The organism is Cytobacillus oceanisediminis (assembly GCF_004366035.1).
Classification (GTDB): Bacteria; Bacillota; Bacilli; order Bacillales; family Cytobacillaceae; genus Cytobacillus; species Cytobacillus oceanisediminis_C.
The window spans coordinates 57,672-100,408 of the sequence record NZ_SOEE01000012.1 but is presented as its reverse complement, the minus strand read 5'-3'; the positions used below and the strand labels follow the sequence as shown (position 1 = coordinate 100,408).

Annotated in this window: 42 protein-coding genes; 28 read left to right on the top strand and 14 right to left on the bottom strand. The window is 42.7% G+C overall.

Annotated features, from left to right (window positions below):
• Together DFO72_RS24650 and DFO72_RS24645 are read left to right on the top strand one after the other, a co-directional pair.
• On the top strand, positions 1–168 hold a 168-nt coding region (locus tag DFO72_RS24650; RefSeq protein WP_113884935.1), incomplete at its 5' end, for an aldehyde dehydrogenase family protein.
• A gap of 115 nt (positions 169–283) precedes the next feature.
• A complete protein-coding gene (locus tag DFO72_RS24645) occupies positions 284–835 on the top strand; it encodes a cysteine hydrolase family protein (RefSeq protein ID WP_181782402.1) in 552 nt (183 codons plus the stop codon).
• A 125-nt stretch (positions 836–960) separates the two neighbouring features.
• Here the strand turns inward: DFO72_RS24645 and putP are convergent, their stop codons facing one another.
• Positions 961–2,430: a sodium/proline symporter PutP gene (gene putP / locus DFO72_RS24640; RefSeq protein ID WP_113884933.1), complete on the bottom strand. Its 1,470-nt coding sequence runs from the start codon at positions 2,428–2,430 to the stop codon at positions 961–963.
• A 640-nt stretch (positions 2,431–3,070) separates the two neighbouring features.
• Between putP and aceA the strand changes: the two genes are divergently transcribed.
• A complete protein-coding gene (gene aceA / locus DFO72_RS24635) occupies positions 3,071–4,360 on the top strand; it encodes an isocitrate lyase (RefSeq protein ID WP_113884932.1) in 1,290 nt (429 codons plus the stop codon).
• Positions 4,361–4,568: 208 nt separating this feature from the next.
• Positions 4,569–5,003 (top strand): YueI family protein, encoded by a 435-nt coding sequence (locus DFO72_RS24630; RefSeq protein WP_113884931.1) that lies wholly within the window; start codon positions 4,569–4,571, stop codon positions 5,001–5,003.
• A gap of 189 nt (positions 5,004–5,192) precedes the next feature.
• Here DFO72_RS24630 and DFO72_RS24625 read toward each other — a convergent pair whose 3' ends face one another.
• A complete protein-coding gene (locus tag DFO72_RS24625) occupies positions 5,193–5,549 on the bottom strand; it encodes a cupin (RefSeq protein ID WP_113884930.1) in 357 nt (118 codons plus the stop codon).
• Between the two features lie 218 nt (positions 5,550–5,767).
• Here DFO72_RS24625 and gatC point away from each other — a divergent pair, with 218 nt between their 5' ends.
• The 8 genes from gatC (at position 5,768) to DFO72_RS24585 (ending at position 13,687) form a co-directional block, all read left to right on the top strand.
• Positions 5,768–6,058, top strand: a complete 291-nt coding sequence (gatC, locus tag DFO72_RS24620; RefSeq protein ID WP_113884929.1) for an Asp-tRNA(Asn)/Glu-tRNA(Gln) amidotransferase subunit GatC — start codon at positions 5,768–5,770, stop codon at positions 6,056–6,058.
• A 13-nt stretch (positions 6,059–6,071) separates the two neighbouring features.
• Positions 6,072–7,529, top strand: coding sequence for an Asp-tRNA(Asn)/Glu-tRNA(Gln) amidotransferase subunit GatA (gene gatA / locus DFO72_RS24615; RefSeq protein WP_113884937.1), 1,458 nt, complete (start codon positions 6,072–6,074; stop codon positions 7,527–7,529).
• A gap of 12 nt (positions 7,530–7,541) precedes the next feature.
• Positions 7,542–8,969, top strand: a complete 1,428-nt coding sequence (gene gatB, locus DFO72_RS24610) for an Asp-tRNA(Asn)/Glu-tRNA(Gln) amidotransferase subunit GatB (RefSeq protein WP_113884928.1) — start codon at positions 7,542–7,544, stop codon at positions 8,967–8,969.
• Between the two features lie 165 nt (positions 8,970–9,134).
• Entirely contained in the window at positions 9,135–10,187 is a 1,053-nt protein-coding gene (locus DFO72_RS24605) for a LytTR family transcriptional regulator DNA-binding domain-containing protein (protein ID WP_113884927.1), read from the top strand.
• Positions 10,188–10,315: 128 nt separating this feature from the next.
• Complete coding sequence (locus DFO72_RS24600) at positions 10,316–11,164, top strand: ABC transporter ATP-binding protein (protein WP_113884926.1); 849 nt, start codon at positions 10,316–10,318, stop codon at positions 11,162–11,164.
• Entirely contained in the window at positions 11,161–11,868 is a 708-nt protein-coding gene (locus DFO72_RS24595) for an ABC transporter permease (RefSeq protein ID WP_113884925.1), read from the top strand. Before DFO72_RS24600 ends, DFO72_RS24595 begins: the two co-directional genes overlap by 4 nt.
• A gap of 171 nt (positions 11,869–12,039) precedes the next feature.
• Entirely contained in the window at positions 12,040–12,600 is a 561-nt protein-coding gene (locus DFO72_RS24590; RefSeq protein ID WP_113884924.1) for a thioredoxin family protein, read from the top strand.
• A 19-nt stretch (positions 12,601–12,619) separates the two neighbouring features.
• Complete coding sequence (locus DFO72_RS24585; protein WP_113884923.1) at positions 12,620–13,687, top strand: NAD(P)H-dependent flavin oxidoreductase; 1,068 nt, start codon at positions 12,620–12,622, stop codon at positions 13,685–13,687.
• A 32-nt stretch (positions 13,688–13,719) separates the two neighbouring features.
• Here DFO72_RS24585 and DFO72_RS24580 read toward each other — a convergent pair whose 3' ends face one another.
• Positions 13,720–14,652 carry a manganese-dependent inorganic pyrophosphatase gene (locus DFO72_RS24580; protein ID WP_113884922.1) on the bottom strand — a complete coding sequence of 311 codons (933 nt, stop codon included), beginning with the start codon at positions 14,650–14,652 and terminating at the stop codon, positions 13,720–13,722.
• Positions 14,653–14,819: 167 nt separating this feature from the next.
• Here DFO72_RS24580 and DFO72_RS24575 point away from each other — a divergent pair, with 167 nt between their 5' ends.
• A complete protein-coding gene (locus tag DFO72_RS24575; protein WP_113884921.1) occupies positions 14,820–15,572 on the top strand; it encodes a metallophosphoesterase family protein in 753 nt (250 codons plus the stop codon).
• Positions 15,573–15,769: 197 nt separating this feature from the next.
• Here the strand turns inward: DFO72_RS24575 and DFO72_RS24570 are convergent, their stop codons facing one another.
• From DFO72_RS24570 to plsY, 3 genes are all read right to left on the bottom strand, one after another.
• Entirely contained in the window at positions 15,770–16,795 is a 1,026-nt protein-coding gene (locus tag DFO72_RS24570) for an STAS domain-containing protein (RefSeq protein ID WP_113884920.1), read from the bottom strand.
• A 108-nt stretch (positions 16,796–16,903) separates the two neighbouring features.
• Entirely contained in the window at positions 16,904–17,563 is a 660-nt protein-coding gene (locus DFO72_RS24565) for a DUF421 domain-containing protein (protein ID WP_113884919.1), read from the bottom strand.
• Positions 17,564–17,667: 104 nt separating this feature from the next.
• A complete protein-coding gene (plsY, locus tag DFO72_RS24560; protein WP_113884918.1) occupies positions 17,668–18,294 on the bottom strand; it encodes a glycerol-3-phosphate 1-O-acyltransferase PlsY in 627 nt (208 codons plus the stop codon).
• 397 nt (positions 18,295–18,691) lie between these two features.
• Here plsY and DFO72_RS24555 point away from each other — a divergent pair, with 397 nt between their 5' ends.
• The 6 genes from DFO72_RS24555 to DFO72_RS24530 all read left to right on the top strand — a co-directional run bounded on the left by DFO72_RS24555 (position 18,692) and on the right by DFO72_RS24530 (position 24,541).
• A complete protein-coding gene (locus DFO72_RS24555; protein WP_113884917.1) occupies positions 18,692–19,051 on the top strand; it encodes a hypothetical protein in 360 nt (119 codons plus the stop codon).
• A 124-nt stretch (positions 19,052–19,175) separates the two neighbouring features.
• Positions 19,176–19,433 (top strand): hypothetical protein, encoded by a 258-nt coding sequence (locus DFO72_RS24550; RefSeq protein WP_113884916.1) that lies wholly within the window; start codon positions 19,176–19,178, stop codon positions 19,431–19,433.
• Positions 19,434–19,497: 64 nt separating this feature from the next.
• A complete protein-coding gene (locus tag DFO72_RS24545) occupies positions 19,498–20,115 on the top strand; it encodes a TetR/AcrR family transcriptional regulator (protein WP_113884915.1) in 618 nt (205 codons plus the stop codon).
• Between the two features lie 255 nt (positions 20,116–20,370).
• On the top strand, positions 20,371–21,306 hold the full coding sequence (locus tag DFO72_RS24540; protein ID WP_113884914.1) for a diacylglycerol kinase: 936 nt from the start codon (positions 20,371–20,373) through the stop codon (positions 21,304–21,306).
• A gap of 286 nt (positions 21,307–21,592) precedes the next feature.
• Positions 21,593–22,972, top strand: a complete 1,380-nt coding sequence (rlmD, locus tag DFO72_RS24535; protein ID WP_113884913.1) for a 23S rRNA (uracil(1939)-C(5))-methyltransferase RlmD — start codon at positions 21,593–21,595, stop codon at positions 22,970–22,972.
• A gap of 105 nt (positions 22,973–23,077) precedes the next feature.
• Positions 23,078–24,541, top strand: coding sequence for a PAS domain-containing sensor histidine kinase (locus DFO72_RS24530; protein ID WP_113884912.1), 1,464 nt, complete (start codon positions 23,078–23,080; stop codon positions 24,539–24,541).
• A gap of 83 nt (positions 24,542–24,624) precedes the next feature.
• Here DFO72_RS24530 and DFO72_RS24525 read toward each other — a convergent pair whose 3' ends face one another.
• Positions 24,625–26,541, bottom strand: coding sequence for an alkaline phosphatase family protein (locus DFO72_RS24525; protein WP_113884911.1), 1,917 nt, complete (start codon positions 26,539–26,541; stop codon positions 24,625–24,627).
• 289 nt (positions 26,542–26,830) lie between these two features.
• Between DFO72_RS24525 and DFO72_RS24520 the strand changes: the two genes are divergently transcribed.
• From DFO72_RS24520 to DFO72_RS24510, 3 genes are all read left to right on the top strand, one after another.
• Entirely contained in the window at positions 26,831–27,934 is a 1,104-nt protein-coding gene (locus tag DFO72_RS24520; RefSeq protein ID WP_113884910.1) for an SH3 domain-containing protein, read from the top strand.
• 384 nt (positions 27,935–28,318) lie between these two features.
• Entirely contained in the window at positions 28,319–28,975 is a 657-nt protein-coding gene (locus DFO72_RS24515; RefSeq protein WP_113884909.1) for a 5-bromo-4-chloroindolyl phosphate hydrolysis family protein, read from the top strand.
• Positions 28,972–30,138 (top strand): toxic anion resistance protein, encoded by a 1,167-nt coding sequence (locus tag DFO72_RS24510; protein ID WP_113884908.1) that lies wholly within the window; start codon positions 28,972–28,974, stop codon positions 30,136–30,138. The genes DFO72_RS24515 and DFO72_RS24510 overlap by 4 nt, the downstream gene beginning before the upstream one ends.
• A 59-nt stretch (positions 30,139–30,197) precedes the next feature.
• On the opposite strand, the gene DFO72_RS24505 is transcribed toward DFO72_RS24510, so the two are convergent.
• Entirely contained in the window at positions 30,198–31,856 is a 1,659-nt protein-coding gene (locus DFO72_RS24505; protein WP_113884907.1) for a PAS domain-containing sensor histidine kinase, read from the bottom strand.
• 206 nt (positions 31,857–32,062) lie between these two features.
• Between DFO72_RS24505 and DFO72_RS24500 the strand changes: the two genes are divergently transcribed.
• From DFO72_RS24500 to DFO72_RS24480, 5 genes are all read left to right on the top strand, one after another.
• Positions 32,063–32,293: an excisionase family DNA-binding protein gene (locus tag DFO72_RS24500; protein ID WP_113884906.1), complete on the top strand. Its 231-nt coding sequence runs from the start codon at positions 32,063–32,065 to the stop codon at positions 32,291–32,293.
• Positions 32,294–32,385: 92 nt separating this feature from the next.
• Positions 32,386–32,946 carry an FAD-dependent oxidoreductase gene (locus DFO72_RS24495; RefSeq protein WP_113884905.1) on the top strand — a complete coding sequence of 187 codons (561 nt, stop codon included), beginning with the start codon at positions 32,386–32,388 and terminating at the stop codon, positions 32,944–32,946.
• A gap of 208 nt (positions 32,947–33,154) precedes the next feature.
• Entirely contained in the window at positions 33,155–34,555 is a 1,401-nt protein-coding gene (locus DFO72_RS24490; RefSeq protein ID WP_113884904.1) for a M28 family peptidase, read from the top strand.
• A 200-nt stretch (positions 34,556–34,755) separates the two neighbouring features.
• Complete coding sequence (locus DFO72_RS24485) at positions 34,756–35,724, top strand: DMT family transporter (protein ID WP_113884903.1); 969 nt, start codon at positions 34,756–34,758, stop codon at positions 35,722–35,724.
• Between the two features lie 114 nt (positions 35,725–35,838).
• The gene (locus tag DFO72_RS24480; RefSeq protein ID WP_113884902.1) at positions 35,839–36,516 is read left to right on the top strand and encodes a DUF421 domain-containing protein; all 678 of its coding nucleotides are present in this window, start codon (positions 35,839–35,841) and stop codon (positions 36,514–36,516) included.
• A 41-nt stretch (positions 36,517–36,557) separates the two neighbouring features.
• Here DFO72_RS24480 and DFO72_RS24475 read toward each other — a convergent pair whose 3' ends face one another.
• The 4 genes from DFO72_RS24475 to DFO72_RS24460 form a co-directional block, all read right to left on the bottom strand.
• Complete coding sequence (locus tag DFO72_RS24475) at positions 36,558–37,520, bottom strand: D-2-hydroxyacid dehydrogenase (protein WP_113884901.1); 963 nt, start codon at positions 37,518–37,520, stop codon at positions 36,558–36,560.
• Between the two features lie 211 nt (positions 37,521–37,731).
• A complete protein-coding gene (locus DFO72_RS24470) occupies positions 37,732–38,079 on the bottom strand; it encodes a hypothetical protein (RefSeq protein WP_113884900.1) in 348 nt (115 codons plus the stop codon).
• Between the two features lie 111 nt (positions 38,080–38,190).
• On the bottom strand, positions 38,191–39,078 hold the full coding sequence (locus tag DFO72_RS24465) for an MBL fold metallo-hydrolase (RefSeq protein ID WP_395858202.1): 888 nt from the start codon (positions 39,076–39,078) through the stop codon (positions 38,191–38,193).
• A gap of 117 nt (positions 39,079–39,195) precedes the next feature.
• Complete coding sequence (locus DFO72_RS24460) at positions 39,196–40,614, bottom strand: TerD family protein (RefSeq protein WP_113884898.1); 1,419 nt, start codon at positions 40,612–40,614, stop codon at positions 39,196–39,198.
• Positions 40,615–40,958: 344 nt separating this feature from the next.
• Between DFO72_RS24460 and DFO72_RS24455 the strand changes: the two genes are divergently transcribed.
• Positions 40,959–41,684 carry a glycerophosphodiester phosphodiesterase gene (locus tag DFO72_RS24455; RefSeq protein WP_113884897.1) on the top strand — a complete coding sequence of 242 codons (726 nt, stop codon included), beginning with the start codon at positions 40,959–40,961 and terminating at the stop codon, positions 41,682–41,684.
• Between the two features lie 169 nt (positions 41,685–41,853).
• Here the strand turns inward: DFO72_RS24455 and DFO72_RS24450 are convergent, their stop codons facing one another.
• Positions 41,854–42,294 carry a hypothetical protein gene (locus DFO72_RS24450; protein ID WP_113884896.1) on the bottom strand — a complete coding sequence of 147 codons (441 nt, stop codon included), beginning with the start codon at positions 42,292–42,294 and terminating at the stop codon, positions 41,854–41,856.
• A 9-nt stretch (positions 42,295–42,303) separates the two neighbouring features.
• A complete protein-coding gene (locus tag DFO72_RS24445; protein WP_113884895.1) occupies positions 42,304–42,654 on the bottom strand; it encodes an ASCH domain-containing protein in 351 nt (116 codons plus the stop codon).
• Positions 42,655–42,737: the final 83 nt, after the last annotated feature.

Sequence of the window (42,737 nt, the reverse complement as noted above, 5' to 3'; positions counted from 1 at the left end):
GAAGATTTCCATGTTGGAAACTTATACTTCAACCGCGGCTGTACAGGTGCGATCGTTGGATACCAGCCATTCGGCGGATTCAACATGTCAGGAACGGACTCCAAAGCGGGCGGCCCTGACTACATTCTTCTGCACATGCAGGCGAAGACTACTTCTGAAATGTATTAATAAACCTCCGATTGGAGGCGGGAACAGCAACTTGGTTGCTGTTCCTTTTTTATTGGATATTAGGCACTTTGAAGTATATGATGAAAATAAGCCTACAGATTGGAGTGATGCAAAAATGCCAAACAAAGCTTTGATTAATATCGATTACACAAATGATTTTGTAGCGGAAGACGGTGCCCTGACATGTGGTAAGCCCGGACAGCTGCTGGAAAAGAAAATCTCAGAGCTTACACAAGAGTTGATCGCAATTGGGTATTTCACTGTTTTTGCCATTGATGTTCATGATAAAGGAGACATCCATCACCCAGAAACGAAATTATTTCCGCCACATAATATCAGGAACACGGAGGGAAGAAATCTTTACGGTTTATTGCAGCAGGTTTATGAAACAAACAAAGACGCTGAAAATGTTTATTTCATGGACAAAACGAGATATTCTGCATTTGCAGGAACCAATCTCGAGATAAAACTGAGGGAGCGCGGGATTGAGGAGGTGCACCTGGTCGGTGTATGTACAGACATTTGCGTGCTTCATACAGCAATCGATGCTTATAATAAAGGGTTTAAAATAGTAATTCATAAAGATGCTGTCGCATCATTTGACCAGAAGGGCCATGAGTGGGCCTTAAGGCATTTTGCAAATACGCTTGGAGCAGAAGTAATTTAATGATTGCCTGCTTTGTAATTTAGCCGGCAACCAAAGGATTGATTCCCAGCTCAAGGCTGTAACTGTATTGGAGAAAGGACTTACATACAAAAAGCCCTCTCCACATAGGAAGAGGGCTTCTGCAATTAATTTTTAAGGACAGACTTATACTGATTGTACTGGTCCTGAACTTCTTTGGAAGGTGCCTTATCGAGAAGGCTGACGATGATAACCGCCAATCCTGCAAATAGGAAGCCAGGCGCCAATTCATACAGATCAAACAGTCCGCCGGTAAGCTGTGCCCAAACAATTACTGTTACAGCACCAACAATAATACCGGCAAGGGCGCCATTTCGTGTCATGCGTTTCCAAAACAGGCTCAGGATGATGACTGGCCCAAAGGCTGCACCAAATCCGGCCCAAGCATAACTGACAAGTTCCAATACCTTGCTTTCGGGGTTATACCCCAAGAAGATGGCAATAATGGCAATGCCCAGTACAGCAATTCTGCCAACAATCATTTCTTCCTTTTTGGAAGCATTTCTTCTGAAGATGGATTTATAGAAATCCTGTGCCAGTGCACTTGAAGAAACGAGCAATTGAGAGTCAACTGTGCTCATGATTGCTGAGAGAATGGCTGCTAATAAGAATCCAGCTACCCATGGATTAAATAGTACCTGTGAAAACATAATGAACACTGTTTCAGAATTGGCAAGCGGTGCATCTGCAAAATAGGCGATACCGGCAAACCCTACAAACAGAGCTCCAAATAACGAAAGAACCATCCACGTCATGCCGATCAAGCGGGCTTTTGGAACATCGTTTGTTGATTTTAATCCCATAAAGCGGACCAGGATATGCGGCTGTCCAAAATAGCCAAGCCCCCAGGCCAGCAGGGAAACAACGCCTACAAACGTGGCTCCTGAAGCAACATCCAAATGTGTTGGATCGATTGCACTGATTTGATTTAATGTTTCATTCCATCCGCCAAGCTCCTGAATCGCTACTATCGGAATGATTATCAAGGCTAAGAACATTAAAATACCTTGAATAAAGTCTGTCCAGCTGGCTGCCAGAAACCCGCCAAATAATGTATATGACAAAATAACAGCAGCTCCGACCCAAAGCGCGAGGGTATAATCCATCCCGAATGAATTTTCTAATAGAATGGCACCGCCGACTAGGCTGGAAGAAGTATAGAAAGTAAAAAAGACTAATATGACGATTGCAGAAACTACCCGTAGCAATTTAGAAGTATCATGAAACCGGTTTTCAAAATACCCGGGAACTGTAATCGAATCGTTGGCTACTTCTGTGTAGACACGCAGTGGCTTAGCAACAAACTGCCAATTCAGATAGGCACCGACTGCCAGACCGATAGGAAGCCATATTTCACCCATACCGCCTAAGTAAACAGCTCCAGGCAATCCCAGCATTAACCATCCGCTCATATCAGAAGCTCCGGCACTCAAGGCTGCAACTCCAGCTCCAAGCCCTCGTCCGCCTAAAACATAATCAGATAAATCTTTAGTCATTCTGGCTGCAAGCACGCCAATCAGCAGCATGCCAACCAGATAAACAATAATGGCAATTAACGTTGGTATATTTATATCCATAATTATTTATCCTCTCCTTTCAACAAAATATGAGATGCCTGATAGTACGATCAATAATGGCATGGGAATAAGAAGCCAAAGCCACGTCGCCATAGTGAAATCCATATGTTCACCTCCATATTCTATTAGTGTCCCCATTAAAAAACATACGTGGAAAAAATTTCGTTTATACAGGAACATACAGTTTTGTGTTTGTGGAAAAATTAGTTTGGGGAATGAGCCACTTTGGAAAGACGTTTATAATCATAACATAATAAAGGTTGAGGGACAAAAAATCTAAAAAACTATAAAGTTATAAATGTATAAAAATACGTTATTTCGCATTAATTTGCTGTTATATCACATATATCAACATATCTATTCATCTAAATTTATAAAATTAAGTTGGCGAAAAGAGCAGTTTTATTGGGTAGATTAGAGAATTAGCGGTAAATTTTGAAAATTTTTTTAAAAAGGGGTTCCCATTAAGAATTCTCTGTTATATAATACGATACATAGATTGTTTATTGTGTTATAACAACGTAGATTGATATCATAACAGTTAACAATTTTATACCTGTTATGATACAGACAGAAATGCATTGCAACTGGGAGTTTGCTTAAATGATGATTTTCTAAATTAAAAGGAGGATTTAATCAAATGGCAGATGAAAGAGTGCGTCAGTTACAGGAAAGCTGGGAAATGGAGGGACGCTGGAATGGAGTAGAAAGACCGTATACGGCTGAGGAAGTCATTAAATTAAGAGGATCAATTGATATTGAGCATACATTAGCGCGCCGTGGTGCAGAGAAGCTGTGGAAGCTTGTGAATGAAGAAGACTTCGTCAATGCATTAGGGGCGTTAACGGGAAACCAGGCTGTCCAGCAGGTTAAGGCTGGGCTGAAGGCCATATACTTAAGCGGCTGGCAGGTTGCTGCAGATGCGAATCTGTCCGGAAATATGTACCCGGACCAAAGTCTATATCCGGCCAACAGTGTTCCAAGTGTAGTAAAAAGAATTAATCAGGCCCTTCAGAGAGCTGACCAGATTCATCATATGGAAGGCGATCATTCCATTGACTGGTTCGCTCCGATTGTAGCAGATGCGGAAGCAGGATTCGGCGGCCAGCTTAATGTATTTGAACTTATGAAAAGCATGATTGAATCGGGTGCCGGCGGAGTACACTTTGAGGACCAGCTATCTTCTGAGAAGAAATGCGGCCACCTTGGCGGAAAGGTTTTGCTGCCAACCCAGACTGCTGTTAAGAATTTAATTTCTGCCAGATTGGCAGCGGATGTTATGGGCGTGCCGACTGTCATTGTCGCACGGACTGATGCAAACGCTGCAGATTTAATTACCAGCGATGTGGACCCTTCTGATGCACCTTTCATTACCGGGGAACGCACACCTGAAGGTTTCTTCCGTACGAAGGCAGGCCTTGACCAAGCGATCGCTCGGGGATTGGCGTATGCTCCTTATGCAGACCTGGTATGGTGTGAAACATCTGAACCGGATCTTGATGAAGCGAGACGCTTTGCTGAAGCAATCCATGAAAAATTCCCTGGCAAGCTCTTAGCGTATAATTGCTCTCCTTCATTCAATTGGAAGAAAAAACTCGATGACGAAACGATTGCCAAATTCCAGGTTGAGCTCGGAAAAATGGGCTACAAGTTCCAGTTTGTTACTTTGGCAGGATTCCATGCGCTAAACCATAGCATGTTTGAACTGGCTCGCGGCTATAAAGACCGCGGAATGGCAGCTTACTCTGAACTGCAGCAGGCCGAGTTTGCCAATGAAACACATGGCTACACGGCAACAAGACATCAGCGTGAAGTGGGTACCGGCTATTTTGACCAGGTTTCCATGGTCATTACTGGAGGAACTTCCTCAACAACTGCTTTAAAGGGATCCACTGAGGAAGAACAGTTCACTGAAAAGCAGGAGGCTTAAATTTTACCCGTATGTAACTTGAGTTTTCACCTGTATATTCTCCTATTTTGAACCTCTCTTCGATGGAAGGGAGGTATTTTTTTGCTTATGAGGCAAGCACGGTACATGCTGCAAAAACATACATACTTATATAGGCGAAATTTGAAATAGAGCGTAATACTGAATACAATGGAAGCATTGAGGTCATATAACGATGGAGGATGTACAATTGGCTGAAAATATAGATGATTATCTTCAACAGGGGATTCATGGACAAAAACAGACCAAGCCTGATGAGCGCCGCAAGTTTCTTGGCTCGCTTCGGGAGAGGGTGGTCATTGCTTTGAAGCAGCCGCAGATGAGGGAAGATGGAATCTATCCGCAGGTGGAAGATGCCCTTAAAGCCAACAGCAAGGCTCATCTTTATCTGAATGGAAATATGAGCTACTCCTATTTATCAAAATATATAAAACTGGCTTCAACCTATAAGGTCGAATATACAATCGTCACCAATAAAGAACATAATTCAGAGATCGGGCTGGTTTTAGCCTATGGCTATGCAATTGATAAGCCGGAAATTTTTGTGGAGAGAAAAACGGTTAAAGCAGAAGCAAAAAAAGAAAAAAAGAGCGGCCTGCTTGCCAAACTATTCAAGCGGAAATGAGCAGCGTCTGCAACGCTGCTCTATTTTTGGGGGAAAGCATCACAATACCGGCCAATTTTTACCGGTCGAAACGTGAATTTACGGGTCAAATTTAATAAAATACCGGCCGAAATGAGGGATTTACCTGCCAAATCAAAAAGTACCGGCCATACTTCAGCATTTACCGGCCAATGCCAGGTGATCCGCTATCTATTCCAAAGCCTTCAGGTACAGATGCGGATCCAAATCAGGACCTTCAATCACAATTGCAGTCATGCCAAGGTAAGAGCCTGATTCATGTTCCTCTCCCTCAGACCAATAAACAGCTGTTCCCTTTTGGACTGCAATTTGCTCACCGCCAGCAGTTTTAACCCATCCTTCGCCGTCAACGATGAGAAATAGCTGGGGACAAGCTGCCGGATGCATGCCTAAAACACTATTATCCTTCAGGTGGATACACCCAACTGCAGCTGTTTTGTTCCTGATAATCGGGGTGATGCTTGCATTGTGGCTGCTGAATTGGGCAATTTCCCTGCTGACATCCAAATCAAATCGGAAAAATTCCATAATTGTACCTCCTGTACTTATTGCATCCCCATTTATTCGGTTTCGCTTTTCATTTATCCTCTAAAAAGAGAAGCAAACACACAATTCACTGAACTCATGGTAAAATAAGCAGAAGATTGCTAAGCCAGCTGGCGTGCGCGTATTGCTTTAACGCGCGAAAGTTTGGTATGATCATTATAATTGTGCATTGACAGTATTCATTTTTGGAGGTGGCATTAATGTCGAGAATTTCAATAGATCAGGTTAAGCATGTTGCACACTTGGCGCGACTAGCAATGACTGAGGAAGAAACTGTTTCTTATACCGAACAGCTGGACAAGATGATTTCATTTGCCGAGCTGCTGAATGAACTTGATACAGATCATGTTGAACCAACATCCCATGTTCTTGATATGAAGAATGTATTGAGAGAAGATAAGGCGAATAAGGGGCTTCCACAGGCAGAAGTTCTGAAAAATGCGCCGGAACATCAGGATGGCTATATAAAAGTGCCGTCTATTATTGAATAGGGAGGGGAAAATGGTGAGTTTATTTGACCATAAGGTATCGGAACTTCATCAGCTTTTACATAAGAAAGAAATCACGGTTACCGATCTTGTCAGCGAATCGTACAAGAGAATAGGTGAAGTAGAAGATAAAGTACAGGCTTTCTTGACGCTTGATGAAGAAAGAGCCCGCCAGGCAGCTAAAAGAATGGATGGGAAACTTGGAACGGACGAAGCGAAAGGCCTTTTGTTCGGAATGCCAATCGGCGTGAAGGATAACATCGTAACGAAGGGGCTGCGCACAACCAGTGCGAGTAAAATACTTGAAAATTTTGATCCGATTTATGATGCGACTGCTGCATCCAAATTACATAATGCTGAAACCATTACAATCGGTAAACTGAATATGGATGAATTTGCAATGGGATCATCCAATGAAAACTCAGGCTTTCAAGTAACCCGAAATCCATGGAATCTAGAAAGAGTTCCCGGGGGATCTTCCGGCGGTTCTGCTGCTTCTGTTGCAGCCGGTGAAGTTTTATTTTCTCTTGGATCAGACACAGGCGGCTCAATCAGACAGCCTGCTTCTTATTGCGGAGTTGTTGGGTTAAAGCCTACATATGGAAGAGTATCAAGATTCGGACTGATCGCGTTTGCCTCATCTCTGGACCAAATCGGGCCAATTACACGGACCGTTGAAGATAACGCATATCTGCTTCAGGCCATTTCAGGTGTGGATCCTATGGATTCTACTTCAGCAAATGTTGAGGTCCCAAGCTATGCGGAAAGCTTGAATGGGGATGTAAAGGGGCTGAGAATTGCCGTACCGAAAGAGTATTTGGCTGAAGGTGTAAATGAAGAGGTACGCCAGTCAGTACTTGAGGCCCTGAAAGTGCTGGAAAAACTTGGGGCAACATGGGAGGAAGTCTCCCTGCCGCATTCGAAATATGCACTGGCAACGTATTATCTGCTGTCCTCCTCTGAGGCATCCGCGAACCTGGCGCGCTTTGATGGTGTACGCTATGGCTACAGAACAGCAGATCCTGAGAATTTAATCGATTTATACAAAAAGACCCGTGCAGAAGGCTTCGGTGATGAAGTGAAACGCCGCATCATGCTTGGAACATTCGCTTTAAGTTCAGGCTATTATGATGCTTACTATAAAAAGGCACAAAAGGTGCGTACACTCATTAAACAAGACTTTGAAAATGTTTTTGAAAAATATGATGTCATTATTGGACCGACAGCACCAACTCCTGCCTTTAAGATTGGTGAAAATACGTCTGATCCGCTGACTATGTACGCAAATGATATTCTGACAATTCCAGTAAACCTTGCCGGCGTTCCTGGAATCAGCGTACCTTGCGGATTCGCGGATGGATTGCCGCTTGGCCTTCAGATTATCGGAAAGCATTTTGATGAAAGCACTGTTTACCGCGTAGCGCATGCTTTTGAGCAGGCTACAGAATACCATAAGCAAAAACCGGGACTGTAAGGGGGGAAATTCATGAAATACGAAACGGTTATCGGACTTGAAGTACACGTTGAGCTAAAAACAGATTCAAAAATATTCTCGGCAAGCCCAAACCATTTTGGGGCAGAGCCCAACTCCAATACAACGGTTGTCGATCTCGGCTACCCTGGAGTGCTTCCTGTCATTAATAAAAAGGCAGTTGAATTCGGAATGAAAGCTGCGATGGCACTGAATTGTGAAATCGCACCTGTTACAAAATTTGACCGGAAGAATTATTTTTACCCGGATAACCCAAAAGCCTACCAGATTTCGCAATTCGATAAGCCGATTGGAGAGCATGGCTGGATTGAAATCGAAGTCGATGGCTATAAGAAAAAAATCGGCATTACGCGGATCCATCTTGAAGAAGATGCAGGAAAACTGTCTCATGCTAAAGGATATTCTCTTGTAGACTATAACCGCCAGGGTACCCCGCTGATCGAGATTGTATCTGAGCCGGATATCCGCACGCCAAATGAAGCATACGCATATCTGGAGAAATTAAAGTCCATCATCCAGTATACAGGCGTTTCTGACTGCAAAATGGAGGAGGGTTCACTTCGCTGTGATGCGAATATCTCCCTTCGTCCTGCGGGTCAGGAGGAATTTGGCACAAAGACAGAGCTTAAGAACCTGAACTCCTTTAACTTTGTCCGCAAAGGACTTGAGTACGAGGAGAAACGACAGGAAGAGATATTAAGTTCAGGCGGTACAATACAGCAGGAAACATTGCGCTATGATGAAGCGACCAATACAACCATTCTAATGAGGGTAAAAGAAGGTTCGGATGATTATCGTTATTTCCCTGAGCCTGATTTGCTTGATATCCATATTGATGAAGAGTGGAAAGAGCGCATTCGTGCTGAGATCCCTGAGCTTCCGGACCAAAGAAAGAACCGCTATATTGAAGAACTCGGGCTTCCTGCTTACGATGCAGCTGTCCTGACAGTCACAAAAGAAACATCCGATTTCTTTGAAGCGGCTGTCCAAGCAGGAGCTGACGCAAAGCAGGCTTCCAACTGGGTGATGGGTGAGCTGTCGGCATACCTGAATGCTGAACAAAAAGAGCTGACAGATATTGCTCTGACACCAGAGGGACTTGCCGGCATGATTAAACTGATAGAAAACGGCACCATCTCTTCCAAAATTGCCAAAACCGTCTTCAAAGAACTGGTTGAAAATGGCGGAGATCCGGAAACAATCGTAAAAGAAAAAGGCCTGGTTCAGATATCTGACGAAGGTGCACTACTTAAGATTATCGGAGAAACACTTGATGCGAATCCGCAATCGATCGAGGATTTCAAAAATGGAAAACAAAAAGCAATCGGCTTCCTTGTCGGCCAAATCATGAAAGCCACAAAAGGACAGGCCAACCCGCCGCTTGTCAACAAATTATTGCAGCAGGAAATTCAGAAAAGATAGCTATATATTGGGGCATGAAATCAATCGGTTTCATGCCCCTTTTTTGCTTGAAGAATAACTGCCATTCGACAAATACCCCTATTATTTCCCAGGAAAATCTATATTTTACATGTGGCTCAGCGTTATAATTACAGGTATGAAATCTTAAAAACCAGGTGATTAGAAGTGGCCATTTTAAAAATAACAAATTTAGAAGAACATGATGAACATACTGTTGTATTTCCTCCATTTAGTCTAGAGGTCTTTGCAGGCGAGACTGCAGCAGTTCATACAAATACAAATGTAAGGAACGTATTATTGAGTATGTTCATGGGGTCAATGCCGATTTCCGATGGAGAAATAAGGGTTAACGAAATTAGTGCGGCGATAGACAAACGCAAATTTTTGGCGAACATTGGAATCTTCTCTTTAAATGACGGGCTATATGAAAGATTAACGGTGAAGGAAAACTTCTCCTTTTATAAGAACCTATATGGATCGGAAATATCAGTAGAAGAAGGGCTGCGTGCTGTTCAGCTGGATGCAGAGCGAAATCAGCAGGTTAGAAAATTATCCTATTCACAAAAAAGACGAGTCCATTTTGGCCGTATGCTTTTTAAGAACCCTGCATTGTTTATTTTTGAAGAGCCTGACCAAAATATTGATTTGGAAACAAAGAGTGTCTTCATAAAACTGATAAGGAAGCTTTGCCAAAACGGGAAAGGTGTTTTAATATTAACTGGTAATTTGGAGAGTGCGCTTGCAGTGACCAGCAGGGTTTATAGGCTTGGTGAAACTGGTCTGCAGGAGCTTGACGTTTTACAGGATGAACCGGATACAGCGGCCCAGGAACAGCATGCCGATCTGCTGAATGGAGAAACGCCAGCGGTACAGCCCGTTCGCTTTGAAAAGGTCCCAACAAAAGTAAACGATAAAATCGTATTATTCGACCCGCCTGAAATTGATTACATTGAAAGTAGCGATGGCCAATCCAATATTTATATAAAAGGTGAAGTGTATCCAAGTGTATTTACACTGGCAGAGCTGGAAAGAAAACTGCACCCCTATGGCTTCTTCAGATGTCACCGCTCTTATATTGTTAATCTGCAGAAGGTCCGGGAGGTCGTGACGTGGACAAGGAATAGTTTTACACTGGTGCTCAATGATGCTTCTAAATCATCAATCCCTTTATCAAAAGGGAAAATGGCGGAGCTAAAAGAAATGCTGGGGTTAAAGTAAGCTCCATTCCACTCCTGTATTGCTCCACTCAGCCTCTGAAGTGCTCTTTTTATCTGGAATATAATGTGGGGGTTTTCTTTATGAATTAAGATGAATGCATAAGAAAACAAACCGCATGGAGGATGAAAATGGAGAATATCATTGAAGTCAAATCATTGGCCAAATACTTTTCAGATCAGCCGGCACTGGAAAATGTATCATTTAATGTAAAAAAGGGAGAGACTTTCGGATTTTTAGGACCAAGCGGATCCGGCAAAACAACTACCATAAAAATTTTAACCGCTCAATTAGCCCAGACAGATGGGGAGGCTTTAGTATTTGGGGTTAATGCTTCCAATCTGAAGAAAGAAGAATACCGTAAGAAAATCGGAATCCTGACTGATAATAGCGGTTTATATAGCCGTTTAACCATTTATGATAATTTAAAGCTGTATTGTGATCTTTATGATGTACCGGATAAGAGGATTGATGAAGTTCTGGGCATGGTTAATTTAATAGATGAAAAGAAGAAGGCTGTTTCTAAACTATCAAAAGGGATGACTCAGCGTGTGACACTGGCAAGGGCATTCTTGCATCAGCCTGAGCTGCTGTTTCTTGATGAACCGACTTCAGCACTTGATCCAGTAAATACAAAGCATATATATAAAGGCTTAAAAGACTTAAAAGAAAAAGGAACCACGATCTTTTTGACCACACACGATATGAATGAGGCTGAAACGCTATGTGACCGCGTTGCGTTCTTAAATAATGGGGCTATTCAATTGCTGGATTCACCTAAAGCGCTTCGCCAAAAATTTGCCGATCATACATTGACTGTTGAGCTGACTGATGGGAGCAAAGTAATTGTTGATAAAGGACCGGGCGGAGCACAAACTGTGTATGATTACATGTCTGGAAATAAAATTGTCTCAATCTATTCGAACGAACCGACTTTAGGGGATATTTTTGTAGAAGTAACAGGGAGGAAATTAGCATGACTTTTTCAATGAAACGATCTATGGCCATCTTATATAAGGATTATAAAGATGTCTCGAAAAACTTATATGTTTCTACTACCGTCCTCCTTCCCCTTGTTATGGCCGCGATTTATGGACGCATGGGAATTGAGGCAATCGATACACATTATATGGTCATCAATATGATTTTTAGTTTAGTAGCAGCCTATGTGCAGTGCTCACTTATTGCAGAGGAAAAAGAAAAAAATACATTAAGGGGACTTATGCTGTCTCCTGCAAGTACCCTGGAGATATTATTCGGGAAAAGTTTATTGAGCTTTATTAGCACCATAGCCGTTATCATTATAGCTGCATTTTTAACTGGTTATAATCCTGATAATGTAATAATAGTTGGAATGGCTATTATTCTATCTGCTGTCTTCTATATTGGAGTTGGCACATTGCTTGGATTGCTGACAAAATCCGTAATGGAAGCATCGGTTGTTATTTTGCCCATTATGATGATTTTTTCCTTTGGCTCGTTCTTGACCCCTTTTATAGAAAAATATCCTGTTTTAAAATTTATTGAGTATTTGCCGAATCTGCAGCTGATTGAGTTGGCTAATCAGGTTGAAGCGGGGGCTGGCCTAGCGGATGTATGGTTCCATCTGGCAGTGATAATTGTATGGACTGCAGCTGTGTTTGCACTCGTGGTTGCCGTTTACAAAAAACGAATGATGGATTGATGACAAGGCTGGCCGTTTTTCGCCGGCCTTCGTTTTTTGACGACAGCCTCTTTGTCTAATTTCCCAGGAAAAGATGTTTTTCTGCAAAATTCGGCAGCAGTAATCAGAAGGAATGATGGGGAGCCATACAGAATTAGTAAGTAGGCATTTAGAAAAAAGGAGTGTTTATTAATGGAATTACTGGATTGGTTCCAAAAAGGGCTGAGTCTGCAAGAATACCTAGGGGGAATGAAAGTAAATAAAGATGAAATGATGGGCATTTACGATCGTTTCTCTTTATCAGATAAGGAGAAAGCAAGATTGGAAGAATTTAAGGACACTGGCCTGAAAGTGATTGTACTCACTGAAGATTGGTGCGGCGATGCGATGCTGAATAATCCGATTCTACTGAAAATCGCAGAGGAATCCGGTATGGAAGTCCGTTTTATTTTAAGGGATGAGAACCTTGAGCTGATGGATCAATATTTGACTAATGGAACATCCAGAGCAATACCCATTTATATTTTTATAGATAAAGAGGGGAAGGAAAAAGCTGTTTGGGGACCTCGTGCCAAACAGGTTCAGGAAATGGTGGATGAGGGAAGAAGTAAGCTCCCCGCACAGTATGCTGAAGACTTTAAGGACAAACAAATGAGCATGTACAGGAGACTAACGGCTTCCTATCAGGAGGATTCTAAGATCTGGCATTTTGTTGCAGATAGTATAGCAGATGCTATTGTTTCGGGGAAATAAAGGCGGAAGGATGTTTTAAATGGGCTGGAACCGGAATTCCATAACTGCGATGCTGGATATAAAATACCCTATTTTCCAGGCTCCTATGGCTGGAGGGATGACAACTCCGCAATTAATCAGCGAGGTGTCCAATTGTGGGGGACTTGGAAATATGGGTGCAGGCTATATGAGTTCAGACGAAATAAGGAACGATATTAAACAGATTCGGAATCTGACAGACAAGCCATTTGGCATCAATCTGTTTGTTCCGGATAGTGAGGCTTCGGCGGATGCAGAGGAAATCAGCAGCATGGAGGATATACTCGCCGGATACAGCAGTGAGCTTGGTATGAAGGAAAAACCTTCTCTGCCAGAAAAGGATTATGTTGCTTTATATAGAAAACAGCTTGATGTTTTGATGGAGGAACGTGTGCCTGTTTGCAGCTTTACATTTGGCATTCCTGACTCTGCCATTATTTCTGAATTAAAGAAACAGGGTACGATTATTATTGGAACAGCAACCAATGTAAAGGAAGCAGTGGAATGGGAAGAGGCTGGCACAGATGTGATTATTGCTCAGGGGTTTGAAGCCGGGGGGCACCGTGGAACTTTCGGCAGCGAAGAAGGCGGGCTTATCGGTACCATGGCTCTAATACCACAGGCAGCAGATGCGGTCAGCTGTCCTGTGGCTGCGGCAGGGGGAATAATGGATGCCCGCGGGATTGCTGCGGCTATGATGCTTGGCGCAGCAGGAGCCCAGCTGGGAACAGCTTTTCTTACATGCAGGGAAAGCGGGGCTCACTCACTGTACAAACATGCACTATTAAATGCAAGGGAAGATCAGACCGCTGTGACGAAAGCATTTTCCGGGAAGCTTGCAAGAGGGATTCGCAACAGGTTCATGGAAGAGATGAAAGGTCTGCAGGCATTGCCTTATCCATTGCAGAATGATATGACAGCGCCTATCCGAAAGCAGGCAGCCAAGCTGGAGCGGACGGAGTTTATGTCATTATGGGCCGGACAGGGAGTGACACTGGCTGAGGAAGTAACAGTGAAGGAGCTGATGATAAAACTTGTTATGGGGACAGAAGCGTTGCTGGATAAGTAAAAAGCAGTGCCAAGTGCGGCACTGCTTTTGTCTTATTTGCCAGCCAATACGTTAGTAAGCGGCGGTACGATCTGCTTTTTGCGTGAAACAACGCCCTTTAATACGGCACTGTTGTTTTCAAGGGTTACATCATAAGCTTTTTCAACTGCTGCAGCTTCTTTGCCAAGAGAGATGGCAACTGAGTCGTTGTTAAGGATGTCAGTTAAAACAAAAACAAAAAGGTCAAGCTCTTTATGATTGATATTTTCAGTAATGACAGCTTCCAATTCTTCCTGGCGGCTTAATACGTCATTTAGGTCCACTGCATTAACCTGAGCGATTTCTGTTTTATAGCTTCCCATTTGGAATTCCTTTGCGTCAAGGGAGATGAGATCTTTCACGCTCTTCTTGCTTAAATCTGCTCCTGCTTTAAGCATTTCCAGACCATACTCTTCAGCGTTTATTCCCGCGATTTCAGCAAGCTCGCGTGCTGCTGCAACGTCCTGATCTGTGCATGTTGGAGATTTGAACAGCAAAGAATCGGAAATGATGGCCGAAAGCATTAAACCAGCTGTTTCCTTGCTGATTTCTACTCCGTTTTCCTTGAACATTTTGTTCAGAATAGTTGCTGTGCAGCCAACAGGCTCTGCTCGATAGTAAAGCGGATCGCTTGTTTCAAAGTTCGCAATGCGGTGGTGGTCAATAACCTCAAGGATCTTCACATCTTTGATATCATCAGCGCTTTGCTGGAACTCATTATGGTCTACAAGGATTACTTCGCTTGCTTCTTTGGATACTGCCTCAACAAGTCGGGGAGCTTCAGCCTTAAAATAATTTAAAGCATATTGTGTCTCCTCATTTACCTGACCCAGACGTATTGGCTCTGCATCAACGCCTAATTTGTTTTTTAATTCTGCATAAGCAAGTGCTGAACAGATTGAGTCAGTGTCTGGGTTTTTGTGTCCGAAAACAAATACTTTTGACATAAATCCTACTCCTTCTATATGTAATGTTGGTTTTGGCATGCTGTTATTTTACCATATTTCTAATGTAATGGCGGTACAGGGAAAAATCAAATTTTGTTTTTTCAATTGTTAGAGGAAGCCTGGATGTTTTGGAGAAATTAAATAAGAATAGTAAGGGGGAGACATACATGGGGAAAGTAGCCATAATTTCTGATATTCATGGAAATATCACAGCTTTGGAGGCGGTGCTGGACAATATCCGCGAGCGCGGAATAGAGATTATTTTCTGCCTGGGTGATTTAATAGGAAAAGGGCCAAACTCCCGTAAAGCCGTTGAACGGATAAAAGAAACCTGTGAAGTGGTCCTTCTTGGAAACTGGGATGATTTCATGCAGAAGCCGCTGGACTTTGAAGAGGGTCAATGGCATCAGAGACAGCTTGGGGAAGAGGCGTTAGCCTATTTAGGAACTCTGCCATTCCATCACGATTTTTATATGAGCGGCAAATATGTAAGGCTCTACCATGCTTCTGCTAAAAGCATTTATCATCGGGTTGTACCGATGCGGGATTCTTATGAAGAAAAGCTGGCTATGTTTGAGAATACAGTAAACATTAATTCCGGAGAGGACGGGCTAATTCCGGATGTTGTCGGCTATGGGGATATTCATGCTGCATTGATTGAACCGGTTCATCCGCAAAGGACTCTATTCAATGCAGGAAGTGTTGGGAATTCCCTGGATATTCCTCAGGCAACCTATGCGATTTTGCATGGGGAATACTTATCGAAAGAACCTGCGCCTTTCTCAATCGAAATTGTCCGGGTTCCTTATGATATTGAAAAGGAAATAAGCATTGCCAAGGATATGGGTATGCCTAATATAGAGGCCTACGCGCTCGAGCTGCGCGAAGCGAAATATAGGGGGGCTCCTAAGAAAGTATAATCCACTGATAAGAAAGACTAAAATAGCCTGTACGCACATAAGTAAAATTATCCGCACTTAAAATAAGGCTATGCGCACATAAAAAATTTTATCCGCACACAAATCCTGGTTATACGCACATAAATTTCGACAGTTTTTACATATTTAACTTAAAAAAGCTGACCTCCCGCCTGCTGCGGAGTCAGCTTTTTCCGTTATTAAAAGATTTTCCTGCCTTTTTTGGACAGTGCATAATAAATGCCGTGCTGCAGGTTTGTGAAGCAGTTAAATTTAGAAAGATTAAAATTAGTTTCCGTAATCTTTGTGCCAAGTTCTGGTGAAATGCCAACCAGAATGGTTTCGGTGCCAATCAGGTTAGCTGCAGCTGCCAATTTGCTTAAGAATTCGACGGTATAGGCACTGATGGATTGATTTAACCCGGTTAAATCCAAGATCAGACAATCTGCCTGGTGCTTCGGCAGGCTGTGGAGAGTTTTATCCACGAGTTCTTCTGAGCGGAATTCATCATATCTTCCCAAAAGAGGGACAACAACGATTCCATCCAGGACTGGAATAACCGGTGAAGAGATTTCTTTAACAAGCTGCTTTAATTCAATCGTACGGTCCTCCACTAATTTTTCAAGCTCGCTGATTTTTTTTGATTCTTCGCGCCTCGCCAAAGCGTGTATATTTTCCTCAACCGTAACGCTGGATGGGAAATAATCGAGGCCGGTATATTCCTGGCCTGCTAACTGGTCAGCTGATTTTTTATACCAGAGGCTTGTTCCGAACAAAGCGGAAAAGATTCCTGCAAAGTGCCCCGGCAGAAAAGTTCCAGACTCATTTTTCTCTTGTTCTTTGTTGATCTTGTATTCCCAGCTGTCCACGGTTTTGACACTGGCTGTTTTATTTACGGGATCCAAGTCTGTGATGACGAATTTCCCCCAGCCGGCAGAAGCGTATATTCTAGGGATAATTGTAGCCACTTCGACTATGGGCAAATTTAAGTCTTTGAAAAACTTCCCTACTACCATTCCCTGCCTGAAGCCGGTGGTCTCAAGTACAAGGCTGGAAGTCTCCTTTCCAGAGATCTCTTCAATCGTATCGAAGAAGCTTTTCATGGCGGATTTTATCCAAAATAGGACCGCATCATCGCCTTCAAAATTAAACAGACCTTTTTCAAGGTCCCAATTAAAATCAAAACCATCAATTTTGGTTTCAAGCACTAGGCTATTTTCTGTCATACCATTACCCCCTGATATTGATATGTATAGTTAAGTAACTTCTATTTGTCTCGTAAGTAACCAATGTTATATACCCTCAACTTCAAACCTTAAACCAATATTTGAAAATTATCTGCGTCTGTTTATATTCAATTTTTTCGACTTTTCATTTACATAAGCGTACATAATATCTTTCTCATTCAAATTGTTTTGCCGCAGCTGCTCTAAAAGCCAATCTTTAGTCTGTCCCAGCAGCTGGATATTACGCTCCTGAATCCTGCCATCCACAATAACTGCAATAGGGAGGCCCTCATCCTGAATGGGGATATTTAAATGTTCGACGGTAACAGGCGTATTGGCTACTTTCGGTATGATGCTCACTTCACCGATAGGCTCGAGAATGGCATAATCCACATCCGCAATTTTGGGATAGCCTTTGCTTCTTAAGATAGACAGCAGCTGAGATATGGATAGGTGGGATTTTTCCAGATTGTCTTCCAGGATTTCCCCATTTTTAATCAGCATCGTCGGTTCCCCAAGAAAAAATCGGTTGCCAATTTGGTTTAAAGTCAAATAGGAGAAGAGAATATGAAGGGCTACAAGAATGGCCAATGCTGCTAATGTCGGCAAGAATTCTGTGCTTATAAGAGGCTCAGAGGCAACTGTGCCAACAATAATGATGGCGACCAGGTCATAAGGAGTCATTTGGATAATTGTCGACTTGCCCATCAGTCTCATAATCATGATTGTGATTAAGTAAAGACTTAATATTTTTAAGATCAAGAACATATGCAAGCTCCTTTGACTGCACTTTTATTCAAAGGATTTGCTTAATGAACAGCTTTCATGTGAAAAATAATAAAAAAAGCCCGAATGCAGGGTCCGGGCTTCGTTTAGGCTCGTTTTTTATGATCTCTTGGAGGGATGCGGTCATTTTTCAGGCGCTTATCATTGATTTTAGGCTCATTTTTATCAATGAAGTTTCTAATATTCGAACGGTGAAGAAAAATCAAAAATAATAGGAAAATAGAAAAGATAAGTTCATGTTCAGTGCCTTCGGTAAATAAAGAATAGATAAGTAAAGATGCACCCACCGATAAAGAGCCAAAAAATACATACTTCGTTGCGTAAATGACTGCGACAAAAGAAATGTAGGCGATCAAAAACATCCAAATATTTGCTGCAAACAATACACCTGCCGTGGTTGCGATGGCTTTTCCTCCGCGGAATCCTGCAAAGATCGGAAAGCAGTGGCCTGCTACTGCAATCATCCCGGCCATTAACGGATCGGTCTCAGCGTTCAGAATGAGAGGCAATGCTGCAGCTGCTGCTCCCTTGCCCACATCCACCAGCAGAACTACGATAGCTGCCTTTTTGCCAAGTACCCTTAGTGTATTAGTCGCACCAGGATTATTGCTGCCATGATCACGGATGTCGATCCCAAAGGCATATTTGCCGATCAATAAGGCTGTAGGAATTGATCCTATCAGGTACGCTGCCAAGTAAATTAGAAATGTCATCGTATCCATCCTTTTTCATCAATATATTCAATAATGGTTTAGAGTTGTCCATTATTTAAAAATATTTTCACTGCTACCCTCTTTGTAGTCACCGCTTACAGTTTACCATATAATGGTTTTGTTCGAAGCGGGAAATCTATTATTATTTTAATATTAAGCGATAAAAAAATATGGAAATAAACGCTTTTTGGTGAGATTTTTTATAAAAAAAAGTATTGAATTATTCAATTCTCTCGATTATGATTGTTTCGGCACTCAAAAAGAATGAATGTTATCCGAATAGATATAAGGGAAGCTGATATAGTCCAGGATTTATTCGATCGGCAAAATACCCAGCAGGATATTTTCATGTTCCTGAACGCTCCGCTGTCAGGAAGATTGGAAGGAGATGATCTTCATGGATCACTTTTCATTGGAAGAATGGCGGAAATATGTGAAAAATGAGCTGTCAGAACCAGAACGCGAACTCTATGAAGATCATCTCTATATATGTGATCAATGTCTGGAAGTATACCTCGAAGCAATGGACGAGGAGGAGAACTCTTTGCCGGAAATGCAGGGGGAAGATGAGTTTACCAATCTTGTTATGGCTCAAATTACAGGAGGAAATCCGGAAGAAGCGGACAAGGAACACAAAGAACTTTCCACTAAAGAATCCTGGTTTGAGCGCTGGTTTCCCATTGCATTTGCCTGCTTTATGCTGGTTGGGGGATTAGTAACGATGTACCGGGATAAAAACCAAATAGATCAGGATTAACTCTTAACGGACAGTTAGGAGTTTTTTGTGTACAAAAAGTTTGAAAATTCATTCGAAAATACTTACAATAAAAAGACTAATCAGTTTATTTTAAAAGATAATAGTATGCTTGGGAGTGAGAAATATGGGGAGAAGGCAGGTTCCGCAGAAAATGCAAAAAAAGAGCAAGAGCATCCATCTTGAGCAATGGATCTGGGACTTGGCAGCGCAGATGCAGCCATGCCGTTCCGCAGCTATCAGAGATTTATTTCTCGCTAAAGTGAAAGAAGACTTGGTAATGGCCGGATTGGCGGAGGAAAATACAGAAATCACGAGTGAACATGCCAGCCTATATATAGAAGAAGTTCTGAAAAGAAGTGACATCAATCATAAGTGCTGCTGATATTTAATGCGGGAATAACTTGAATTTTCTCAGAGACTAAACCAAATACAATGGAGGGACAGACTTGGCGCCTATCGTATCAGAGGAATATAAGCGGAAGAAAAAGAAAGAGATCCTGGCGGGCGCATTGGCATGCTTTGCTAAAAAGGGATTTCAGGCAGCGACCATTGATGACATTGTCGCTTATTCAGGAATCAGCAAGGGAGCTATCTATAATTATTTTAAAAGCAAGGAAGAAATCTATCTGGAGCTTTTGAATGAGCAGACAGAATCAGCTAATGCAAGACTTGAAGAGAACATTTCCATGCTCTCTTCTGCGGAAGAGAAACTGGAATATCTTTTTGATTTGTATAGGGATATGAGCCCATTCAGCCAGGAACGAAAAGATAGAATTACTGTACAGCTGGAATTTACGCTGCATTCCTCCAGAGATGAGAACTTGAATCGAATTCTGAATGAGAGAGGAAAGAAGTTCTTTTTGAAATTGATAACAGACATTATGGAGGATGGGCAAATTGCCGGGGAATTCCGTCCGGATGCTGATCCAAATCATGTAGCGGGATTATTCTGGACTTTTATGGACGGTGCAATGCTTCATAGAGCAATTAATGAAGAATATCCATATAGAACCATTATTGACTATGTTAAGAACCTTGTTTTGCAGGATCTGAAAAAGGAATAATGCTCAATTGCATCCTGCTTAATGCGATTTCAGTTACATGTCCAAGAAATATTACTTAATTACGATACTTTTTTGCCTAATGAGGGTATAATTCATTTGTGCATCTGACCACTTGTGAAAATAGCGGGAAGTGAATAGAATAGAAACGGATGGCAGTGAATAATTGCTAAGCTGCGGACTATTCGCTATGATGTAAAAAGATGGAATAATATATAAGGATCAAGTTTAGATATTTCAATAATAGGATGATGGGCTATGAAAAGAGCAAGAATTATTTATAATCCGACTTCAGGCCGGGAAATTTTTAAAAGACATTTAGCAGATGTTCTCCAAAAGCTGGAGAGTGCAGGATATGAAACCTCATGCCATGCCACCACAGGTGAAGGAGATGCGATTAAAGCTGCACGGGCAGCTGTTGAACGCCGCTTCGACCTGGTTATTGCAGCAGGCGGTGATGGTACGATTAACGAGGTGGTAAACGGACTCGCTGAACAGGATTACCGCCCGCGCCTCGGCATTATCCCAACGGGCACAACCAATGATTTTGCCCGTGCGCTCCATATTCCAAGAGATGTGGAAGCGGCTGCTGAAATCATTGTAAAAGGAGATACCATTCCTGTCGATATTGGCCGCATAAATGAAAAATATTTTATTAATATTGCTGGTGGCGGAAGGCTGACAGAGCTGACTTACGAGGTGCCAAGCAAGCTTAAAACCATGATTGGCCAGCTCGCCTATTACCTAAAGGGAATTGAAATGCTGCCTTCCATCCGTTCAACTGAAGTAAGCATTGAGTTTGACGGGAAAATCTTTGAAGGTGAAGCCATGCTTTTCCTTGTCGGTCTGACAAATTCAGTCGGCGGGTTTGAAAAGCTGGCGCCGGATTCCTGTATAAATGACGGGCTATTTTCCCTGCTGATATTAAAGAAAACCAACCTTGCTGATTTTATCCGGATCGCGACAATGGCTGTCCGGGGTGAGCATGTAAAAGATCCGAACGTCATCTATACACAGGCAAACCGCATTAAAGTACAATCCAAGGAGAAAGTCCAGCTCAATCTTGATGGTGAATTTGGCGGGCTGCTTCCTGCTGAATTCGTAAACCTGTACAGGCATTTGGAAGTATTTGTCCCAATTGATCAGATTCGTGAAGAAGACCGCCCGACCGATTGGGAAAGTTCACACGAATAATAGGAAGTCCGCTCTCTAACAGGGCGGGCTTTTATTTTGCAAAACTCATGAGATTGTGAACGAGGCAAATCAGTATTCCTGCAAATAGATTCTGGAAAACAGACAGGGTAAGCTTACAAATAGACTGGAAAATATGCTAATAGAGTGTTGGTTTTTTCATACAGGCATGATAAAGGGTATGCAGGTTCAAATCTGTACTATATCCATTTCGTATTTACCCCTTTTTTGTGATACAATCTGTCTAGTCAAAAAAGGTCACGGAATTAAGCTGAAAAGGAAGAAAAAGATGAGCAGAACATTACCGGTTCAAAAAAATGATTATATAGATGTTATATTTGAGGATTTGACCCATGAAGGAGCAGGAGTTGCAAAGGTGGACGGTTATCCGCTTTTTGTTCCGGATGGGCTTCCTGGTGAGAGAGCAAAAGTAAAAGTGATTAAGGTGAATAAGGGATACGGCTTTGGGCGCCTGATCGAGACATATGAAAGCAGCCCATACCGAGTAGAAGCACCCTGCCCGATTTATAAGGAGTGCGGCGGATGTCAGCTGCAGCACCTGAGCTATGAAGGCCAGCTTCTTGCCAAGGAAAAACAGGTCAGAGATGTTCTGGAAAGAATCGGGAAACTTGAGGGCGTCAAGGTGCATCCGGTTCTTGGCATGAAGGATCCGTGGCGCTACAGAAATAAAGCGCAGGTTCCGATTGGCGAGCAGGAAGGCTGCTTGATTGGCGGATTTTACCAGCAGCGCACCCACCAGATCATCGATATGAAGGAATGCCTCATCCAGCAGGAAAAAAATGATGAGGTTGTGCAAAAGGTAAAGGAAATTTGCGGACGCTATGATGTCCGTGCTTATGATGAAGGCAGGCATAAAGGCGAGCTCCGCCACGTGATGGCTCGCTATGGGCTTGTGACAGGCGAAGTGATGATTGTCCTTGTCACAAGGACGAACGAGCTCCCGCATAAGCAAAGGATTGTGGAAGAGATTGCATCAAGCATTGAAGGTGTTAAATCCATCGTCCATAATGTGAATTCCAGGAAAACGAATGTGATCATGGGAGATGTCACACGAGTCCTCTGGGGTGAAGAAGTGATCTATGATTTTATTGGCGATATCAAATTTGCGATTTCCGCCCGCTCCTTTTATCAGGTTAACCCCGAGCAAACGAAAGTTTTATATGAAAAGGCACTGGAATATGCGAATTTAAGCGGAGAAGAACAGGTTATCGATGCGTACTGCGGAATTGGCACCATTTCTCTTTTTCTGGCACAGAAAGCAAAAGATGTGTTCGGCGTTGAAATCGTGCCGGAAGCCATTATGGATGCAAAGAGGAATGCTGATTTAAACGGCATAACCAATGCTTCATTTGCAGTCGGGAAAGCGGAAGAAATCATTCCTGAATGGTATAAAAAGGGGAACACCGCAGATGTGCTTGTCGTTGACCCGCCGCGAAAAGGCTGTGATGAAGCTCTGCTGAAAACCATTTTAAGCATGAAGCCAAAGAAAGTCGTCTATGTATCCTGCAATCCGGGAACGCTGGCAAGGGATCTTCGTATTCTGGAGGACGGCGGATATAGGACAATTGAAGTGCAGCCGGTGGACATGTTCCCTCAGACTATGCATTGTGAAGCAGTAGCGGGATTAGAATGGAAAGAGGGCAGCTGACCTGTTGGGAAGCTGCTTTTTTAGGTTCTTTAAAGAATCCTCCTGCTTTTTTTCTTATAATTCTGTAAAATATAGTTTATAGAGTTATTAAATGGGGTGAGCTAATTGGTCAATGATTTCCCGATACTTGGCAATGATGGTGAATCGATTTATTCCAATCCTGATGAATTGCTCGATTTGTTCCTGAACTGCACGGCAGATGGGGTTGCCATCATTGATATGGAGAACCGTTTTATAAGGGTAAATCATATGTATACGGTGATTTTTGGCTATACCGAAGCGCAAGTCATTGGCAGGAAGTTTACCGAGTTTCAGAACCCGGAAGAAGTGAAGGAGATTATAAAACTGGTCAAGCTGGGGAAAGTATACAGCAATGTGATCACACAGCGCTATCATCAGGATGGTTCGGTTCTGGATATTTCGGTTTCGTATTCTCCCTTCAGAAATTCCAAGGGCAAAATTATCGCCGTTCTGGCTATATTCCGGGATATGACAGAGTTTAAAAGCATGGAGAGGGAATTAAGAAAAACCAGGGAACTGTACGATTTGATTACGGAGAATACGACAGATATGATCAAAGTCTTCACAAAGGATCAAACGTTGATTTATGCATCCCCATCTCATGGAAAAGTTTTGGGATATTCGCCGGTGCAGCTTGTTGGAAAGACCTGCAGTACTGTCATATATTCCGAGGAAGAGAGAGAAAAGTTCAGCAATGTATGTCAAAAGCTGCTGGAAACGGGAGAGCCTCAGCTGCTTGAAACGAAGATGGATACCATAAATGGCGATATTGTTTTCGTTGAGGCAAGCATTTCCCCTATATTAAACGATAAAGGCGAGATTGAATTATTTGTGGCAGTAGGCAGAAACATAACAGACAGGGTTAATAATGATGCAGCTTTGCGTAACTTGGACCGCCTTTCCATTATTGGACAGCTCGCAGCAGGGGTTGCACATGAGATCAGGAACCCGCTGACTTCTTTAAAGGGTTTCTCGAAACTGCTCCAATCCAGCGTTAATAAGGAAAAACAGGATGATTATTTATCCATTATTATGGAGGAGCTTGATCGGATTGATATCATTGTCAATGAGTTCATGTCCCTGGCAAAACCCCAGGCAATTGAGTATGAGAAAGGGAGCTTAATGTCCATTCTTGAAAGTACGATTAACGTACTTCATCCGCAGGCATTGCTTCACAATGTTCAAATCCATCTCAATCATTGTGAGAATGATATCATGCTATTATGTTCACCTCCCCAGCTGAAGCAAGTATTTGTGAACTTTTTAAAAAATGCGATTGAAGCTATGCCAAATGGCGGAAATGTTTATATAAGTGCTGAAAGAATAGAGAGCAGGCGTGTAAGGATTGCTTTTGCAGATGAAGGAGCAGGCATTGATGGAGAAATGCTGAAGTATCTTGGGACCCCTTTTTATACGACAAAAGATAAAGGGATCGGTTTGGGGCTCACAGTCAGCAATAAGATTATTCAGGAGCATCAAGGTTTGATGGCCATCGAAAGTCTTATAGGTGAGGGCACAAAGGTGATGGTGGAATTGGATTGTATATAGTGGGTACAGCTCATCTCTTTAGGGGTGGGTTTTTTATTTTCAAAAATAAAACACTGCCTTGCAGCCATAGCAAGGCAGTGTTATTAATCTAAAGCACTTTTTAGAATTTCACCCTCCAAAAAGTTCGGAGCTGGTATGTTCAGCAGCTTATAAACAGTTGGGGCAATATCCAGTGTGGTAATCGAGCCAATCCGGCAGTCCTTTTTAAAAGAAGGGCCGTGCGCAAAGAAAACGGCCCTGAGTTCTTTCCGATCAGGATTGCCTCCGTGGCTGCCGAGTTCAATTGATGGCATATGGGGGCTTGTTAGACTGCTGCCCATCATATAGCCCCTTGCGCCTAGCAGCAAAATGTCTCCCTGGTTAGGGTGCTTATTCTCTTTATTTTTTCCATAGGCAATCTGATAAGGTTTTTCTTCCTTTCTAAAAAGGTAATGGAAGAATTGCTTCGACGTTTGATTAAAATGGCTGAACTGCCCTTGCACAATGGAATCACCTGCTTTACCAAAATAGCCCTTTAGGGTTTTTGTCTGAAATTCCGGCTTGATTTTATACTCGCTGAAAAGTTTCTCTACTTGGTCTGCAGCCTTTTCCTTCTCTTTTTTAGAGAGGTTTTCATTCAAGTAAATTTGTGCAGCTGACCCACTGGCTACAGCCATTGCTTTGGAGTTCTCCTCATCCACTTTGCCTTTTTCATCTGTCTTTAAAAGACCGGCTTCTTTTAGAAGAGTGTTTGGAGCAAGTATGGTGTGGACTGGCTCCATTCCATGGTCGGATACAACAAGAAGGTTCTCTTCTTCGCTAAGGCTATCTATCGTCTGTCCAACGACATCATCAGCAAGCTTGTATGCCCATTCAATGTATTTCTTATGTTTTTGAGAATTTTCCTCTGAATACCCAGGCTGCCGGGGATCTGTCAGCAGAAAGTGATGTGATTCATGATCAATCTGAGGTGTATAAAACATCAGCAAATCCGGATGGTATTCTTCTTTAATATAAAGAGACACATCAGTTGCCCAGCTGACAAAACGTGAACTGATTTCTTCATACTCTGCTCTAGTAATCCACTTTTTTTCTAGAGCCTTTGTATCATCCTGGACGGGGAAAAAGCCGAATTCTGAAAGCAGCTCCTCTTCAAATCCATCGGGTCCTTCAATGAGTGCTGACGTAACGGCGGTCCGGTAAATCCTTGCTTTCTTAAGACCAGGGTCAATTTTCAGCTTAAACCAGAAACCTGCAGATTCACCATCAGCTTCAACAGGAATTGACCCCCATTCGTTGGCATTGACAATGACATCTTTGGGGTCTGCCGAACGGTTTTCCGAAAAAATGAAGCGGTTATAGTTGGTCTTTCCATCATCTGAAGTGTCTAAAGCCAATATATAAATTTTTTTATTTTTAGCTTCTTTTAATGGCAGCTCCAATATAGCTTCCTTTAAAGGGCTAAAGCTGCCTTCGGCGTGCTTCCAGCTCTCTGCTTTTTTGAACTGAAGCTTATCCAGAGAACTCTCTGCCCAGGTTTCTCCATAATAAACTGCGTAATCAGCCTGTGTTCCTGCATCGGGGTTTGACCCGGGGAACAGCACTGTAGCAGTTGTTTTGCCGTTTTTTTTGGCCTCTGCCCAAAGCGGGTTTTTATCGAGTGGCTGTTGGAAGGCGCTTTCTCCATTTGCCAATTCTTTATGGGGATCCTGCCACTTATTGCTGACCATGCCGGTTTCCGAAGGGGTTGCACCTGAAGCAATTGCCGCATGTGATGGGGCGGTCAGCGAGGGGATTACGGTTTTGGAATCCTTGGCAGCTACTCCATTCTTCATGAGTGCTTTAATGTGGGGAAGCTTTCCTTCCTTTACATATTCTTTAGTCAGGTCATTTCTCATTCCATCAAATGAAATCAGCACTACCTTGTTTTCCTGTCCAGCACGATCCTCTGCATGTCCTGAGGAAGAAAATACAATAGATCCTATTAATAAAATAACTATATAAACATAGTGCTTATTCATTATGTTTCCTCCAAGCTGTAAGTAAATTGGTACAAGAGCATATTCCCTTTATTTCTTATAAATAAACAAAAAAAATCGTCTTTCTGCTGCCAGGGGCGCTCAATTGAATGGCAGGAAGAAGGAAGATATGCAGATGCCAAATATACTGACTCCTCCATATAAGCTGATTCAATAGAATCAATAATATTTTTCCAGTCCCAAAAAGGTAGACTGGGAGTTTTTGAATCGATATTTTTAGAGTAGTCTGCAAAATTCGACAGAAATAAATTAGGGATATGGAGGAAAGTATATGGCAATTTTAAAAAGTTCGTATGGAACCAGAGCTTTATTAAAAGGGACTGCTGCTGCAGCTATTTTTGCAGGAGGAATCATTTCACCATCAATTCCGGGCTTTTCAAACGAGGCAGTGGCAGAAGCGTCTTCCTATACTTACACAGTGGATGCGACCAGTCTGAATGTCCGTTCTGGCCCCGGAACAAATTATGATCGGATCGGCAGCCTGCCCCAAGGCAGCAGTATACAGGCAATCGAACGCCTTGCCAGCGGCTGGTACAAAATTAACTATAATGGAAAAACAGGCTATGTCAGCGGCCAATACGTCAAAACAAATGAAAAACTTTACCGGGTGGACGCCACATCATTAAATGTCCGAAAAGGTCCGGGATTAAATTACAGCAGTGTCGGCCTTTTAAAAAACGGAACAGTATTAAGTGTCATACATAAGGAAAGCAACGGCTGGTATAAAATTTCCTACAACGGAAGCACCGGGTATGTAAGCGGTGATTATGTGACCGCTGGTGACTCCCGTCAGGCAAGGATCAATGTACCGCTCATTGCCCAGCGGCCGGAGTTGCCAAGCGGATGCGAAGTGACTTCTCTTGCCATGGCACTGAAATTTTATGGTGTAAATGTCAGCAAAACAACACTTGCAAAGGGAATGCCATATGATTCAACCAAGCTGGTAAGAAATGCAGATGGTTCTATTAAAACCTGGGGAGATCCTGATGTCGGGTTTGTCGGAACACCTTTTGGCAACGGCCATACGATAAACCCGGGACCGCTGAAAAAGCTGCTTGATCAGTATCGGCCAGGCGGTGTAAATTTGACCGGAAAAGATTTTTCAGAAATAGAAAAGGCTGTTTCAGAGGGTAACCCTGTTTTGGCATGGTTTACAATCAGCCATGAAATGCCGAATAATAGAAGCTGGAAAACGCCTGCCGGCAAAACGATCAGCGCACCAACACCATTGCACTGCATTGTCGTAACCGGTGTGGATGCAGATTATGTTTACTTTAATGACAGTGAAGCAGTTCAGAAAGATGTGAAAATGCCTAAGGAGAAGTTCATCAAGATCTACGAAGCCATGGGCAAGCGTGCATTGGCTGTAAAATAGCCAGAAAGCATTTGCGGGAAATTTCCGCAGGTGCTTTTTTTTTTGCAGGGAAATATACGTCTCAGGTCTTAGCAAGGATTACTTTTGTGGTCTATGGCGGGTAATCGTGTTTTTTTGTATCGTATAACTTGAGAAGTTTTTTAAAAGTGTTTTAATAGATTTAAGGATGCAATCCTTTTTTGCTGTATAACTCCTGCACTTTCCCCCTTAGGTGTCGGGGGTGAGCATCAAGCAGAAGCCTCCTTGGATATCTTCGCAGGAACAGGCGGTTTGGCTTGTTCTGAAGGTGCTTACGCTTTTCTTGCTGAAATATGTCTGTGGATGAAACTTTAGGTTTATAAATAACGTATAAATAAGTAGGAATATGAGTAGGAGTCGATAAATATGAATTCCTTTTTAGCATTTGCTTTTCGTTTGCTGACGGCTGTTCCTTTGTCTGTCAGCGTTTGGCTGGCAAGTTACTTTGCATTCGGGCAAACTTTCATTTTGTCAGGGATATATGGAGCTGGAGCCGGGCTTCTTACTTATTGGGCCGGGGGATTGATTCAGCGCCGCCGCTTTTTGAAAAAGCATGGATTGACGAAAAGGGAATACCAATACATTAAGCGAAATCTTGATGAGGCGCGCCGCAAGATAACCCGTTTGCACAAAGCGATGTTTTCGATTCGGCATTTCCCGACGCTTAAGCAGCGCATGGAGTTCATGAGGGTGACGAGAAGGATTTACAGACTGACCAGGAGTGAGCCGAAACGTTTTTACCAGGCCGAGCAGTTTTATTTTTCTCATTTGGATTCCGCGGTGGAGCTGGCGGAAAAGTATGTCTTTCTGTCTTCTCAGCCGAGAAAATCGCGTGAACTGGATCAGTCCCTCCAGGAGACCAGACGTACACTTGATGCACTTACGCATCATGTGGAGGAAGATCTTCACAGAGTTATAGCTGAAGATATTGATCAGCTTCATCTTGAAATTGATGTTGCCAAGAATTCGATTGAGAAGATAAAAGATTCAAGAATTCATGATGAAAGCAGGAGATTAAAATGACCGAAGAAAAACCGTCCCTGTTAAAAAACACTAATTTATTGGATGATCTGATGTCAGATCCTTTTGGGGAAAAGCAGGAGGCTGCTCCCTCGCCATTGCAATCGGAAAAGCGGACAAGGCTGATCGATGTGATTCCGGAAGAAAACCGGGAAAAAGCCTATCAGCTTGCAAAACAAATCGATCCTGCCAATCACCAGGCGATGATCTCATACGGAACACCGGCTCAATCAAAGCTGCTGACGTTTTCTCATACAATGCTCGAGCATGTTCAGAAAAAGGATGTTGGTGAAGTGGGAACAATCATCAATGATCTGATGAAGAAATTCAATGATGTGAATCCGGATGAGCTGAAGCCGGAGAAATCAACCTTTTTTGCGCGTATGTTTGGAAAGATATCCGGTTCTGTTCAGGAGGTCTTATCCAAATACCAAAAAACAGGTGCTCAGATCGACCGCATCAGCGTCAAACTGGAAAGGAGCAAGAATGCGCTTCTTTCCGACATTGTCATGTTAGATAAGCTATACGAAAATAATAAAGAGTATTTTCATGCTTTAAATGTATATATTGCAGCAGGTGAACTGAAGCTTGAAGAGCTTCATGAAAAGACGATTCCCGAACTGAAGAAGAAGGCAGAAGAGTCGAATGACCAGATGAAGTTCCAGGAAGTGAACGATATGATGCAGTTTGCCGACCGCCTGGATAAACGCCTTTATGACTTGAAGCTGAGCCGTGAAATAACGATTCAAAGCGCACCGCAGATCCGCCTGATACAGAATACCAATCAGGCATTGGTTGAAAAAATTCAGTCATCCATCATGACGGCCATCCCGCTTTGGAAAAACCAGGTGGCCATCGCCTTGACACTGCTTCGCCAGCGCCATGCCGTCGAAGCCCAGAAGAAGGTCTCGAAAACAACTAATGATCTTCTTTTGAAAAATGCAGAAATGCTGAAAGTGAATACAATTGAAACGGCACGTGAGAATGAGCGGGGCCTTGTCGACATTGAAACGTTAAAGAAAACACAGGAGAACTTGATTTCCACTCTTGAAGAAACCCTAAGGATCCAGGAGGAGGGCCGCCATAAACGCCGGCAGGCAGAACACGACCTGGCCAATATGGAAAATGATTTGAGGCAGAAGCTGCTGGAGATTAAGGGGAATTAGCAGGATTAAAAAAGAGCGATGTTCAATCAAACGTTTGATTGAACATCGCTCTTTGCTGTTTAAACTGTTAATCCAGCCTCAGGGGCAGGTGTGTGTTTTCTTACTGGCAGCTTGATGACAGCTTCTGTTCCTTTTCCTTTTTTACTATTGAAATAAATGGAACCATTATGGGACTGGACAATTTTGAAGCTGACTGTAAGTCCGAGGCCAGTTCCTTTCTCCTTGGAAGAATAGAAAGGTTCACCGATCCTGTTAAGGCGTTCTTCCGACATGCCGCAGCCATTATCCTTTACCAGGATAGTCAGCTGCCGTTCTTCCGCCTGCAGTGTAACCGTTACTTTACCGCCATCTCTTGACGCTTCAATGGCATTTTTTATTATATTAATAAAAAGCTGCTTGAGCTGATTTGGTTCACATTCTATCATATACACATCCGATTTTAATAAAAATTCGATCTGGACATTATGCATGCTGGCTTCTGTTTTTAAAAGCGAAATGACATTAAAAAGGATATTTTGAACATCCGCTTTTGTAAAACAAATGTCCTGAGGCTTGGCAAGGAGCAGCAGCTCACCGACAATATGGTTAATCCGGTCCAGCTCCTCCTGCATGATCTGATAATAAAATTGATGCTTTTCATCTTCCAGCTGCATGAGCTGCACGAAGCCTTTTAGTGATGTCAGCGGATTTCTGATCTCGTGCGCCACACTGGCAGACAGCTCGCCAACCACAGAAAGCTTTTCGGTGCGGCGCAATCTTTCTTCAGCTTGCCGAAGCTTCGTCACATCTTTTCCATAGCCGATGATTCCGGCAATTTGACCGTTCACAATGAGCGGAAGCGCAGTGCATTGAATAGTGAGCTTGCTGCCATTTTTATGATTGAATTCAAATTCACAGGTTTTTGGCTGTTTATCCTCAAGGATGCCTGTAAAGTCTTCAATGGCCTTCATTTTATAAGGAGCTGGTATGATTTCATTGATGCTCTTACCCAATGTCTCATCAGGACTGTAGCCTGTCACCGCTTTGAATTGGGGATTTACTTTTGTGATGGTGCCATGAAGGTCTGTCATAAAGACAATTTCAGTATTATATTCAAACAAGGATTTATATTGCTGCTGGCTTTCGGCAAGAAGCTTCTCCACATGCTTTCTTTCTGTAATATCCCGGCCGATAATGACCAGCCCTTTTCGGCTTCCATCGGCATGAAAGAGCGGCACTTTAATCGTATCAAACGTTTTTTCTGTTCCGTCAGGCAAAGGAATGACTTCTTCGATACGGGTAATTTTACCATTTATCCAGGTTTCTTCATCTGAAGTTTCACAGTAGCGAAGTGCGTCTGCATAAAAGTCAGTGTACTCGGCCAGTTCAGAGTCCTTCTTGCCTTTATAATCGACTTTTTCGAGATTAAACAACTTAAGCCCAAATTCATTAGACTCAATCCAGCGGCCCTGTCCGTCTTTAAAATTAACAAAGTCAACCATGGAGTTGATTAAAGTGGAAAGACGTTTTTCATCTTCCCTCGAAGCAATAAGCTCATCTCTTTTGCCAATAAAGTAATAGAGCAGCCAGCCTGTAACGATAATGTACAGAAACTCTTTTGCTCTAAAAAGAAAACTGACAAGAGAAGAGGGCTCAAGCATATGCAAAAGGTAGTTCGTTCCGAATACCCAAATAAGGCTGATGATCACATATAAGCCCAATAACCATTTTTTATTCATTAGCTTATATTTCTCCTGTTCTCTATCTGGCTGAAAAAAGAGCTGGAATTCAGTCAAATAGTATTTTTTTCGCTGTATAATAAAAGAATATAAGTTGCATATACAAATTATTTACAGTTTCTATTCTATATGATTTTAGTAGAGTCTTCTAGTGCCTAGAAATTAGTAAAACCATATTATAAGGAATTAGAAAGGGAAGAACAAGCATGTATCTTACCATTAAAGAAACCGCAGAATATTTATCTTACCCTGAGTCATATGTAGAAAGCTTGATTCAGCAAAAAAAAATACGCGCCATTTATGATGGAAAACAGTATTTAATATATAAGGAACAATTTAATGCCCATATAAAGCAAATGGAAAAATACAAGGAGCTGGTGGAAGAAATACTAAATGAGCCGATACCGGAGGATCGGGATATCAAAGATGAAGATTGAATTGGACAATTTTCCTGTAATCACATTATTTTACAATTATTATTAAATTAGATAACATATAAGTAAATAATGTGTTAAAGGAGGAAGTATGGATGTTTGATATCTTAATTGTAGGTGCAGGCCCTGCTGGTGCAAGTGCTGCGCTATTTGCTGCAAAAGCGGGGAAGAAGGTAGTGGTTGTGGACAATGATAAAAGCATGACTAAACGTGCCTGGGTAGAAAATCATTATGGCGTTATGGAAATCACTGGACCTGAACTGATCGAAACAGGCAAAAAACAAGCAGCTAAGTTTGGGGCAGAGATCGCAGAAGGAACTGTTGATAACATTGAAAAAGCTGATGGAAGCTTTACCATTAAAGCAGGAGAAAAATCGTATTCAGCTAAGCATGTGATTTTAGCAGCTGGCGTATCTACCGATTTAGCAGAAAAAGCCGGTTTGAAGACTAAAGCAGGCACCGAGCCGCGCATTAAAACGGTTCTGGAAGTGGATGCTGATGGCAAGACGAATGTCGATGGCATTTGGGCAGCCGGAACCATTGCAGGAGTTAGCGTCCATACAATCATTACAGCTGGAGACGGTGCAAAAGTTGCAATAAACGTAATCAGTGAATTGAACGGCGAGCGCTATGTGGACCATGATATAATGAAATAAAAATGAAATAAAAGGGAAAGAAGGCTTACCTGGGGCTGCCTTCTTTTTTTTGTCTATTTTTCCTATTAGTTATTTACTAATATTAACAAAATAACCAAAATATAGATGTTTTTACCTACTGTACACTAGTATCTTGTACCCTTATAAGAGTTTTCGAAACATTATAAAATTTAATGAGCGGAATCTATTATTCTATTGGAGGTACTAGATGAGAAAACCAATGTTAAAAGTGGCATTAGCTTCGACTCTTATTTTTGGAGCTATTGGGACACAGGCAGTTTTTGCACATCCGGCAGACGTTAAACAGGTTCAGCCGGTAAATGTATTCGACAAGAAGGTAGTCAATAAAATTAATGCAGAAAATATCTATAATAATATTGATTATCTTTCACAAACCCCGCGTGTAGCCGGTACGGAATCGGAGTATAACGCTGTTCAGTATATTAAAAGCCAATTCGAATCCTATGGCTATGAAACAGAGATTCAGCCATTCACGTTTTATGGATATACTCCTCCGAGCAGTATGGAAGTGACCATTGAGGGCTATGGAGGGGAACTGCAGCCAAGATCCTTTACCTATTCAGTCAATGGCGATGTGAGCGGGGAGCTGGCATTCGCTGGGCTGGGCACACCGGAAGAACTGGAAGGTGTTGATCTCACAGGTAAAATTGCTCTTATCCAGCGCGGTTCCATTTCTTTTGCCGAGAAAGTTTTAAATGCAGCAGAAAAAGGGGCTGCAGGAGTAATTATTTTTAATAATGCAGAGGGTCCATTAAGCGGCACGCTTGGGGGTCATAATGAAGAATATGTTCCGGCATTAGCCCTGTCAAAAGCAGAAGGTGAGGCAATTCTTGCATTGCTGGAGAGCGGTGAAACTTTAACAGCTTCCCTATCGATTGAAGGTGCGGATGCAGGAGAAAAAGTTTCCCACAACGTGATTGCCACAAAGAAACCAACCAACAAGAAGAAAGCAAACGACGACATTATTGTGGTTGGCTCACACCATGATTCTGTAGCAGGGGCTCCTGGAGCGAATGATGATGCTTCCGGAACAGCGATGACATTAGAGCTGGCACGCGTATTCAAGGATATTCCGACAGATACAGAGATTCGCTTTGCAACATTCGGAGCAGAAGAGCTGGGATTGATTGGATCTTACCATTATGTTGACAGTCTTTCTGACGACGAGATCAGCAGAACCATTGCGAACTTTAATCTTGATATGGTGGGAAGCAAGGATGCGGGCGATTTAGTAATGATGACTTTGGATGGAGAAGAAAATCTTGTAACAGAACTTTCTCAAGCATCCAGTGAAAGGCTGAACGGAGAGCCGACCCCAGTATATCAGGGCGGCAGAAGTGACCATGTGCCTTTTGCTGAAGCAGGCATTGCAGCCGCGTTATTTATTCACAGCCCAACTGAACCATGGTACCACTCTCCAGAAGACACGATTGATAAAATCAGCAAAGATAAGCTTCAGGATGTAGCGGAGGTTGTGGGTGCCGCCATTTATGATAAGGCACGTTTTGATAACATGGGCCCTAAACCGAAAAAGCAGCATAAAATGAAAGCAGCACCTGAAATGGTTCACGAGTTGGATGTAAAATAAGCAGAAGAGCAGTCGTTCCTTTGAGGGGAGGCTGCTTTTGCTATTATACAGCTGCTTTGCGTTTTCAAGGCTGCTCACCCACCGAAAAACCCTGATAAGCCAACAGGTCAGCAGGAACTGTTCCGGAATGGTGTTTTTCATGCCATCACTTTCATGTTTTAAAGCTTTAAAAAGACATATTCCCATTTGAATATGATAAAATGATACAAATTATGAACTTGGATTTTCTGGAAAGAAGGATCGATGTGAAAAACATAAAAACATACATTCTCCTCACTTCCATCATGGCTTTATGGGGATTGAATGTGAGCATTATAAAAATTCTTGTCAGTTATTTTCCTCCGGTTTCAATTACTTCTTTGCGAATACTGACTGCGGGTATAACCGTGTTTTTAATATTAAGCATAATGGGAAAAGTGAGAAAGCCGAGCTTGAGGGAAGTCTCGTACATTGTATTTGGAGGACTTTTAAGTGTTGTCAGCCACCATCTATTTCTGGCTATAGGCCTAACGGGAACAAGTGCGGTGAATGGGGGGCTTATTCTAGGTGCCGGTCCGCTCTTGACAGCCATACTGTCTTCCATTCTGCTGCGCAATAAGCCTACAGGCATCCAGGTTCTGGGTTTTCTGCTTGGCGGTACAGGCGTGACTTTTATTGTCCTTTCAGGGAATAAAGGGATATCGAGCTTAACTCCGGGAGATTTCTTTGTGTTCTTATCCATTCTTTCACAAGCCCTTAGCTTCATTGTCATCAGCAAGGCTTCGAAAACCCTTGATCCGCGATTGCTGACAGGCTATATGCTGATTTTTGGAGGAGTGATCCTTTTTGTAATGGCCAGCATTATGGAACCCGGCGGACTTAAGGGTGTAAACGAAGCCCCAGCCTATGTTTGGGCTGCATTTGCCGCATCTGCCGTATTGGCAACAGCTATCGGCCATATGGTGTATAACACAGCCATCCGTAATATTGGGCCTGCAGAAGCCAGTATTTTTTTGAACCTGAATACCTTTTTCTCATTGGCAGGCTCAGCGTTCATTCTTGGTGAAGTAATCACTATAAACCATATACTTGGGCTGGTTCTTATTGTGGGAGGTGTCATTTCAGGATCTGGAGCATTGGAGGATTTAGTATTCATGAAACGGAGAAAAGAAAATAGCGAGTATATGTAAAGTGGTCTCTTGACATAGAGATCACTTTTTTTTGTAAAAAGTGGAATAGGGGAAAAGGAGTATTCAAAGTCTGGTAAGGGGAATAGAGAGGATATAGAGAGAGGAGGAGCATTGATGTATTTATCAATAACAGTAAAAATGGCTGTTGGACTAGTTGCCTTGTTAACTGTTACCCGTATTCTTGGAAAGAAGGAGCTTTCACAGGTAACTCCGTTTGATTTTGTTTATGCGGTTGTCCTTGGAGGGATTATTGAGGAAACCATTTATGATGATAAAGTAACAACACTGCAAGTGATCTATTCAGCCTTATTATGGGGAGCATTTATTTACATTATTGAAATTCTGGCAAAAAAGAAAAATATATTCAGGACGATTTTAAAGGGAAGAGAGTCGGTCCTTGTTAAGGATGGCAAGCTGAATGTAAAGGAGATGAAAAAAAACCATCTTGAAATGGAACAGCTGAGAACAATGCTGCGCCAAAAAGGAATATTCAGCATGAATGAAGTTAAATACGCTTACCTTGAGACCAATGGCGGCTTAAGTGTAATGAAATACCAAAAACAAGAGCCTGTCACTCCAGAATTGATGAAACTTAAGGTGAAGGAAAGGAATCCTTCCACTTTACTGATTGATGAAGGAGAAGTAGTGGAAGACGGCCTTAAATTACTGGGGAAAGATGGGGGGTGGCTGAGGGAGTCTATTAAAACGGAAGGCTGCCATCATATCAAAGATATTTTCTGTGCAGAGTGGTCGGAAGAAGAAGGGTTTTATATCGTATCTTATAAAAAATGAGCCTTGCGAATGTTGCAAGGCTCTCTTTATTAATATCCCTATTAATATCCCTTTATATAATCTACTTGATTAATGCCGGGAGTACCGCTGTTTATGTACTCCTTTAAATTAGGAATGAAAATATCTTCAATCACACGCTTAGTGTAGTATTCCGTCGATCCGGCAGTATGCGGAGTAATGATGACATTATCATGTTCCCATAGCGGGCTGTCTTCAGAAAGCGGTTCTTTTTCAAATACATCCAGCCCTGCACCGGCAATATGTCCGTTCTGCAGTGCGGCAATCAAATCTGTTTCTTTTACAATTTCACCCCGGCCGATATTGATGAAGAAAGCAGAATCCTTCATGCGGGTAAACTGTTCGGCTCCGAATAGCTGCCGTGTTTCCTGTGTTAGCGGAAGTGTGACGACAACATAGTCACATAGAGGAAGCACATCGTTCAGCTGGCTGGAAGTATACATTTCATCTATATGCTCTTCAGGTTTTCCGGAGTGCCGAACTCCAATCACCTTCATGCCGAATGCTTTGGCAATCTTGGCAGTTTCCCTCCCGATGGCTCCTGTGCCAATCATGCCGATGGTTTTATTGTGAATTTCAAGCTTCATTCCAGAATGGTGCCATACTTTAGCTTGCTGATTTTTTACATATGTATGGATTTTGCGGGTGAGCCCAAGCATTAATGCGAAGATCGTTTCTGAAATGGGGTTAGCATGCACTCCGTTTGCGCTGGTAATCTGGATGCCCTGTGACTCCATTTCTGCCAGGGGCAGGGAATCGACCCCGGCACTCCAGGACTGGAACCAGCGGAGGTTGCTGTTTCCCTCAAGGACCATCTCTTTTAGTTCCTTTTTCCAGCCGGCGATCACTTCCGCTTTTTTCAGCTCATTGTGCCAGTTTGCTGAATCTTTTCCGGAAATGAGCTCCCAATCGGGAATGATCTCTTTAATTTTATCAATCTGTGAGGGTTCCAGATCATGTGTGACGATACAGGTTCTTTTTGACATGTATGTTCCTCCAAGTTTTATTTTTTGAAAAGTCGGTAAATATATCATAGTCTATAAAACTATAAAAGTGAAATTTTCTAATAAAATGAAAAATAGCATAGAAATCAGAGGAATTTCAATCAAACACCATGCGCTAAATAAGTTAGTTTAGGTTGAGTAATATGAAAACAAAAGAGCCCCCTGGCGCTGGAACCGGGGGCTTAACTATCTGTTAAGAGGGCTGAAAACCTATTAATTTTGCTTTCTTATCAACACCGAGTGTCTGTTTATCCGGGAAGGTAATGACAGAACTGATATAATCCCAGCGGATCATAAAATGGGTGACGCAATCTTCTTCCTTTTGCTGTTCTTCTGGGATGTCAGTACCGTCTTCCTCTTTGACCATTGTACGTTTGAAGCAAGGATTCTCAACCCATATTCCCATGCTTTCAGTCTTGATCAGTTTAACAAGGTACCATTCATCGGGCTGATAAATGCCTGTGATGGAGCCGACGAGATCATTTGGAAAGTTCTTAAATTTTATTTGAATTTTTTGACCTGTAAAGTTTTCAAGGTGCATACATGAACCTCCTGAACTATTAAAATTCGTTTTATTATACTCTTCCTTTTTTTGATTGTTTTAAACATCAAAAAAGCAAGATCCACCCGATTTGGTGAACCTTGCTTTTTTTTAGCCTTCCCCGTCTACATATTTTCCGTGGTCAGGAACGGCAATTTCATCAAAATCATTTACGAGTTTGGCGAGGCTTTCCCTTAATACAGCAGCAGCCATTGGAATGCCATGACCTGTGATGGCGACATCTGGCTGAAGGGCTTCAAGTTTCTGTACGGAAGTCCGGGCAGAATCCCAATCAGTTGTGAGGTAGCGGGGCGGGCCGCTGATTTCCTGTTCCTGGGTGAGCACACTGTATAAGGACTCCTGCTTCACTGTTACGAAAGCGTCACCTGCAATCAGCACGCGATCAGACTCCCTGAATAAGGAAACGTGGCCGGGAGTATGACCTGGTGTGTGAAGCCACTTCCATCCTTCCATATGGGGAACATTTCCGTCTCCAGGCAAAGGCTGAATATGGGTGCCAAGATCAATGCCTTCATGCGGAAAAGTGGGGGACATCTTTGCGACAAGTCCGCCTTCAACACTCGAGTCAGGTTTTGGATAATCCTGCTGTCCCGTTAAGAATGGCATTTCAAGTGTATGAGCGTATACAGGAACCTGCCAGCGCTCAACTAAATCAATAATTGCACCAACATGGTCAAAGTGGCCATGTGTAAGTATAATGGCTTTCGGTCTGGCGTTCTCTCCAAATAGTTCTTCCGCCGCATCCATGATTTTCTCTGCAGATTTTGGCATGCCTGCGTCAACGAGAACCCAGTCACCAGGCTTTTCTGATATACGCACAAAACAAACATTCACAATCTGTACTGTCAGGCAGTAGACTCCATCTGCTTCATTAACAATCATTCCACTCGTGGAGGAAGTCATGGGCATATAGCGTTCAGTAGATGAACTTTCCTTCAAGGATATTACCTCCTTAGTAATTTTAGAAATAAAGGGCATTTATCTTTTTGAGTATACCCGCATGTGAACTTTGTATGCGGCATATTCAGGAGGAGCAGGGAATAAATGCAAAAAAAGCTCTGCCTGAAATTAGGCAGAGCTTGGGTGTATCACATATTAAGATAGAAATTCATGCGGATTTAATCCGAGTTCCATGCAGATCTCTGTAACAGCCTGTTTTTCATTTTGATCAAAGTTCCCGTCAGCATAACCGATCGCGATGCAATAACGGGCTACGAGGCGGGCGATCTCAGGCTTATTTCTTACCCGGCCAACTGCTTTGAAGGCTTCGGCCCGGCCGATGATCGGATCCATCTCAATCCGCTGGACGAACATATTGAATTGCTGTATCACTTTTTGTGTATCAAACACTTTTAATTCCTGGCTGCTGTTTACAAACTCGACCATCTTTTGACGTTCAGTTGGATCCAGCCTGCCATCTGCCATGCCGACAAGGGCGCATGAAGCTACAACGGCGTCCAGAACATCCTGGCTTTTGAATCGTGTAAACAGCTCCTGGGCACGGCGCTTTTGGTCATTGGCCCACTGTGCGTAATCCGTCTGATTAGGTGACCATGAATTGCCGCAGGAATTACAGGTAAGCTTCAGCTGGTTTTTTCCGATAAAGCCGCCAAGAAGTCCTACAGGCCCCAGGATGAGTCCGCCAATCGCCGCTTTTCCAAGGCCAAATCCTTTTTGGCCAGTCCGGATGTTAGTAGATCCGCAACGGGTGCAGACGATATTTCCATCTGTATAGGATTGAGCCTGCACCGGCTGCCCAATACCTGTCTGCCCGCCAAATGAAGTTGGCTGAGAAGGTGGCGTGTTGTAAGAAGTCTGATTGTAGGCAGGCTGGCCAAAGGACGATGGGCTGTATCCTGGTTGTGCCTGCTGGCCAAAATGGGATTGCTGCTGATACTGACCCTGGCTGAATGAGGGCTGCTGACTTGGAGCAGGCTCATCATCTACGGAAACGCCGAAATTGCGGCAAAGGGCAGCTAATCCGCCCTGGAATCCGCTTGCAATGGCATTGAATTTCCACTCGCCATTGTGACGGTAAAGCTCTGCAGCGACGATTGCTGTTTCAACAGTAAAATCCCGCCCAAGGTCGAAGCGGAGAAGCTCTTCATTTGTCATAGCATTAAAAATTCTCACATAAGCATTGGAAACTTGCCCAAAGTTCTGCCCTTTCATCTGGGCATCATGAATGGTAATAGTAAAAGCAATTCGATGGATATGCTGCGGCACCTTATTTAACTCGATGCGGATCTGCTCATCATCCCCGCCGCCTGCCCCAGTTCTATTATCACTGCTATATAGGATCGAACCGTTTCCACCGGATGGATTATTATAAAACACAAAGTCACTATCACTTTGAACTTTGCCGGATGCACCTGTTAAAAAGGCTGAAGCGTCCAGGTCATATTGCGATTGATTATGACTGACATCCCAGCCCAATCCTGCCACTACAACCTGCAAACCAGGATTGGTTTTGGTCAAATCTACTTTTTGTCCCTTGCTCAATCGAACTCCCACAGATTTCACTCCTAATTTGTTTTTATACTTAGAATTTAATAACTATGTACTTCGGAGAACTGTCTAGCTCCACAAGGAACGCTTCGACAGCTTAATCATCGCACAACTAAAAGCACTGGCTTTTAGGAGGAGCGCCTACCCCTTCGAGGTGTCGTGGATGGGCAAGGCGTTTCCTCTTTTCTTTTTATACGTTCTGAGTAGAAAGAAGTTTCATAGTTTTCATTATAAGGGAATTGGAAGCGAAGTAAAACTTGAGCGGCTATTCTGAGGATGAAAAAATGGTTTTGGGACAGACCGTAGAATAGAATATTAATCATGATGTTATTGACATAGGAGGAGATAATTTGAATAAAAGAGCAAAAGTCTTTGCACACCGCGGCGTCAGCGGACATTTTCCAGAAAACACGATGGCCGCATTCCAGGGTGCATTGGAGGCAGGGGCAGATGGAATTGAATTGGATGTGCAGATGGCTAAGGATGGGAAGCTGGTGATCATTCATGATGAAACTGTGGATAGAACGACAGGCGGCACCGGTTATATAAAAGACATGACCTTCGATGAAATCCTGCGGCTTGATGCAGGGAGCTGGTTTGGGAATGTTTACACGGGCGAAACAATTCCGGATCTGGATCAGCTTTTACAATGGGCAATTAGGGAAGGAAACGAACTCCTGATTAATATTGAATTAAAAAATGATTTGATTGAATATCCCGGTATGGAAGAAAAGGTTATTGACCTTATCCTAAAATATAAATTGGAACAGCGTGTCATAATATCATCTTTCAATGCAGAGAGTCTGAAAAGAGTCCGGGAATTGCATGCCACTTTGCATACGGGCTACTTGATTGAAGGCATCCCTGAAAACACACTCGAAATGGCGAAAAAAATCGGGGCAAACAGCATTCATTGTGAAGAGGGATTTGCTCTATCGGGATTTGGCAGGAAAGCAAAAGATGCGGGGTTTCCCCTGCGGGTATATACCGTAAATGATGAAACCCGCAGCAGATTTTTAAATAGTGCGGGAGTGGAAGTAATCATGACCGATTTTCCGGAAAGGTTTTTGAAATAAAGAGTTTATTGCCTGCGTAAATTTCATTTATTCACGAAACATTCAATGTACTCGCGGAAATTTGGATTTATCAGTGGACATTCGGATATAACCAAGGATTCTAATGCCATGCTGAAGAATGGCATCAAAAAAACAAGCGCGGATCTTCAGCGCTTGTTTTTAGTTAACTCTACCAAAGTACAGGCTTAGCCACCATGAACCAGAGCATGAGCATTAATAGAAAAAGGTAGATCCAGACTGAGCGGGTAAGCTTCCTGACAAGAAAATGCTGATCTGCTCCAGGCTCATCAAATTTCTTCAGAACAGGAGAGAAGGCACGGGCAAGAAAAAAGACTGAGCCTCCCATCACCGCCAGGGTCGCAACGATCCAGGATGTCGTCCAGTCCCAGTGGCTGTTCACGATAAGAAGGACACCCGAGCCTACAAGTACATGTCCTGCATGCTTGACAAGGCGCACGGATGTCCTGAAGATGCCTATGTAAGCCTGCTGAACCCCTGGCTCGGCCGTTTCCAATTTATTGACAATTGGAATCAGAACAAAAAATGGGCCAACAGAAAGTATGGCACTGCTGACATGGATGTACAGCAGTATTCGGTACAGTATGTCCATCCCGGCAGATTACTTCTTCACTGCGCTGAATTCATGAACCCATACACGCATTTGCGGCAGCCAAGGCATTCCCGGATGCATCGAAAGGATTGATTGTTTGTAGTCTTCTAAGCTTTCAAAGCCTTCCTGGCGGGCATGATCGTCTGTTAACTCACCAAGGGATTGGGAATAAACTTTATCTACAACAAAGTCCTGGCCTTCAAGTGTCATGATTTCCCCGACATCAGCATACCTGCCATTACGGCGTGTGGCTGTTTTTTTTCCTGCAAGAACCTTCTCAACGTCCTCTTTAACTGTGACCATTCGGTCTACGGAACATGTTTTTGGCGGTAATGTATTTGGATCATGCTGATTTGACATTATGCTATTCCTCCTTATGTAAATGCTTACCTTTTAAACCTTACCATATTTTCAAACCGGAAGGTAGATGTGTTTAAGAACAG

Coding starts and splice junctions, on each gene's coding strand:
- DFO72_RS24450 (WP_113884896.1), bottom strand. CDS start 42,294: ATGGACATACTGTACCGAATACTGCTGTACATCCATGTCAGCAGTGCC.
- aceA (WP_113884932.1), top strand. CDS start 3,071: ATGGCAGATGAAAGAGTGCGTCAGTTACAGGAAAGCTGGGAAATGGAG.
- DFO72_RS24500 (WP_113884906.1), top strand. CDS start 32,063: ATGTATCTTACCATTAAAGAAACCGCAGAATATTTATCTTACCCTGAG.
- rlmD (WP_113884913.1), top strand. CDS start 21,593: ATGAGCAGAACATTACCGGTTCAAAAAAATGATTATATAGATGTTATA.
- DFO72_RS24585 (WP_113884923.1), top strand. CDS start 12,620: ATGGGCTGGAACCGGAATTCCATAACTGCGATGCTGGATATAAAATAC.
- DFO72_RS24520 (WP_113884910.1), top strand. CDS start 26,831: ATGGCAATTTTAAAAAGTTCGTATGGAACCAGAGCTTTATTAAAAGGG.
- DFO72_RS24515 (WP_113884909.1), top strand. CDS start 28,319: ATGAATTCCTTTTTAGCATTTGCTTTTCGTTTGCTGACGGCTGTTCCT.
- DFO72_RS24570 (WP_113884920.1), bottom strand. CDS start 16,795: ATGACAGAAAATAGCCTAGTGCTTGAAACCAAAATTGATGGTTTTGAT.
- DFO72_RS24565 (WP_113884919.1), bottom strand. CDS start 17,563: ATGTTCTTGATCTTAAAAATATTAAGTCTTTACTTAATCACAATCATG.
- DFO72_RS24480 (WP_113884902.1), top strand. CDS start 35,839: ATGTATTTATCAATAACAGTAAAAATGGCTGTTGGACTAGTTGCCTTG.
- DFO72_RS24555 (WP_113884917.1), top strand. CDS start 18,692: ATGGATCACTTTTCATTGGAAGAATGGCGGAAATATGTGAAAAATGAG.
- gatB (WP_113884928.1), top strand. CDS start 7,542: ATGAAATACGAAACGGTTATCGGACTTGAAGTACACGTTGAGCTAAAA.
- DFO72_RS24540 (WP_113884914.1), top strand. CDS start 20,371: ATGAAAAGAGCAAGAATTATTTATAATCCGACTTCAGGCCGGGAAATT.
- DFO72_RS24475 (WP_113884901.1), bottom strand. CDS start 37,520: ATGTCAAAAAGAACCTGTATCGTCACACATGATCTGGAACCCTCACAG.
- DFO72_RS24590 (WP_113884924.1), top strand. CDS start 12,040: ATGGAATTACTGGATTGGTTCCAAAAAGGGCTGAGTCTGCAAGAATAC.
- DFO72_RS24580 (WP_113884922.1), bottom strand. CDS start 14,652: ATGTCAAAAGTATTTGTTTTCGGACACAAAAACCCAGACACTGACTCA.
- DFO72_RS24445 (WP_113884895.1), bottom strand. CDS start 42,654: ATGTCAAATCAGCATGATCCAAATACATTACCGCCAAAAACATGTTCC.
- DFO72_RS24495 (WP_113884905.1), top strand. CDS start 32,386: ATGTTTGATATCTTAATTGTAGGTGCAGGCCCTGCTGGTGCAAGTGCT.
- DFO72_RS24595 (WP_113884925.1), top strand. CDS start 11,161: ATGACTTTTTCAATGAAACGATCTATGGCCATCTTATATAAGGATTAT.
- plsY (WP_113884918.1), bottom strand. CDS start 18,294: ATGACATTTCTAATTTACTTGGCAGCGTACCTGATAGGATCAATTCCT.
- DFO72_RS24525 (WP_113884911.1), bottom strand. CDS start 26,541: ATGAATAAGCACTATGTTTATATAGTTATTTTATTAATAGGATCTATT.
- DFO72_RS24490 (WP_113884904.1), top strand. CDS start 33,155: ATGAGAAAACCAATGTTAAAAGTGGCATTAGCTTCGACTCTTATTTTT.
- DFO72_RS24600 (WP_113884926.1), top strand. CDS start 10,316: ATGGAGAATATCATTGAAGTCAAATCATTGGCCAAATACTTTTCAGAT.
- DFO72_RS24510 (WP_113884908.1), top strand. CDS start 28,972: ATGACCGAAGAAAAACCGTCCCTGTTAAAAAACACTAATTTATTGGAT.
- DFO72_RS24575 (WP_113884921.1), top strand. CDS start 14,820: ATGGGGAAAGTAGCCATAATTTCTGATATTCATGGAAATATCACAGCT.
- gatC (WP_113884929.1), top strand. CDS start 5,768: ATGTCGAGAATTTCAATAGATCAGGTTAAGCATGTTGCACACTTGGCG.
- DFO72_RS24550 (WP_113884916.1), top strand. CDS start 19,176: ATGGGGAGAAGGCAGGTTCCGCAGAAAATGCAAAAAAAGAGCAAGAGC.
- DFO72_RS24505 (WP_113884907.1), bottom strand. CDS start 31,856: ATGAATAAAAAATGGTTATTGGGCTTATATGTGATCATCAGCCTTATT.
- putP (WP_113884933.1), bottom strand. CDS start 2,430: ATGGATATAAATATACCAACGTTAATTGCCATTATTGTTTATCTGGTT.
- DFO72_RS24485 (WP_113884903.1), top strand. CDS start 34,756: ATGATACAAATTATGAACTTGGATTTTCTGGAAAGAAGGATCGATGTG.
- DFO72_RS24625 (WP_113884930.1), bottom strand. CDS start 5,549: ATGGAATTTTTCCGATTTGATTTGGATGTCAGCAGGGAAATTGCCCAA.
- DFO72_RS24465 (WP_395858202.1), bottom strand. CDS start 39,078: ATGCCCTTTATTTCTAAAATTACTAAGGAGGTAATATCCTTGAAGGAA.
- DFO72_RS24470 (WP_113884900.1), bottom strand. CDS start 38,079: ATGCACCTTGAAAACTTTACAGGTCAAAAAATTCAAATAAAATTTAAG.
- DFO72_RS24645 (WP_181782402.1), top strand. CDS start 284: ATGCCAAACAAAGCTTTGATTAATATCGATTACACAAATGATTTTGTA.